This window comes from Pantoea sp. X-Soil-YNGN-775, from assembly GCF_059730575.1.
The window spans coordinates 2229845-2287515 of the sequence record NZ_AP035945.1 but is presented as its reverse complement, the minus strand read 5'-3'; the positions used below and the strand labels follow the sequence as shown (position 1 = coordinate 2287515).

At 55.3% G+C, this 57671-nt stretch carries 55 protein-coding genes (2 of these 55 running past the window's edge); 29 read left to right on the top strand and 26 right to left on the bottom strand.

Annotated features, from left to right (window positions below; translation table 11 throughout):
• Positions 1-833, top strand: the final stretch of a protein-coding gene (locus AC6I8I_RS10815; protein WP_497827828.1) for a prolyl oligopeptidase family serine peptidase. The gene continues 1231 nt to the left of window position 1, outside the view; only the last 833 of its 2064 coding nucleotides appear in the window; its start codon lies beyond the left edge, outside the window; it ends in the stop codon at positions 831-833.
• On the opposite strand, the gene exoX is transcribed toward AC6I8I_RS10815, so the two are convergent.
• Positions 827-1498, bottom strand: a complete 672-nt coding sequence (gene exoX / locus AC6I8I_RS10810) for an exodeoxyribonuclease X (protein ID WP_312757236.1) — start codon at positions 1496-1498, stop codon at positions 827-829. The genes AC6I8I_RS10815 and exoX overlap by 7 nt on opposite strands.
• Positions 1495-1728 (bottom strand): DNA polymerase III subunit theta, encoded by a 234-nt coding sequence (locus AC6I8I_RS10805; protein WP_312055737.1) that lies wholly within the window; start codon positions 1726-1728, stop codon positions 1495-1497. Before AC6I8I_RS10805 ends, exoX begins: the two co-directional genes overlap by 4 nt.
• Positions 1729-1879: 151 nt before the next feature.
• Between AC6I8I_RS10805 and copC the strand changes: the two genes are divergently transcribed.
• The 7 genes from copC (at position 1880) to AC6I8I_RS10770 (ending at position 8165) form a co-directional block, all read left to right on the top strand.
• Positions 1880-2257 carry a copper homeostasis periplasmic binding protein CopC gene (gene copC / locus AC6I8I_RS10800; protein ID WP_497827827.1) on the top strand — a complete coding sequence of 126 codons (378 nt, stop codon included), beginning with the start codon at positions 1880-1882 and terminating at the stop codon, positions 2255-2257.
• Between the two features lie 23 nt (positions 2258-2280).
• Positions 2281-3138: a copper homeostasis membrane protein CopD gene (gene copD / locus AC6I8I_RS10795; protein WP_497828652.1), complete on the top strand. Its 858-nt coding sequence runs from the start codon at positions 2281-2283 to the stop codon at positions 3136-3138.
• Positions 3139-3168: 30 nt separating this feature from the next.
• The gene (locus tag AC6I8I_RS10790; RefSeq protein WP_312055739.1) at positions 3169-3516 is read left to right on the top strand and encodes a YebY family protein; all 348 of its coding nucleotides are present in this window, start codon (positions 3169-3171) and stop codon (positions 3514-3516) included.
• A gap of 518 nt (positions 3517-4034) precedes the next feature.
• On the top strand, positions 4035-5054 hold the full coding sequence (adhP, locus tag AC6I8I_RS10785; RefSeq protein WP_312055740.1) for an alcohol dehydrogenase AdhP: 1020 nt from the start codon (positions 4035-4037) through the stop codon (positions 5052-5054).
• A 636-nt stretch (positions 5055-5690) separates the two neighbouring features.
• The gene (locus AC6I8I_RS10780; protein ID WP_497827826.1) at positions 5691-6848 is read left to right on the top strand and encodes a DegT/DnrJ/EryC1/StrS family aminotransferase; all 1158 of its coding nucleotides are present in this window, start codon (positions 5691-5693) and stop codon (positions 6846-6848) included.
• Positions 6845-7516 carry an acetyltransferase gene (locus AC6I8I_RS10775; RefSeq protein ID WP_497827825.1) on the top strand — a complete coding sequence of 224 codons (672 nt, stop codon included), beginning with the start codon at positions 6845-6847 and terminating at the stop codon, positions 7514-7516. The genes AC6I8I_RS10780 and AC6I8I_RS10775 overlap by 4 nt, the downstream gene beginning before the upstream one ends.
• A gap of 340 nt (positions 7517-7856) precedes the next feature.
• Positions 7857-8165: a hypothetical protein gene (locus AC6I8I_RS10770; protein ID WP_497827824.1), complete on the top strand. Its 309-nt coding sequence runs from the start codon at positions 7857-7859 to the stop codon at positions 8163-8165.
• A 20-nt stretch (positions 8166-8185) separates the two neighbouring features.
• Here AC6I8I_RS10770 and AC6I8I_RS10765 read toward each other — a convergent pair whose 3' ends face one another.
• The 9 genes from AC6I8I_RS10765 to betI all read right to left on the bottom strand — a co-directional run bounded on the left by AC6I8I_RS10765 (position 8186) and on the right by betI (position 19298).
• A complete protein-coding gene (locus tag AC6I8I_RS10765) occupies positions 8186-11701 on the bottom strand; it encodes a glycosyltransferase (RefSeq protein WP_497827823.1) in 3516 nt (1171 codons plus the stop codon).
• 689 nt (positions 11702-12390) lie between these two features.
• Positions 12391-12576 carry a hypothetical protein gene (locus AC6I8I_RS10760; RefSeq protein ID WP_069728566.1) on the bottom strand — a complete coding sequence of 62 codons (186 nt, stop codon included), beginning with the start codon at positions 12574-12576 and terminating at the stop codon, positions 12391-12393.
• 83 nt (positions 12577-12659) lie between these two features.
• The gene (locus AC6I8I_RS10755) at positions 12660-12920 is read right to left on the bottom strand and encodes a hypothetical protein (RefSeq protein ID WP_312757226.1); all 261 of its coding nucleotides are present in this window, start codon (positions 12918-12920) and stop codon (positions 12660-12662) included.
• Positions 12921-13066: 146 nt separating this feature from the next.
• Positions 13067-14209, bottom strand: coding sequence for an acyltransferase family protein (locus AC6I8I_RS10750; RefSeq protein ID WP_312757224.1), 1143 nt, complete (start codon positions 14207-14209; stop codon positions 13067-13069).
• 207 nt (positions 14210-14416) lie between these two features.
• On the bottom strand, positions 14417-14746 hold the full coding sequence (gene mdtI / locus AC6I8I_RS10745) for a multidrug/spermidine efflux SMR transporter subunit MdtI (protein WP_312055748.1): 330 nt from the start codon (positions 14744-14746) through the stop codon (positions 14417-14419).
• Complete coding sequence (mdtJ, locus tag AC6I8I_RS10740; protein WP_312055749.1) at positions 14733-15083, bottom strand: multidrug/spermidine efflux SMR transporter subunit MdtJ; 351 nt, start codon at positions 15081-15083, stop codon at positions 14733-14735. Before mdtJ ends, mdtI begins: the two co-directional genes overlap by 14 nt.
• A 427-nt stretch (positions 15084-15510) precedes the next feature.
• Positions 15511-17193 (bottom strand): choline dehydrogenase, encoded by a 1683-nt coding sequence (betA, locus tag AC6I8I_RS10735; protein WP_312055750.1) that lies wholly within the window; start codon positions 17191-17193, stop codon positions 15511-15513.
• A 24-nt stretch (positions 17194-17217) separates the two neighbouring features.
• On the bottom strand, positions 17218-18690 hold the full coding sequence (gene betB / locus AC6I8I_RS10730; RefSeq protein WP_497827822.1) for a betaine-aldehyde dehydrogenase: 1473 nt from the start codon (positions 18688-18690) through the stop codon (positions 17218-17220).
• A 14-nt stretch (positions 18691-18704) separates the two neighbouring features.
• On the bottom strand, positions 18705-19298 hold the full coding sequence (gene betI / locus AC6I8I_RS10725) for a transcriptional regulator BetI (RefSeq protein ID WP_312055752.1): 594 nt from the start codon (positions 19296-19298) through the stop codon (positions 18705-18707).
• Positions 19299-19555: 257 nt separating this feature from the next.
• Here betI and AC6I8I_RS10720 point away from each other — a divergent pair, with 257 nt between their 5' ends.
• The 4 genes from AC6I8I_RS10720 to AC6I8I_RS10705 all read left to right on the top strand — a co-directional run bounded on the left by AC6I8I_RS10720 (position 19556) and on the right by AC6I8I_RS10705 (position 24313).
• Complete coding sequence (locus AC6I8I_RS10720) at positions 19556-21586, top strand: choline transporter (protein ID WP_497827821.1); 2031 nt, start codon at positions 19556-19558, stop codon at positions 21584-21586.
• A gap of 148 nt (positions 21587-21734) precedes the next feature.
• Positions 21735-23078: an MFS transporter gene (locus AC6I8I_RS10715; RefSeq protein ID WP_312055754.1), complete on the top strand. Its 1344-nt coding sequence runs from the start codon at positions 21735-21737 to the stop codon at positions 23076-23078.
• A gap of 160 nt (positions 23079-23238) precedes the next feature.
• Positions 23239-23454, top strand: a complete 216-nt coding sequence (locus tag AC6I8I_RS10710) for a DUF1272 domain-containing protein (RefSeq protein WP_497820225.1) — start codon at positions 23239-23241, stop codon at positions 23452-23454.
• Between the two features lie 211 nt (positions 23455-23665).
• Positions 23666-24313, top strand: a complete 648-nt coding sequence (locus AC6I8I_RS10705; RefSeq protein WP_312757214.1) for a metallophosphoesterase — start codon at positions 23666-23668, stop codon at positions 24311-24313.
• Between the two features lies 1 nt (position 24314).
• On the opposite strand, the gene rsmF is transcribed toward AC6I8I_RS10705, so the two are convergent.
• The 3 genes from rsmF to yebS all read right to left on the bottom strand — a co-directional run bounded on the left by rsmF (position 24315) and on the right by yebS (position 29847).
• A complete protein-coding gene (gene rsmF, locus AC6I8I_RS10700; protein ID WP_497827820.1) occupies positions 24315-25781 on the bottom strand; it encodes a 16S rRNA (cytosine(1407)-C(5))-methyltransferase RsmF in 1467 nt (488 codons plus the stop codon).
• 219 nt (positions 25782-26000) lie between these two features.
• A complete protein-coding gene (locus AC6I8I_RS10695) occupies positions 26001-28634 on the bottom strand; it encodes a PqiB family protein (protein ID WP_312055758.1) in 2634 nt (877 codons plus the stop codon).
• Positions 28603-29847: a membrane integrity lipid transport subunit YebS gene (gene yebS / locus AC6I8I_RS10690; RefSeq protein WP_312055759.1), complete on the bottom strand. Its 1245-nt coding sequence runs from the start codon at positions 29845-29847 to the stop codon at positions 28603-28605. Before yebS ends, AC6I8I_RS10695 begins: the two co-directional genes overlap by 32 nt.
• 213 nt (positions 29848-30060) lie before the next feature.
• Here yebS and AC6I8I_RS10685 point away from each other — a divergent pair, with 213 nt between their 5' ends.
• From AC6I8I_RS10685 to htpX, 4 genes are all read left to right on the top strand, one after another.
• The gene (locus tag AC6I8I_RS10685; RefSeq protein WP_031377464.1) at positions 30061-30561 is read left to right on the top strand and encodes a GAF domain-containing protein; all 501 of its coding nucleotides are present in this window, start codon (positions 30061-30063) and stop codon (positions 30559-30561) included.
• A gap of 96 nt (positions 30562-30657) precedes the next feature.
• Positions 30658-31359: an RNA chaperone ProQ gene (gene proQ, locus AC6I8I_RS10680; RefSeq protein ID WP_312055760.1), complete on the top strand. Its 702-nt coding sequence runs from the start codon at positions 30658-30660 to the stop codon at positions 31357-31359.
• A gap of 19 nt (positions 31360-31378) precedes the next feature.
• Complete coding sequence (gene prc, locus AC6I8I_RS10675) at positions 31379-33418, top strand: carboxy terminal-processing peptidase (RefSeq protein WP_497827819.1); 2040 nt, start codon at positions 31379-31381, stop codon at positions 33416-33418.
• A gap of 245 nt (positions 33419-33663) precedes the next feature.
• Positions 33664-34545, top strand: coding sequence for a protease HtpX (gene htpX, locus AC6I8I_RS10670; protein ID WP_031374643.1), 882 nt, complete (start codon positions 33664-33666; stop codon positions 34543-34545).
• A 54-nt stretch (positions 34546-34599) separates the two neighbouring features.
• On the opposite strand, the gene AC6I8I_RS10665 is transcribed toward htpX, so the two are convergent.
• Positions 34600-35976, bottom strand: coding sequence for an MFS transporter (locus AC6I8I_RS10665; protein ID WP_312757205.1), 1377 nt, complete (start codon positions 35974-35976; stop codon positions 34600-34602).
• A gap of 348 nt (positions 35977-36324) precedes the next feature.
• Between AC6I8I_RS10665 and kdgR the strand changes: the two genes are divergently transcribed.
• Positions 36325-37116, top strand: a complete 792-nt coding sequence (kdgR, locus tag AC6I8I_RS10660; protein WP_031374641.1) for a DNA-binding transcriptional regulator KdgR — start codon at positions 36325-36327, stop codon at positions 37114-37116.
• A gap of 34 nt (positions 37117-37150) precedes the next feature.
• Here kdgR and AC6I8I_RS10655 read toward each other — a convergent pair whose 3' ends face one another.
• Positions 37151-37387: a YobH family protein gene (locus tag AC6I8I_RS10655; protein ID WP_069728558.1), complete on the bottom strand. Its 237-nt coding sequence runs from the start codon at positions 37385-37387 to the stop codon at positions 37151-37153.
• Positions 37388-37599: 212 nt separating this feature from the next.
• On the opposite strand from AC6I8I_RS10655, the gene AC6I8I_RS10650 reads away from it, so the two are divergent.
• From AC6I8I_RS10650 to rlmA, 5 genes are all read left to right on the top strand, one after another.
• Positions 37600-37872 carry a YebO family protein gene (locus AC6I8I_RS10650; RefSeq protein WP_312055763.1) on the top strand — a complete coding sequence of 91 codons (273 nt, stop codon included), beginning with the start codon at positions 37600-37602 and terminating at the stop codon, positions 37870-37872.
• An 18-nt stretch (positions 37873-37890) separates the two neighbouring features.
• Positions 37891-38895, top strand: coding sequence for an MBL fold metallo-hydrolase (locus tag AC6I8I_RS10645; RefSeq protein ID WP_497827818.1), 1005 nt, complete (start codon positions 37891-37893; stop codon positions 38893-38895).
• 527 nt (positions 38896-39422) lie between these two features.
• The gene (locus tag AC6I8I_RS10640; RefSeq protein WP_143811575.1) at positions 39423-39497 is read left to right on the top strand and encodes a DUF2627 domain-containing protein; all 75 of its coding nucleotides are present in this window, start codon (positions 39423-39425) and stop codon (positions 39495-39497) included.
• An 81-nt stretch (positions 39498-39578) separates the two neighbouring features.
• Entirely contained in the window at positions 39579-39788 is a 210-nt protein-coding gene (gene cspE / locus AC6I8I_RS10635) for a transcription antiterminator/RNA stability regulator CspE (protein ID WP_003852684.1), read from the top strand.
• Between the two features lie 137 nt (positions 39789-39925).
• The gene (rlmA, locus tag AC6I8I_RS10630; RefSeq protein ID WP_497820222.1) at positions 39926-40735 is read left to right on the top strand and encodes a 23S rRNA (guanine(745)-N(1))-methyltransferase; all 810 of its coding nucleotides are present in this window, start codon (positions 39926-39928) and stop codon (positions 40733-40735) included.
• On the opposite strand, the gene AC6I8I_RS10625 is transcribed toward rlmA, so the two are convergent.
• From AC6I8I_RS10625 to manX, 4 genes are all read right to left on the bottom strand, one after another.
• Positions 40732-41190 (bottom strand): DUF986 family protein, encoded by a 459-nt coding sequence (locus AC6I8I_RS10625; protein ID WP_497827817.1) that lies wholly within the window; start codon positions 41188-41190, stop codon positions 40732-40734. The genes rlmA and AC6I8I_RS10625 overlap by 4 nt on opposite strands.
• Positions 41191-41287: 97 nt before the next feature.
• Entirely contained in the window at positions 41288-42133 is an 846-nt protein-coding gene (locus AC6I8I_RS10620; RefSeq protein ID WP_031374635.1) for a PTS mannose transporter subunit IID, read from the bottom strand.
• Positions 42134-42148: 15 nt separating this feature from the next.
• Complete coding sequence (locus AC6I8I_RS10615; protein WP_094120018.1) at positions 42149-42949, bottom strand: PTS mannose/fructose/sorbose transporter subunit IIC; 801 nt, start codon at positions 42947-42949, stop codon at positions 42149-42151.
• Between the two features lie 66 nt (positions 42950-43015).
• Positions 43016-43984 carry a PTS mannose transporter subunit IIAB gene (gene manX, locus AC6I8I_RS10610; RefSeq protein ID WP_312055767.1) on the bottom strand — a complete coding sequence of 323 codons (969 nt, stop codon included), beginning with the start codon at positions 43982-43984 and terminating at the stop codon, positions 43016-43018.
• Between the two features lie 505 nt (positions 43985-44489).
• Here manX and AC6I8I_RS10605 point away from each other — a divergent pair.
• Positions 44490-46061: a TerC family protein gene (locus AC6I8I_RS10605; protein WP_031374632.1), complete on the top strand. Its 1572-nt coding sequence runs from the start codon at positions 44490-44492 to the stop codon at positions 46059-46061.
• Positions 46062-46184: 123 nt separating this feature from the next.
• Here AC6I8I_RS10605 and pdeD read toward each other — a convergent pair whose 3' ends face one another.
• From pdeD to pabB, 4 genes are all read right to left on the bottom strand, one after another.
• A complete protein-coding gene (pdeD, locus tag AC6I8I_RS10600; RefSeq protein ID WP_312757197.1) occupies positions 46185-47756 on the bottom strand; it encodes a cyclic di-3',5'-guanosine monophosphate phosphodiesterase PdeD in 1572 nt (523 codons plus the stop codon).
• 224 nt (positions 47757-47980) lie between these two features.
• Positions 47981-49345: an L-serine ammonia-lyase gene (locus AC6I8I_RS10595; protein WP_089561422.1), complete on the bottom strand. Its 1365-nt coding sequence runs from the start codon at positions 49343-49345 to the stop codon at positions 47981-47983.
• Positions 49346-49532: 187 nt separating this feature from the next.
• Positions 49533-50096 carry a CoA pyrophosphatase gene (locus AC6I8I_RS10590; protein WP_312757195.1) on the bottom strand — a complete coding sequence of 188 codons (564 nt, stop codon included), beginning with the start codon at positions 50094-50096 and terminating at the stop codon, positions 49533-49535.
• A complete protein-coding gene (gene pabB, locus AC6I8I_RS10585) occupies positions 50080-51456 on the bottom strand; it encodes an aminodeoxychorismate synthase component 1 (RefSeq protein WP_497827816.1) in 1377 nt (458 codons plus the stop codon). Before pabB ends, AC6I8I_RS10590 begins: the two co-directional genes overlap by 17 nt.
• A gap of 111 nt (positions 51457-51567) precedes the next feature.
• Here pabB and AC6I8I_RS10580 point away from each other — a divergent pair, with 111 nt between their 5' ends.
• Positions 51568-51753, top strand: coding sequence for a YoaH family protein (locus AC6I8I_RS10580; RefSeq protein WP_312055771.1), 186 nt, complete (start codon positions 51568-51570; stop codon positions 51751-51753).
• 12 nt (positions 51754-51765) lie between these two features.
• Here the strand turns inward: AC6I8I_RS10580 and AC6I8I_RS10575 are convergent, their stop codons facing one another.
• Positions 51766-52110 carry a RidA family protein gene (locus AC6I8I_RS10575; protein ID WP_312055772.1) on the bottom strand — a complete coding sequence of 115 codons (345 nt, stop codon included), beginning with the start codon at positions 52108-52110 and terminating at the stop codon, positions 51766-51768.
• A gap of 67 nt (positions 52111-52177) precedes the next feature.
• Complete coding sequence (locus AC6I8I_RS10570) at positions 52178-52537, bottom strand: hypothetical protein (protein ID WP_497827815.1); 360 nt, start codon at positions 52535-52537, stop codon at positions 52178-52180.
• A gap of 285 nt (positions 52538-52822) precedes the next feature.
• On the opposite strand from AC6I8I_RS10570, the gene AC6I8I_RS10565 reads away from it, so the two are divergent.
• The 5 genes from AC6I8I_RS10565 to AC6I8I_RS10545 form a co-directional block, all read left to right on the top strand.
• Entirely contained in the window at positions 52823-52990 is a 168-nt protein-coding gene (locus AC6I8I_RS10565) for a hypothetical protein (protein ID WP_497827814.1), read from the top strand.
• A 658-nt stretch (positions 52991-53648) separates the two neighbouring features.
• A complete protein-coding gene (locus AC6I8I_RS10560) occupies positions 53649-54386 on the top strand; it encodes a carbonic anhydrase (RefSeq protein WP_312055775.1) in 738 nt (245 codons plus the stop codon).
• A 236-nt stretch (positions 54387-54622) separates the two neighbouring features.
• Positions 54623-56533 carry a DNA repair helicase YoaA gene (gene yoaA, locus AC6I8I_RS10555; RefSeq protein ID WP_312055776.1) on the top strand — a complete coding sequence of 637 codons (1911 nt, stop codon included), beginning with the start codon at positions 54623-54625 and terminating at the stop codon, positions 56531-56533.
• Between the two features lie 44 nt (positions 56534-56577).
• Positions 56578-57276, top strand: a complete 699-nt coding sequence (gene tsaB / locus AC6I8I_RS10550; RefSeq protein ID WP_497827813.1) for a tRNA (adenosine(37)-N6)-threonylcarbamoyltransferase complex dimerization subunit type 1 TsaB — start codon at positions 56578-56580, stop codon at positions 57274-57276.
• A 60-nt stretch (positions 57277-57336) separates the two neighbouring features.
• A protein-coding gene (locus AC6I8I_RS10545) for a Slp/YeaY family lipoprotein (protein ID WP_312757187.1) crosses the window boundary here: on the top strand, positions 57337-57671 show its 5' portion. 259 nt of this gene lie beyond the right edge of the window; only the first 335 of its 594 coding nucleotides appear in the window; the start codon lies at positions 57337-57339; its stop codon lies beyond the right edge, outside the window.

Sequence of the window (57671 nt, the reverse complement as noted above, 5' to 3'; positions counted from 1 at the left end):
ATGCGGACGATTACAAAAGTGAGCATCACTGGATCAAAGTCAGTGATGGTACGGAAGTGCCGGTCTCGCTGGTTTATCACCGCAAATATTATCAGCCTGGTCAGAATCCGATGCTGGTGTATGGCTACGGGGCCTACGGCAGCAGCATGGACGCCGATTTCAGCGTCAGCCGCCTGAGTCTGCTGGATCGCGGTTTTGTCTACGCGCTGGTTCAGGTACGCGGCGGCGGCGAGTTAGGCCAGCAATGGTATGACGCGGGCCGCCTGCTGAAGAAGATGAACAGCTTCACCGATTTTATCGACGTGACTAACGCGTTGGTGGCGCGTGGATTCGGTCATCCTGAACGACTCTACGCGATGGGCGGCAGCGCCGGTGGCCTGCTGATGGGCGCGGTGATCAACATGGCACCGCAGCGTTTCCATGGCGTGGTGGCGCAGGTACCGTTTGTCGATGTGGTGACCACCATGCTGGATGAGTCGATCCCGCTCACCACCGGAGAATATGACGAATGGGGCAATCCTGAGCAGGCGGAATATTATCACTACATCCGCCAGTACAGCCCCTACGACAATATTGAAGCCAAAGCCTATCCGCATCTGCTGGTGACCACCGGCCTGCACGACTCGCAGGTGCAGTACTGGGAACCGGCCAAATGGGTGGCGAAGCTGAGGTCGCTGAAAACCGATAATAACCTGCTGCTGCTGTGTACCGACATGGATGCCGGCCACGGCGGCAAGTCCGGTCGCTATAAAGCCTATGAAGGGGTGGCGATGGAGTACACGTTTATTCTCGGGCTGGCACAGGGCACGCTACCGCCGACCGGGGATTACTGAGCCTCACTGAGGTATTTACGCAGCGCCTGCCGTAATGGCGGGCGCAGATCGGTCACGTTATCCAGCATCCATTTCAGGTAGCCCGGATCTTTACGGGCGATCACCGCAATCGCCTGGCCGCGGTATTTGCCGAACGGCAGAATATCGTCGCGCTGGGCTGCCGGTTGCGACCGCACAATCATTTCGGAGGCGCTCCAGCCCGAGGTCTCCATGATGCGAATCAACAGCGCGGCGGTAACATAACAATCATACAGCGCGCGGTGCGCATGCAGATCCGCCGGTGGCGTCACGTCCAGCTTCAGCGAGTGCCGTAGCGCCTGGTTGCCATATTTAATCCCTGGCCACAGCTGACGCGCCAGCTGCATGGTGCAGATCCACTCTCCGTACATCTCCGGCAGCATGCGGCGGTCAAAACTGGCGTTATGCGCCACGTAGAACGCGCTGCCGTGGTAGCGGGAGATCGCCTGTTCAATGGTCGGCTTGTCGGCCACCATCGCTTCGGTAATGCGATGCACCGCCATCGCCTGACGGCTGATAGGGCGGTCGGGCAGGATCAGGTCGCTCATCGGATTGACTATCTGACCGTTGATCACGTCGACCGAGGCCACTTCCACCACGCCGCCCTGCAGGCCGCAGGTTTCAGTATCAATTACGCGTAATATCATTGTTTCATCTTCGGTTCATAAGGCAGACGCGACAGGCTGAGTGAGGCCTGGCGATAGTGCATCAGACGCTGGCGAAACCAGTCGCGCAGGGCTTCTGGTTGTTCCTGTGCGACCATCTCTGCGACCACCGGCATGTTATAGCGCTCTTTGAACGCCACGCCCGCTGCCGCCAGATCGACATTGATTTTGTCTTTCTCTTCCCGGGATAGCTGGGCAAGGTTATGGCTCATAGTGTTCTCCTGATGATGTGGGGCAAAAGTAATGTTTTCGCCGGCCTGAATCAAGGGTTAAGGATCGCATCGCTGGCCTCGACACCACAAATAGAGCAGCGTATCCTTTCGCCACGTTTGTCGCGTCAACGGTTGTTAAAAGGATGATCTTATGCAGAAAAAACCGGTTTCCCGCATGATGATTGCGCTGGTGGCGGCCGCAGGCTTCGCCTTTAGTCAGTCTGCGCTGGCCCATGCGCATCTTCAGTCATCAAGCCCGGTGGCTGACGCGCAGTTGACCCATTCAACCGATGCGCTGACGCTCAATTTTAGCGAAGATATCGAGGCGGCGTTCAGCGGCGTGACCTTGCTGGATGCGGCCCAACAGCCGGTGGCAACCGGTAAAGTGCGTGTCGAGCCACAGCACGCCAGTCGTCTGATTGTCGATCTGCCTCAGCCGCTTAACGCTGGCAGTTACCAGGTTAACTGGCATGTGCTGTCGGTCGATGGGCATAAAACCTCAGGAAGCTACCGCTTCAGCGTGAAATAATCGTGGTGGACTCCGTCTGGGTGATGCTGCGCGGGTTGCATTTTGCCGCCCTGATGCTGCTGACCGCCAGCGCATGTTATTGCGCGCTGCTGGCACCGGCGCGCTATCGTCCACGGCTGACGATCTGCTTAAATCCGTTATTGCAGTGGAGCGCGTGGCTGGCACTGCTGAGTGCACTGGCGATGCTGGCCTGCCAGAACGTATTAATGAGCGGCGACAGTGCCAATCTGGCCGATAGCGCGGTCTGGCTGGCGGTACTAGGCACCCGCTTTGGCGCGGTGTGGCAGTGGGAGATGCTGTTCGGCGTCTTTGCTGTCGCAGGGCTATGGCTGAAGGGACGGTTACGAGCGCAGACACTGCTGCTGGCGGGGGTGCTGCAACTGGCCGCTCTGGCCTTAACCGGACACGCGGCGATGCGCGAAGGCGGGCCCGGCGCACTGCAGCAGATCAGTCAGGCGTTACATCTGACGGGCGCGGCGTTCTGGGCTGGCGGTTTATTACCGCTGCTGCTGTTGATGCGTGAAGCTCGCCAGATCGATCGCCGTACAGACGCTATCCGCACCATGATGCGTTTTTCCCGTTATGGTCATCTGGCCGTGGCGTTAACCCTGCTGACCGGGATGATCAACAGCCTGCTGATCCTCGGCTGGCCGCTGGCGTGGCCCGATTCACGTTACGTGGCTTTATTGCTGTGGAAAGTATTGCTGGTGGCATTGATGGTGCTGGTGGCGCTGATTAACCGTTACTGGCTGGTGCCACGCTTCCGTCTGGCGGGCAGTGGGACGCAGCAAAAATTTATCCGCATGACCCAGCTTGAACTGCTGCTGGCATGTGGAGTGGTTGGGCTGGTCAGCGTTTTTGCCACGCTGTCGCCAGCCTGAATATTATTAAGAAATGCGTAAAGGTAAGTTATGTTGCTGAAGAAAGTGATTCCCGCAGTCCTGTTGTTATCCGTATGCGGCCAGGCGCTGGCGGCGCAGATCATTACCGTCAGCCGCTTTGAAATCGGTAAAGACAAGTGGCCGTTTAACCGCGAAGAGGTGATGCTGACCTGTGAGAAAGACGGTTCACTGTTTGCCATCAACCCCAGCACTCTGATGCAATATCCGTTGAATGACAAAGCGGATCAGCTGTTCAAAACCAAACAGGTAAAAGCTCAGCCGATCAGCGTGATTCAGAGCGAAGATAAAGCCAATCCAGGCCATATGATGAGCCTGCAGCCGATTGTTGAGCGCACCCAGGCGCTGTGCGGTAAATAAACCCGCCGGGTGCAGCGCTGCGCTGCACCTGAATTCTGCTGTTTTCTGCCGTTGCGATCACAAACTGTTTCAGTTTCCGGCCCTAAGCCTCGCGCTGACTGGCAAAACCCGCGCGCTGTTCTAATCTTAACTTGCAAGGCGAAACCGCCTGCAAGAATGCCAACTTTTAGCGCACGGCTCACTGAGAGCCATTTCCCTGGACCGAATATAGGAATCGTATTCGGTCTTTTTTTGTCTGGTGTTCCTGATCAATATTTTATCGAAAAATCAATCAGTCAGACCCCATCCTGTTGCCCTCTGTTCTGCTTTGCCGGAACCAGTGCCGCTTTAATCCAGCGTGAATTCATCAGCCGCCGATCGAGCTTATGGCACACGGACGCAGAATTTCAGCGCGTTAATCAATCACCATCAGCTTGTACTCCACATCCCCTCAACGCCACCCATCCCAGTCCGCCCGCAAACTTGTGCTCACAGGCGTTTGGCTTATCCTTAAGGCTTAATCAAAGGGAGGTATGTTTATGAAAGCTGCAATTGCTAATAGTGAGCACCAGGTTGATGTTGTAGAGAAAACTCTGCGCCCGCTGAAGAATGGCGAGGCACGGCTGCGGATGGAGTGCTGCGGGGTTTGCCATACCGATTTGCACGTCAAAAACGGTGATTTTGGCGACAAAACGGGCGTGACGCTCGGGCATGAAGGTATTGGTATCGTTGAGGAAGTGGCACCCGATGTCACCTCGCTTAAGCCGGGCGATCGCGCCAGCGTGGCGTGGTTCTTCAAGGGCTGCGGCCACTGCGAATACTGTAATTCAGGAAATGAAACACTCTGTCGCGATGTGGTGAATGCCGGTTATACCGTTGACGGCGGCATGGCTGAAGAGTGCATTGTGGTAGCGGATTATTCGGTTAAAGTGCCGGAAGGACTTGATCCTTACGCCGCCAGCAGTGTTACCTGCGCTGGCGTCACCACTTATAAAGCGGTGAAAGTCTCAGAGGTGAAACCGGGTCAATGGATTGCCATCTATGGCCTCGGCGGACTGGGTAACCTCGCATTGCAGTACGCGAAGAATGTGTTCAACGCCAAAGTTATTGCTATCGACATCAGTGATGCGCAGCTTGAACTGGCAAAACAGATGGGTGCCGATCTGGTGGTTAACTCCGCCACTGAAGATGCAGCTGCGGTGATTCAGGAAAAAACCGGTGGCGCACACGCAGCGGTAGTCACTGCCGTTGCCAAAGCGGCATTTAACTCGGCGGTGGATGCGGTCAGAGCCGGAGGCCGGGTAGTGGCTGTCGGGCTGCCGCCTGAAGAGATGAGCCTGAATATACCGCGACTGGTGCTCGACGGCATTCAGGTGGTCGGCTCGCTGGTCGGTACTCGTAACGACCTGGCTGAAGCTTTCCAGTTTGCTGCCGAAGGAAAAGTGGTGCCGAAAGTGACCAAAAGGAAAATCGGCGAGATCAATACCATTTTCGATGAGATGATCCACGGCAAAATCCGTGGAAGAATGGTGATCGACTTTACCGGTCAGTCCGCCTGATCATTGTCAGCAATCCGTATTCAAGCCCGCGCAGTGCGGGCTTTTTTACGTCGGCGTGCCGGTAGAACGGTGACGGCCAGTCATCGCACTTCACCAGTATCCCTCAATTATTAATAAACTCTGCTTTATGTTCCGGGTGTCAGGAAAACGGGATTGATGACAATGAATCATTCCTGCCAGCCAGTAATTTAGCTGAGACGTTCTTTTCCGAACGGATCCTTCCCGAACATCACGCCATAATGGGCTAAGTTTATTTTAAAAGTGAACGTCTCTGATTGTCTGACAAAATATTAATTGTAAGAGCACACCCAATGGTTGTTGTATAAAGCGGGTCATATTTAAGTAAAAAATCGCTGCTGAATGAGGCCTCAGGCATTGCCTGTCTTCTAATTCTGCTAAAAAACAGGTGATTATGCATCCTTAATCAGAATAAAAAAACAGATAATAAATCAACGATAATTATCGCCAAACGCGGCCAGACCTGTCTGGTCAAATGTTCTTAATACGTCTGGTAGCGTTGCCTTTTCCGGTTATTAGTGATTGCGCAATATTGCTATAATCCATTGCTTCTCAGCTATGAGAGTCATCAGGAAGTATAGGTTAAAACACATAATAATTTTCCAGGAGTATATCAGGATGGGTGTAAGTAACGATATTTATGTAACCAGCCCCCTGTTACCTCCGCTGTCAGAATTCTATCCATATCTGGAACAGATCTGGGAAAATAAACAACTGACCAACAATGGTCCTTTTCATCGCCAGCTCGAACTATCTCTGGCAAGCTATTTAGGCTGCCAGCACATTTCATTGTTTTCGAATGGCACGCTAGCATTGTTGTGCGCCATTCGTGCTTTGGGGATCACGGGAGAGGTCATTACAACACCGTATTCTTTTGTGGCCACCTCACATTCGCTCTCCTGGAGCGGCCTGAAACCGATATTTGTTGATATTGATCCGATTACCGGCAATCTGGATCCCGATAAAATCGAGCAGGCCATTACACCTCAGACAACGGCAATTTTGCCGGTTCACTGTTATGGTATCCCAGCGGACGTAGACAAAATTGATGCGCTGGCGAGGAAGCACGGTTTAAAAGTCATTTATGATGCAGCACATGCTTTTGGCGTAACCTGTGAAGGCAATTCAATTTTGCAACAGGGTGATTTATCAATCCTGAGTTTTCATGCGACTAAAGTTTTTAATACAGTTGAAGGTGGCGCTATAATATGTCCGGATCTGGAAACCAAACGTCATATTGATCGTTTAAAAAACTTTGGTTTTTCAAGTGAAACCACAGTGGATGCTATTGGTATAAATGCCAAGATGAACGAATTGCAAGCCGCTTTTGGATTGCTACAGCTTAAGCATATTGATCATGCGCTTTTACAGAGGAAAGCGTGTTACCAGCGATACAGACAAGCCTTTGCTCACCTCGAAGGTGTGAAAATTATTCAACCTGATGCACATGTCAGCTGGAACTATGCTTATTTTCCGTTATTTATTGGTGCGGACTTAAACTGCAGTCGCGATGAGCTTTATGCCGCTTTAAAAAATCAGGGAATAGTGGCTCGCCGTTATTTCTTTCCTCTGATCAGCGATTTCCCGGTTTACTCCGGCCTGGCAAGCGCGAATCCGGACAATCTACCGGTCGCACGGCGACTGGCAAACCAGGTGCTTTGCCTGCCAATCTATGCAGGTTTAGCTGCGGAGGATCAACAGCGCGTGATTAACGTTGTTCTCAACGTGGCCGCTAAGCTTCGCTCTGATAGCGTTAAACAGCGAGAAACAGTATGAAGCTCGGAATTTATGGCGCAGGAGGGTTAGGGCGAGAAGTTTTCGCACTGGCCAGCGTGATTAATGCACAAGATCAGCGCTGGACGAGTATTTTTTTTATTGATGACATTCACCCCAATCGGCTATTGAATAATGTTTCTGTTATCGAATTCAGCGCAGCAGTTGATATTAAAGATATTGAATGCGTGGTTGCAGTAGGCGAACCAATGCTCAGGAATAAATTAATAAAAAAAATAAAGGCCAGTGGCATTCCTTTGGCTACGCTGGTGCATCCTGATGTGGATATAAGCACCTCAACTTTTTTAGGGGAGGGCGTTGTAGTTTGCAAACAGGCGTTTATCTCCTGCGATTGTGTGATAAGTAATAATGCCTTTATACAGCCGCAGGTCTATGTTGGCCATGATTGTCATATTGGGGAGAGTAGCGTAATTTCTCCAGGCGTGATGCTGGGTGGAAACTGTAAAATTGGCAGTGGTGTATTTATAGGGATGAATGCCTGCATTAAAGAAAATAAAGGCGTAGGTAATAGTGTGATTATTGGCATGGGAGCGGTGGTTGTTAATGACATTGAAGAAAATATCATTGCATCAGGAAATCCAGCCCGCGTGATGAGAAGTAATGATGATAAAAATGTTTTTCGCCTTCAGTCAGTAAAAAATGAGAGTTAATAAAATCTGATTGCATAGTAAATTTTTGACGGCATTTACAGGCAGGCGCTTTCGCAGCGAATGGCGCTAACATGTAATCTCTTGTCCGCTTGCTGCCAGACAGTGACAGGATGTACGGATATCTTTAGCATAAAGCAGATTACTTTCCCGCCATCTTATTTTGATATGAAAGATGTTGCCAGCACCAAAGAAACCCATAAAAATCACGCTCACCATTTATCACCGGCCTGTTAATAATTAATCTTGTTGTTAAGTAACCCATCTGATGGGGGCTTATGTCAGTAAACCACTCCCCGGGCGAACACAATGTAAATACTATCTTTTCGGTATTCTGAGCCGGATGGCAGGAAAAAAATGTCTGATACGGGCACAACTGCGGCTGGCGACTTTGAAAGATCCTTTGCAGTCTGAAATATCAGCGCGGGTTGTGAGCATGGCTGGAGACAAAACTCATCAGCGGACCGGGCATTATCTGGAGCGAATCGAAGTCTGTTTCGAAGAACTTCACTGTTTTGCTCCTGCCGCTTACGATCGCATCCTGCAACAAGTCTATGGAGATTACCGTGTCCCGCCAATGCCCGATCAGCGGGATTCACTACATCAGATTGTGCATGTTGATTTGCATAAATCTTATCTGAGCCATCAGTAATGTCGGTCACTGAAGCGAGATCAGGTGCTGCAACATACTGCTGACCATTTCTTCATCCATGCATCATCTGCCAGGCAGTGCTGGCGCACTTCATTTTGCAAACCCTTGCCCATACTTTCACTGTTTTCAGCGTCGTGCAGATGGGCATTTATTGCATTGTGCCATTCAGCATACTGGTTGGCTACGCGTGTGGTTGTCAACGTATTGCTGCCGGTGCCGACAGATTCACTGCAAATTAAAGGTATTCCACAGGCTCCATATTCAATCAGGTACAGATAAGCCACAGCGTCTGTTAGCGGATACCCGTCGTGTGGGATCAGAGCAAGGTCAGGATGCACTTGCATCAATTCCTTATGATAAATCTCGCTATCGGTCTCACGAATTACACTATTAATTAACGGCCGCAGCGCCGGCGGGCAGGCGCCAAAAATTAACCATTCAACCTGATCTGCAAAGGCGTTAATCAGTCGGGCGATGATTTGTTGCATATCTTTATGACAGAGTCTTCCTGGCAGACCAATACGCGGTTTTTTTCCCTGCCTGCGCAGGCTGCTTATTTGACCCCAGTCTGCCTGCGGCAAACAGGTGGGCATAATGATAATATCAGAGTGAAGGCTGGAAAATAACTCAGCCTCTGTTTCGTTGTTAACGATAAGACGGTCAATATAACCAAGATTTCCTCTTATCGTGTTGATGAAATGTTGTCTGGCATCTTGCGATTCCGGATGTAAAAGTAAATCCTTCGACAATGTTGCGTTAATCATGCCAACTTTGAAAGCTGAATTGAAGCGCGATAATTTTGCTATCCATGAATTAAAGTCTGCGCCGGTCTGCTGTTCAATTACTATTACGTCAGGATTGTAGCGGGTCACCTCAGGTAACGCGGGCAGCGACGTCATCTGCTTACCCTCAATTACTCCGGCATCGCGCAGTGCAGTAAACGGTTCAGTCACTCTGTAAGCATTCATTCTCTCTGGCTCACCGGTCACTGGCATGACCACCGGCAAGGGATGCCAGCACAAGGGTAGCCAGTGATGCTGATTGCTGTTTTGCAGCTCAAACGGCGTCGTTAACGATAAATTCTTGTTATAGGCAGGATCCTGACTGATTTGCACTAACCAGCGTTCAAACATGATATTTTCTTCTTTATCACGCTGTGACACGGGCATATCAGAGAGGGTTTTTTCTGGCTGTCGGCAGCCGCAGGCATAGGGTGTCCAGACCACCAGCCCACCGAGTTGGCCTACGCGCAGGCAAAAGTCGATATCGTCATAACACGTTAAGTCGGCGTCAAAGCCATTGACGGCATAACAGATATCCTTGCGTACCAGCATAAAATCGCCGGAAACCGCCGAGTAATTTTGGTCGGCGTGCAGGCGTGACAGGTAGCCGTTATTATTATCGTCAGTACCGTAAAAAGGTTCGCCTGCTATGCCCCCTTTTAAACCTAAAACATAGCCGGCATGGCGAATCAGATTATTGGCATAGCGTTGCTTGCCACCGACAATGGCAACCTCAGGCCGCCGGGCATGATTCAGCATATTATCCAGCCACTCTGCATCGGCCACCTGAATATCGCTGTTTAACAACAGCAAATAATCACCCTGAGCGTTAAGAATAGCCAGATTGGCCATTCCCGCCCGCTGCCAGGCTGCGGGGTAGTGCAATACTCTGATGCGCTGGGATGCGAGACCGGATATACCCGCCAGCCACGCTGCTCTTTCCTCATCTTCACGTTTATCTGCCACAATCAGCAGTTCATAATTTGGATAACTCGTGGATTCCAGTACCGCCATCACACAGCGACTGACGCTGTCGAACTGCCGTGCCAGTATGGCAATAGTGACCAGCGGTTTACCCTGATGATGATATTTAAGCTGCCAGGGACCCTGACGGGTGGGCAACACCTCTGCCTGCAGAAAACCACGGCGATGCAGGTGCGCCAGCAGCAACCGCTGATCTGCTGAATGATTTCTGCTGGTCCTCGCTGCCTGCAACAGCGGCTCGCTCAGGTGGCCAATGGTGTCAATGCCCGCGGATTCGATCAGCCGTAGCTGTAACTCAAATTCAAACGCTTCTGCGCAGGTCAGATTTAATCCGCCAGCCGCAATGACCCATTCACGCTTAAAGATCCAACCGCGGGACATCTGGTCAGGAGAACTTAAAAAAAAGTCCGGATTGAAATCTGGCCGGAAAAGTGTGCTTCGCGGTTTACCGCCGAGCCGATAAATGATGTCGGTATACAAGGCATTATACTGGCTGGCCTGATGTAAGGTGGTGGAGAGTGCGTGAAGGCCAGAAGGCAGCAACTGGTAACCTGCGTCAATAAACAGCAGCCAGTCACTCGCTGATTCACGGATGTGGTTGTTCAGCGCAGCCAGGCCTTCTGTCAGATCCAGGCGCAACTGTGCCGTTCCGGCAGGCAGATAATTGACCTGACTGTCTGTCAGGGCGACAACCTGCCAGCATAGTCCGGCAACGCTCAGCTTGAGGCTCTGCAGGGTGGTATCCCAGGCTTGCCAGTCTCCGTTTCGTGCATCAATAAACACCGTACAGCGGGAAGTGGTGACCTGAGTGGTGAGATATTCACGTAATAAGCGTTGTTGAGCCGGGCGTAAGCTTCGCTCGCCTAACCACATATTCACTCTGCTGCTGGCGAGCGAAGCGCCAATTTCATGGAGTATATTGTGCTCGCTAAACTGGTCTGGATGGGTGAGCGGAGCAACGCGGATTTGACTGTATGTCCGGGCCGGATCGTGCCAGCCGGACGCTTTTAACACCGCAGGCATATTTCTATGGGTAGCATTGACCAGCTCTGCATGATCGTTAACCGTAGAAAGTGACTGGCTGCGAGAAATGCGGTACTGAGCCAGTGTCTGAGTCACCATTGCCAGATGGCCATAGCGCAGGACCTTAAGATACATGGCTAGATCGCCGAGAAAGGGCATTGATTGGCCGCCGAGTACTGACAACGGCTCCCCTTCGGCGAGAATAGTGTGCAGTACAGTGGCGCGGATAAGCACCACGCTCGGCTCACCGATGAAGTTAAGCGGCTGTCCGGCTTCAAAATTAATTACATCCTGCCCATGAAGTACGCTATCACTATTAAATAGCGGGGCTGACCCTTCGTGGTCCGGCAGACGACGTCCTCGCACATCAATCATTTCACGGTGAGAGGTGGCCATGACAATATCAGGATGCTGATTAATGGCTGCTACTAGCTTACTGACACAGTCGGGTTTAAGCATGTCATCATCATGCAGGAACTTTATATATTCTCCGCGGGCCCGACTCAGACAACAGGCGGTGTTTTCCATCTCCCCCCGTGACGGGCTATTGCGATCATAGTCAACAGGCCAGCGAGAACGTTGCCGATGTTTCGCTACAATGCGTGCAATTTCGTCATCCTGACTGTCATCCCCGATGATAATTTCACAAGCCTCGTAATCCTGATCGAGGGCGCTTTGCAGCGCAGCCCCGAACCACGTCGCTTTCCACGCAGGAATAACAATGCTGACAAGACCAGGGACAAACACAGGCAAATTTCCTTAAGTGAGAAGGACACTTCCAGTTATCCAGCGGAAAAGCCTTGATTCTCTGTTGTAATCAAGGCAGTTAAGGATGGTGGCTCAGACCCGCATGTTAGTGGTCGGTCCTTCATGATGTGAAAAATAAATATTTTTTACGGTCGATAAATTCAGCGTACTATGCCAGATGCCGGTATAAAACTATCGCTATAAAAATCAGCATAACCGTCAGCTTTTGTTTCTTTATCAATGCCCTGAGTTACATGTGCTGGCGCGCTCCAGATATTTTTCAGAATATGAGGTGCGTATTGTTTTCATTTCTGACCAGCCAGTGGCCGTAATGATACAAGCTGTTCTGAATGAGACTGATACAGACTGGCGGCATCGGTAATATTGTTATCACTTTAAAAGGATAAACACAGAGGGAAAATAAACTTTAGAAATACAGAGCGCGCAGAAGTCAATAAAATCTGTTTCCAGTTTCCTGAACAACATAATGATAATCTTTTTAAAATAAACAGCTTTAATTGCCTTTCATTATTAAATGCCAAAGGGGTTAACGGCTAACAACAGGTTCAGGCTGCTTCCTCAGTGGAAGAGTGAGCGTGCTCGCAGCCTGAATTTCCACTCAGCTACAGCGTTCACATTATTCAGCCAGAAAAAACCCCGCCGCAGCGAGGTTAATTGATCGGGCCGGTTTACACCAGGCTGACGGAGAGCAGGGTGATCTCTTCGGTTTGCAGCTCCATGTTCTTTTTAATTTCAAACATATACGCCTCCAGTGCCTCTTCAACCTCATTGCCCTCGATGAAAGCATGCGCGGTCACGTGATCCTCACCTTTTGGCTTAATCACATAGGAAACGAACCACTTCTTATTCTGCATAACCATCCTCTTTCTCAGTGTTAAATCTCAATGTCAAATAATGTGGCACTTATTCCTGCCGGACTGGGTACCACCGCAGCCCGCTAATCGATCGGCGCCGGATGCAGCAGGTCGATCACATCATCGATTTCATTGCTGGCCGCATGGCGATCCAGTGCCACAGCGTAATAGCGCCCTTTACAGTAGTGCCGGGTTACGGCAACCCGATGACCGGTCTCACCGTCCGCTTCATCGCCGCCAGCGGGGCGCAGGTGCGGCGGGATCACCAGCTCAGTTTCCAGCTCATCAGCCTCGATGATCAGATGACCACCGTCGCTGGAAAGCAGCAGATGCTGAACGCTCATAGTCTCTCCTGTGTTGATCTGTCATGGGGTATCGGGAAAAGTGTAGCGCAAGGCTGTCAGGGTGCGGCAAGTGCAGGCGTGATCCAGGCTTCAGGCATAAAAAAAGCCCCACAGAGGGGGCTTTGATGCAGAGGCGATGTAACCGATTAGCCCGCCTGGTTCGCCAGTTTAGGTCTCAGAACGCGTTTGCCGATCTGAATACCGGGCTTCTCAACATATTTATACAGCAGCGACGCCAGCGCGTAGGTCACCGGAATAGCGGTAACGCAGACGGTCAGGAAACGCACCAGATCGCTTTTGAACTCGATGTCGGTATGGGTGAGCAGCAGGGCGATCAGCGGGATAACAATCAGCAGATGCAGCAGGTAAACCGAAAACGACACGTCGCCCAGCCAGGTGCTCAGGCGGTTATTCAGTAACTTACGCGGTAGTATAATCAGTCGTGCCATCAGGCTGTTTTCCTGATATTGCCACAGGATGGCGGTCATCCCGACGATCATCAGCGCTTCCATAATCACCTGCAGCTTAATCGCTTCCAGTCCTATCGCCACGCTGGCGACCGGGCCCAGTAGCGCATAAGCCACGTAGAGCAGCGATTTACGGCGAATCGCTTCGGCCAGCAGCATACCCGACAGGAACATGTTGAGCTTAATCAGGATCATCGACGGCATCTCGAAGGCTTCATAATAATCCGCCAGCAGATAACGTCCGGCGCAGCACAGCGCCATAATGCCGATCAGCGAAGCCGCATAGCCAAAGCGCAGCGTCACCAGCATGATGAACGGGAACAGCAGATAGAACTGCATCTCCAGCCCAATACTCCAGTCTGGCAGCACGGTATTGAAGCCATACTCCGGCAACAGGCCAAACAGGAAACTGAAGTGGGTAACAATATTGGCCAGCGACTGGTCGGTGTAACGGGATGACTCAGTGGCGGTGCCGGAGTAGAAATGGGCTATGGTGTCACGCATTTCGCCAAACCACGGGCCGTAGATCAGGGCGATGATCAGCAACAGATAGTAGAGCGGGGCGATGCGGAAAAAGCGTCGGATCCAGAACTTCTTAATGGTCTCTGTGCTCTGCCACGGCTCTTTCTGTTGACGCTCGACGTAGTTTTTCGCCATCAGATAACCCGATAACAGAATAAACAGATCGACCCCAATGCCAGGGGATGAAATAAGCGTGATATGGCAATGCACCAGCAGACTGATGTGGCCGACCAGCACCCAAAGAGAGGCAATGCCGCGTAACCCCTCCAGTTCCGTTGACCATCCTCGTGTTGCAGACATGAAAAATTCCTCGTTTTTCGTTTTATCCGTCTTTGGGCGCTCACTTAGCCTTAAGGCAACAGATATGTAAACGGGCCTTTACAAAAGTAAGAGGATTCCGAGCACAGATAAGAAGTAAAAAGCAATCGAAACAGGGCGGGTAAGCACAGGAAGTTAAGGGCATGCCATGGCACACCCTTAATAAATATCACTGATTGAGTTGGCCGATCAGGCCAGTTTTAACAGGATCATACCGGCCAGCAGCAGGGTTAATCCGGCCCAGCCTTTCCTGTTCAGACGCTGACCAAATAACACCCAGCCTGCAGTGACCGTGGCGATAATCCCAAAACCACCCCAGACCGCATAGGCTATCGACAAATCGATGCCTTTGACCGCTTGTGCCAGCGCACTGAATGCCAGCAGCACACAGGCCAGCGAGAGCACGCCATACAGCGGTTTCTTAAAACCATTGGAGTATTTAAGGAAGATGTTGGCGGCAATCTCCAGCACGATAGCCAGCGCCAGCCATGCGGCGTGAATCAGATCAGTGATGACCATGATTCACCTCCGGCGTTGCGCGGGTGCCGGTTTTAATCAGCACGATGCCGACCACCAGCGTCATCAGGCCACAAAGTTTCAGCACTGACAGGGTTTCGCCAAACAGCTGCACGCTGAACAGGGTAATCAGCATGATGCCAATCCCTTCCCACAGCGCGTAGGCCACGCCCAGCGCGATACGTTTAATCGCGAAACTCAGAAAAATATAAGAACAGGCAATCATGGCCAGCATCATCAGGTAGCCCGACTGGCTGCCGTTGAGGCTGGACCACTTCATAAACAGAGTGCCGATAATTTCAGTAACAATAGCGAGTGATAATAAGATCCATGCACGCATGGTTGTTCTCCAGCAACGATAACAGTTCCTGCATCACACAATGTGTCAGCAGATTCAGCAGAGATGTCGAAGCGGAAAGGGGACTACAGGGCGCTGCGCCAGTGCTGATCGGCGGCGTTCCAGCCAGAGAGGAAAGGGGTAAAGGTGACAGGGATTGAAATGAACATTCTGCTCATAATATTAACGACGCATCCACATTGTTGCTTCTCATCAGTGGACGAATAGTGCCTCCGGTTATAAACACGCCAGATTTATAGCATTTCGCCTGACTGGAGATCAATAGCAGATTATGCTTCGTTTGGGCTTCATTTAGGTCTATCACAATGCAAACAGAGGTTAATCAGGAAGGATGTGTTAATCAAAGGTGAATATAAAAAACAGCCGGACAACAGAGTGCCCGGCTGTGATTAAGTGACAACGTCACTGATTAGTCAGCGCGCTGCGGCACCTTACGCACCGGGGCATCGCCGGCAACGTAATAGCGGGCAGTGCTGCGCGGCAACGGATCGCGACCACGGATCAGGTCAGCAATCTTTTCGCCAATCATGATGGTGGTGGCGTTGAGGTTACCGGTGATGATCAGCGGCATGATCGACGCATCGACCACGCGTAGCCCTTGCAGACCATGCACCCGGCCTTCACCGTCGACCACCGACATCTCGTCGTTACCCATTTTACAGGTGCCACACGGGTGATAAGCGGTTTCGCCATGGTTACGCACAAACTCATCCAGCTGTTCGTCGGTCTGGCACTCCAGCCCAGGGCTAATCTCACGGCCGCGATATTTATCCAGCGCCGGCTGATTGATGATTTCGCGCGTAATACGAATCGCATCGCGGAACTCATGCCAGTCCTGCTCATGTGACATGTAGTTAAACAGAATCGCCGGATGACGACGTGGATCGCGTGACTTCAGCCGGACATGGCCGCGGCTCGGTGAGCGCATTGAGCCGACGTGACACTGGAAGCCGTGCGCATCGACCGCGTTCGAACCGTTGTAGTTAATCGCCACCGGCAGAAAGTGGTACTGAATATTCGGCCAGCTGAACTCTTCACGGCTGCGGATAAAGCCGCCCGCTTCGAACTGGTTGCTGGCACCAATCCCGCTGCCGTTGAACATCCACTCGGCACCGATTTTCGGCTGGTTCCACCATTTCAGCGCCGGGTAGAGCGACACCGGCTCTTTACATTCGTACTGCAGATACATCTCCAGATGGTCCTGCAGGTTCTCACCAACGCCCGGCAGGTCGTGTACCAGCGGGATATCAAACTGCTTCAGCAGTTCCGGTGAGCCGACGCCGGAGCGTTGCAGGATCTGTGGAGAGGCAATAGCACCGGCGCACAGCAGCACTTCGCGGCGAGCCGTGACTTTATTGATGCTGTTGCTGTCACCCTGCAGATACTCCACGCCGACCGCACGTTTACCGTCAAACACGATGCGGTCGGTGGTGGCATGGGTGATGATCTTCAGGTTCGGCCGGCCTTTGGCCTGGTCAAGATAGCCACGGGCGGTGCTGGAACGGCGGCCCTGCGGCGTCACGGTGCGGTCCATTGGACCAAAACCTTCCTGCTGGAAACCGTTGAGGTCGTCAGTGCGCGGATAACCGGCCTGTACTCCCGCTTCGATCATCGCTTCAAACAGCACATTATTGCCGGCTTTCGGCGTCGCTACGCATACCGGACCGTCGCCGCCGTGGAAGTCATTCGGACCGATATCACGGGTTTCTGCTTTGCGATAGTAGGGCAGGCAGTCAAGATAGCTCCAGTGCTCCAGCCCAGGCGCGGTGGCCCAGTTATCCAGATCCATGGCGTTGCCGCGGATGTAGCACATGCCGTTAATCAGCGACGAACCGCCCAGGCCTTTGCCGCGACCACACTCCATGCGGCGATTGTTCATGTAAGGCTCTGGCTCAGTTTCGTAGGCCCAGTTATAGCGTTTTCCCTGCAATGGATAGGCCAGTGCCGCAGGCATCTGGGTCCTGAAATCAAATCGATAATCCGGGCCGCCCGCTTCCAGCAGCAGTACATTGACGTTGCTGTCCTCGGTCAGACGGGTGGCCAAAACGTTCCCTGCGGATCCGGCTCCAATAATGATGTAATCAAATTCCATTCATCGTTCCTCAGGTTTTAATGATTAAAATACCGACTGAAAACGCGACAGCTCAACCTGCACTGACTTCACCTGGGTGTAGCTCTGTAGCGTCATCAGGCCATTTTCGCGTCCAATCCCGGAGTGCTTGTAGCCGCCAACCGGCATTTCCGCTGCCGATTCACCCCAGGTGTTGATCCAGCAAATGCCGGCTTCAATCTGATGGATCACGCGGTGCGCCCGGTTCAGGTCCTGGGTGACCAGACCCGCAGCCAGACCAAAGTCGGTGTCGTTGGCGCGGCGGATCACTTCTTCTTCGCTGTCGTAGCTCAGAATTGACATCACCGGTCCGAAGATCTCTTCACGGACGATCTTCATCTCATCGCGGCAGTCGGTGAACACCGTGGGTGCTACCCAGGCGCCCTGATCGAACTCGCCACCGGTCAGACGTTTTCCGCCGCACAGCAGGCGTGCGCCTTCGGCAATGCCGGATTCGATGTAGCGCATCACGTTATCGCGATGGCTGAAGCTGACCATCGGGCCAAAGTTGGTCTCTGGCTGACGCAGATCGCCCGCCCGGATGCGGGCCACGCGCTCGCTGATTTTGGCTTCGAACGCCGTCTGCAGTTTTGTCGGGATAAATACCCGGGTACCGTTGGTGCAGACCTGGCCCGAGCTGTAGAAGTTGGCCATCATGGCGATGTCAGCCGCCAGATCGAGATCGGCGTCATCAAAGATGATCAGCGGTGATTTGCCGCCCAGCTCCATGGTGACCTCTTTCAGGGTTGAACCGGCGGCGTTGGCCATCACTTTTTTGCCGCTGACAACACCACCGGTGAACGACACTTTGTCGATGCCTGGATGTTCGGTCAGCAGCTGACCAGTGACCGAACCGATGCCCGGCAGCACGTTGAACACGCCGTCCGGCAGGCCCGCTTCGGTGTAGATCTCCGCCAGTTTCAGGGCGGTAAGCGGCGTGATTTCGCTGGGTTTGAAAATCATCGCGTTTCCGGCCGCCAGCGCCGGTGCTGATTTCCACAGCGCGATCTGAATCGGGTAGTTCCAGGCACCAATGCCGGCCACCACGCCCAGCGGTTCGCGGCGGGTATAGACGAAGGAAGTGTCACGCAGCGGGATCTGCTGGCCTTCAAGGGCCGGCACCAGCCCGGCATAGTACTCCAGCACGTCAGCACCGGTAACAATGTCGACGCTGGCGGTTTCGCTCAGCGGTTTACCGGTATCCAGCATCTCCAGCTCAGCCAGTTCATCGTTGCGCTCACGCAGAATATCGACGGCGCGGCGCAGAATGCGTGAACGCTCCATTGCGGTCATCGCGGCCCAGACTTTCTGGCCTTTACGGGCGGCGACAACGGCGCGATCGACATCCTGCTGGCCGGCAGCGTGGACCTCTGCCAGCACTTCGCCGTTGACCGGGTTGATGGTCTGGAACGTCTCGCCAGACGCCGCGGCAACGTAAGCGCCATCAATGTAGAGTTTCTGCTCGGTGAATCGGGACATGGTTTCTCCTTCCGTTATTCGTGCTCGCCAGCCAGTTGCTGACGGATGAATTGGGTCGTCAGTGTGCGGGCCACCACCGGCTTAAACGGCTCACCGCTCAGCGCGGCGCGTAGCCATAAGCCATCAATCAGGGCGGCCAGCCCGTGTGCGGCGAGGCGTGCCTGTTCCAGCGGCAGCTCGCGGCGAAATTCAGCGACCAGCGTCGAGAAAAGTCGTCGACTGCTGACCCGCTCAAGGCGATTCAGTTGGGGCTGGTGCATGCTGCTGGCCCAGAAATCGAGCCAGGCTTTCATCGCGGCGCTGTGCACCTGGGTTTCATCAAAATTACCGTCGACGATCGCCCGCAGACGTTCTTCTGCTGAGGCATCGGCCAGCGGCTGCAGCCGGCTTGCAACCGCATCGCGCAGCTGACGCGTCACATCGCGCATCGTCGCTTCCAGCAGGCCGTTCTTGTCTTTGAAGTAGTGACTGATGATGCCGGTCGAGACACCCGCCCGGCGGGCAATCTGGGCGATGGTGGCATCGTTAATCCCCACTTCGTTAATCGTGCTCAGGGTCGCATCAATCAGTTGCCGACGTCGTATCGGCTGCATCCCCACCTTTGGCATAGCTCCAGCTCCACCCTCAAATCGAGGGTCTATTAAAACTTTTTTTGATTGCACGTTCAATATAAAAAGAAAAGTTGTTAGGATGCTGTTCTTTAAATGTAGCGAAAGCGAAACGGTATTGAGTGCTAAAACAGACCGGATTGCCGAAGCGACAAATCAGGAAGAGAGACAACAATATCAGGCCGCGCGGTGCGTCAGCCGCAGGCGGCGACATTTATCCATTGCATATTTTCAGGAAAACTAACCAGAGGTAATCGATGAATAATCCACCTGCCGATGAAAAAGACAGACTCAATCCCGTTGTGTTCTACACCTCTGCCGGATTGATTCTGACGTTTTCACTCGTGACGATTCTCTACAGCGATCTGGCCGCCGGCTGGATCCTCACGGCGGTTAACTGGGTCTCCGCCACCTTCGGCTGGTACTACATGCTGGCCGCCACGCTCTACATTGTGTTCGTGCTCTACATGGCCTGCTCACGCTTTGGCTCGATCAAGCTGGGACCGGAGCAGTCCAAACCTGAATTCAGCGTGCTGAGCTGGTCTGCGATGCTGTTTGCCGCCGGGATTGGCATCGACCTGATGTTCTTCTCGGTTGCCGAGCCGGTGACGCAGTACATGCAGCCGCCGGAAGGGGCGGGGCAGACGCTGGAAGCCGCCCGTCAGGCGATGGTCTGGACGCTGTTCCACTACGGTCTGACCGGCTGGTCGATGTATGCCCTGATGGGGATTGCGCTCGGCTACTTCAGCTATCGCTACAACCTGCCTTTAACCATCCGTTCCGCGCTCTACCCGATTTTTGGTAAACGTATTTACGGTCCGATTGGTCACACCGTCGATATCGCTGCGGTGGTCGGCACCATTTTTGGTATCGCCACCACGCTGGGGATTGGGGTGGTGCAGCTCAATTACGGTCTGAAGGTGCTGTTTGATATTCCGGAAGGCCTGACCGCCCAGACCGCGTTGATTGTGCTGTCGGTGGTGATCGCGACCATCTCCGTTACTTCCGGCGTCGATAAGGGGATCCGTATCCTGTCGGAGCTGAACGTGGTGCTGGCGCTGGGACTGATCCTGTTTGTGCTGTTCTTCGGCAATACCGAATTCCTGCTGAATGCGCTGGTGCTGAACGTCGGCGATTACATCAACCGCTTCATGGGGATGACGCTGAATACCTTCGCTTTTGATCGTCCGACCCAATGGATGAATAGCTGGACGCTGTTCTTCTGGGCGTGGTGGGTTGCCTGGTCACCGTTCGTCGGGCTGTTCCTGGCGCGTATCTCCCGTGGCCGTACTATCCGTGAGTTCGTGCTCGGTACGCTGATCATTCCGTTCACCTTTACGCTGCTGTGGCTGTCGGTGTTTGGTAACGCCGCGCTTTATCAGATTATTCACGGCAATGCCGGTTTCGCCCTGGAAGTGATGGCCCATGCGGAACGCGGTTTCTACAGCCTGCTGGCGCAGTATCCGGCGTTTAAACTCAGTGCCTCGGTCGCCACCATCACCGGCATGCTGTTCTACGTGACGTCAGCTGATTCCGGTTCGCTGGTGCTGGGTAACTTCACCTCGAAGCTGAAGGATATCAACAGCGATGCGCCTAACTGGCTGCGCATCTTCTGGTCGATTGCGATTGGTGTCCTGACCCTGAGTATGCTGATGACCAACGGTATTTCTGCCCTGCAGAACACCACGGTGATCATGGGGCTGCCGTTCAGTTTCGTGATCTTCTTTGTGATGGCGGGACTGTATAAATCGCTGAAGATTGAAGACTATCGCCGCGCCAGCGCCACACGGGATACCGCACCGTACCTGGCGCACGCGACCGACCGTCTGACCTGGAAAAAACGGCTGTCGCGCCTGATGAACTATCCTGGCTCGCGTTATACCCAACAGATGATGGAGAACACCATCTATCCGGCGATGCAGGAAGTGGCGAAAGAGCTGGAGCTGCGCGGTGGCGGGGTGACGCTGGAAAGCGTGGCACCGGATGAGGCCAATCCTATTGGTTATCTGGATCTGCGCGTCCACCTCGGCGAAGAGCAGGACTTTGTCTATCAGGTCTGGCCACAGCAATACTCTGTTCCGGGCTTTACCTATCGCGCTCGCAGCGGTAAATCGACCTATTACCGGCTGGAAACCTTCCTGCTGGAAGGCAGTCAGGGCAACGATTTAATGGATTACAGCAAAGAGCAGGTGATTATCGACATACTCGACCAGTATGAGCGCCACCTGAACTTTATCCATCTCAATCGTGAAGCGCCAGGTAGCAACATCACCTTCCCGAGCGTGTAACAACCGGCCCGTAAACATGCAGATGTTTGCGGGCTTTTTTTATTGCCGCGGCGGCTGACAACGACGATCCGGCGCCGTAGCGCGATTAATTCGACTATCTTTAGGGCGTTACTGGCCTGAAACCTGCCAGATGTAGACAGGGAGTCGTATGCGTAAAATATTCAGTACTTTTCTGCCGCTGTACACCACCACACTGCTGATGCTGCTGGGGTCGGGCTTGTTAACCACCTATGTTTCGCTGCGGCTGGCCAGCGAGCAGGTCAATGGCGCGCTGATCGGCGCGATTATTGCCGCGAACTACATCGGCCTGGTGATTGGTGGCAAAGTCGGGCACAACCTGATTGCCCGGGTCGGCCATATCCGCGCCTACGTCGCCTGTGCCGGGATTATCACCGCCTCGGTGATTGGCCACGGCCTGACCGATTTCATTCCACTGTGGGTTTTTCTGCGCCTGATTATCGGGCTGTGCATGATGTGTCAGTACATGGTGCTGGAGAGCTGGCTCAACGATCAGGCGGAGTCGTCGCAGCGCGGGGTGATTTTTGGCTTCTATATGGTCGCGACCTACCTGGGCCTGAGCGGCGGGCAGGTGGTGCTCAGCCTGCAAAGTGGTTTTGACGTCAGCACACTGCTGATCGTGGCGCTCTGCTTCGCCCTTTGCCTGGTGCCGATTGCACTTACCACCCGCACCCATGTGCAGCCGATGTCGCCAGCACCAATGGAGCTGAGTTACTTCATTCGCACCATTCCGAAGCTGCTCGGCACCACGCTGGTGACCGGGATGGTGATTGGGGCATTTTATGGCCTGGCGCCGGTCTACGGCAGCAGCAAAGGCTTTACTACCAGCCAGACCGGCTACTTTATGAGTCTGACTATCTTTGCCGGGCTGGTGTCGCAGTTTCCGCTTAGCTGGCTGTCGGACCGTTACGATCGCCAGCGGTTGTTGTTCATTATGGCGCTGCTGTTTGCCGTGGCCTGCGTGCCGCTGGTGCTGCTGCCGCACCTGACGTTTAACTGGATGATTGGCATCGCCTTTGTTGCCAGCATGATGCAGTTCTCGCTCTATCCGCTGCAGGTGGCGCTGGCAAACGATCAGGTGGCTCCTGAACGGAGGGTGTCGTTAACTGCCTGTCTGCTGATGGCGTTTGGCATTGGGGCCAGTATCGGACCGCTGGTGGTCGGGGCGCTGATACAGCCGCTGGGCAGTAATATGCTCTATCTGTTCTTTACCCTCTGCGCACTGATGATTGCCGGCCTGAGCTACGTTAAAGCACCGGGGCCGTTGCCGACCACCGAAGTGCCGTTGCCGCACGTGGTGATGCCGGACAGCCTTGCCACGTCACCGCTGGGTGCTGCGTTGATTCCCACCCTGGAAGAAGAGGTGATTCAGGCATCGATGGGCAGCGGCGAGCCGGAGCCGGAGCCGGATGATTTGCATCCAGACGAGGATCAGCAGCAACCGGACGCGGCGGAACACCGGTCGACCCATTAACGCGGGCGGCGGGCGCGATGGCGCTCGCCGCTGCATTAACTTGCACATGCGCTGCCATAACAACCTGGCCGGATCTGGCAGTTTCTTGTCTGATTGACGTCTCGACAATCCGGCCCGCTCAGGCGAAGCTGGAGCACACCTTTTCTTCAGGACTGCCGCCATGTTAGAACTTCGCCCCAACTGTGAGCACTGCGATACTGATTTACCGCCGGCCTCAACCGAAGCACGCATCTGTTCATTTGAGTGCACCTTTTGCGCTGACTGCGCAGAGCAGCATTTTCAGCATCTTTGCCCGAACTGTGGCGGCGAGCTGGTGCGGCGGCCGATCCGGCCGGCAGAAAAGCTGATTAACTATCCGGCGAAAGGTCGCGCCTGACGGGCGTGCGGCAAAAGCACCGCGCGGGCGTGGGCGCAACCCTCATAAACAGAGGCGGCCGGAACAGGCGTATCATGCCGGCCAGCGGGTGCGACGATCAGCGCCAGGCGACGGCCGATGCGCGCTATTCGCCTGTTCCGCCGCCAGGAGTGAGCACGCTACCATCCGATCTATACTTCAGCTACTGCCTCAACACGCTGAAGGTCACACCATGCACTATCACTATCTCAACGGTGAAAACTGGGAGCGGATCTGGATTGTCGGGGATCTGCACGGCTGTCGTCGCGAACTCGATGCGCTGTTACTGCAGCACCAGTTCAATCCGCAGCAGGATTTACTGATATCAACCGGCGATTTAATCGATCGCGGCCCTGACAGTCCCGGTTGCCTGGCGCTGATGGATGAGCCGTGGTTCCGCTGCGTGCGTGGCAATCATGAAGAGATGGCGCTGGCGGCGTTACAGGGTCACGAAATGGATCTCTGGCAGATGAACGGGGGAGAGTGGTTCTGGCAGCTGCGCGGTGCCGCGCTGATCAGCGCCCGGCATGCGCTGCAACGCTGCCGGGAACTGCCGCTGATTCTGCATCTGCAACTCGACCAGCAAATTATCGTGGTGGCGCATGCCGATTATCCGGCAGACGGCTATAGCTGGGAAAAATCGCTTAACTGGCAGGATGTGGTGTGGAGCCGCCGCCGACTGCAGGCGATTCAGTCGGGGCAGCACAGTGCGATCCACGGCGCAGACGCGTTCTATTTTGGTCATACGCCACTCCAGCAGCCGCTGGAGGTGGAGAACCTGCATTATATTGATACCGGCGCGGTGTTTGGTAATCACCTGACGCTGCGGCAGCTGCAGTGACTCAGCGGAACAGGCGACCGTCACGCACCAGTTCGCGCGGATAACTGTTTTTGATCCGGCTGCCGACCTTCTTCGCCAGCCCCAGCGGCTGCTGTTGATAAGTGACAATCATCTCATCACGCGTCGGAGCCGCTTCAGGATAGATATCCCGGCCGCGATACCACTCTTCCGCCTCGGCGGCGCTGAGCTCAAACACCTGTTCCGGGGTTGGCCGGGCCAGCGCGATCACCGCTTCATGCTGCCAGCGATAGCCTTTGGCAAAGGTCTCAGCCAGTTTCAGGCCAATCCGTGAGAAGCGCACTTTGCCTAACAGCGGCGTGACGGCGGCCGGAAACAGCCAGATCTCTTTATCGCGCTGCCACAGTTCCAGTGAGTCATCCCAGGTCAGTGAGACCGCCGCCGCCGCTTGCCTGATTTCGCCTTCCAGCTTGCGGCTCAGGTGTGAGAACGGCAGCTTGCCGACCTTGTACGTCGGGGCCGGCAGCGGTTCAACCGACGCCGTTTTACGCAGCCGTGCAACAAAGAAGCCTTCACTGTCGAACAGCTGCGGGAAGACGTGCAGATAACCTTCTGGCGTTGCGGCCTGATCGGCACCGTCAAATAACCGATCGAGCGGCTCCACTTCTGCCGCGCCGGGATAGCGTTGCAGCAGCCAGTCAATCACCTGCTGATTTTCGATCTGATTCAGGGTGCAGGTCGAATAGACCAGCGTTCCGCCGGGCTTTAGCGCGTGAAAGGCACTGTCAATCAGGTCGCGCTGGGTGGCGGCGATCGCTGCGGTAGTTGCCAGCGACCAGTTTTTCAGGGCATCGGCATCTTTACGGATCACCCCTTCGCCTGAACAGGGTGCATCCAGCAGGATCGCATCGAACTGCTCCGGCAGCGCCGGGCCGAATACCCTGGCATCAAAGTGGGTCAGGGCGCTGTTACTGACGCTGCAGCGGCTGATATTGGCATGCAGCACTTTGACCCGGCTGGCGGAAAACTCGTTAGCCAGGATGATCCCGTGGTTATTCATCCGGGCCGCAATCTGGGTGGTTTTAGAACCTGGTGCAGCGGCCATGTCCATCACCGCTGTCACCTCAGACTGCGCGTCAAACAGCGCAGTCACCGGCAGCATCGAGCTGGCTTCCTGAATGTAAAACAGGCCGCTCAGGTGCTCAGCGACGCTGCCGAGCGGCAGGCTCTCATCTTCCCGGCTGATCCAGAATCCTTCGACACACCACGGCACCGGCGTCAGTTGCCAGCCATACTGCGCAGTCTGAGCGAGGAAATCGGCCACGCTGATTTTCAGCGTGTTGACGCGCAGGCTGCGGCGCAGCGGTTGCTGACTGACGGTGATAAATGCTTCGAGGCTGGCCTCATCCGGCAGGGCCTGGCGCATCAGGGCAAGAAAATCAGCGGGGAAAAGCAGAGAGGAGTCTGACACAGGTACATTCCAGTTAAGGCAAAGGCGGCAGTGTATCATGCAGAAAGCAAACGGGCAGCCTGGCTGCCTGCTTCAACCCGTGGGTACGGATAAAGCGATGGGCGCATGCGGCTGTAGCAAAGCACCGCGGGCCATGGATGGCCCGCGCTGAGCTGTCAGGGATGACGCTTTTTGCGTCTTTGCGTAAGCCGCATGTGCCCTGAGCGAGCAGGTTAGAACCTTCGCCAGCGGGCAGTCTGGCTGCCCGCTGGCATTAACTTAGCGCGGAGACGGGATCGCCGTGCCCCAGTTGCGCCACTCTTTCGGCGGTTCATCCTGCAGCAGGAAATGTTTATCCGGATTGGCCTGCGGCGCCAGCGGCACGGTTGGCGGGGTCGCAAACTGAATGCCACCGCGAATAAACTGCTGGAAGGTCCCGGTTTTTACCACGCCGCCAATCAGGCCAAAGTCGAGGTTGTAGCCTGATGCCAGCCAGAACACCGAATTGTTACGCACCAGATGCTGATATTTTTTACTGATGCGCAGCGCAATCTGCACCCGGTCGGCCATATTACCCAGCGAGGTGCCGGTGACGGTACCGACTTCAACCCCACGGAACAGCACCGGCGTACCCAGCGACAGCGAACCGGCTTCGGCGGCATCAACGTAGATATTCAGGCCGTTCAGGTAGCGTGAATCGGTAATGGTGCTCTCCTGCAGTTCAAAGATGCGCGCCGCGCGTCCCTTGCCGGGATCGACGTTGACGTAAGGCTGCAACAGGGTTTCAAGGTGATTCACCCCGGTGGCGGAGATTTCCGGTGACACCACCGAGAAACGGCTGCCGAGACGGGCGAAATCCTCTACGTATTCCGGATAGAGCACCGCTTTCGCCACCACCTGATTGTTATCGCTGCTTAACGACAGCGATTCGACCTGGCCGACGTTAATCCCCAGATAGCGGATTGGCATCCCGGCTGACAGTTTGCTGGCGTCGTAGGTATGCAGCGTGATCTGGCTACCCACGGCGCGAGCGGCGGTTTCCGACGGATAGAGAATGCGCTTATCGCCTTTGGCCGACAGTGCGCCGCTCATGTTGTCGAAGCTGATAGCGCCTTTCAGCGCGCGGTTGAGCGGGGAAGCCTGCACCGTCAGGCCGCTGCCGTTAAGCTGAACCCGTGCGCCGCCTTCGGCCCAGAACACGCTTTCGCTGGTCAGCAATTTGCGGTATTCCGGCTGGATATGCACTGCAATATCAAACGCATCGGCGCGTGGCGTGACTTTAACGATCTCCCCGACCTGATATTTCCGGTAGAGCACGATGGAGCCGGCCTGCACATCCGGCAGGCTGGTAGCGGTCAGGGTGAGGGTGGTTGACGGTGCATCGCCAACAATTCCTTCTTCCGCTTTTTCCGCGTCGGCAAATAGCGGATAGCTGTTTTTCGGCTGGCCTTTTTTGCCCGGTTCAAGGCGAATGCCGCCATCCACCCACTCGCGGGCGCTGGCCCCGAGCACCTGCATGCCATCCAGACCGAACTTCACGTCAAGGCGGCTGTTGACAATAAACTTGCTGTCGCCGTGCACCAGTTCGCGGTGTTCCGGGTTAACCGCCACCACAAAGTTGACGCCATTTTCATCCAGCGAACGCGACATCACCTGACCAATCTGCATGCCGTGCAGCATCAGCGGCTGGCCCTGATCGATGCCATAGCTCTCAGGCGCGCTGAGCTTCACCGTCAGCACGTTGGGTTTCTGCAGCAGAGTTTCACTGGATGCCAGCACGGTGAAGTGCTGCTGCGGCGGGCCTTCGCCAGGCACCAGTTCAAGGGTATTGCCGGTCAGCAGCGCGCTGAGGCTGGTATCGGTCAGGCTGATTTTCGGGCTGCGCATCTCAATGCGGGTACCGCTGCGCATCAGACCGACCACCGACGGATCGATCGTCAGCTCGCCGGTCACCTTGCCGCCGTCCTGCAAATTAAGTTTGGTCAGGGTGCCGACTTCCAGCCCCTGATACATCAGCGGCGTACTGCCCGCTTTAAGGTTTTTACCGTCTGGCAGATCAAGCGTAATCTGCACGCCTCGCTGGCTGTGCGCCAGATCGGGATAGAGCCGGTAATTCTGCTCGGCTTTAGCCGGTTCGCCCTCTTCGGGCGAGTCAAACGCCACTGCGCCGTTGACCAGCGCGGCAAGGCTCTCAAGCTGGACTTTGGCCCCGCTCAGGCTGACATCGGCATTCACTCCCGACACGTTCCAGAAACGGCTGTTGGTTTTCACCAGGTTGGTAAAGCGACGGTCGATCAGCACATCAATCGCTACGCCATCGTTTTTGTTATTGATGCTGTAGTCATAGACCCGACCGACCGGGATTTTGCGATAGTAGACCAGCGATCCGGTGCTCAGCGACCCTAAATCAGGCGCATAGAGATGGATCAACAGTTCCCCGGTGTTGACCCGATATTTGGGTTGGGTATCCAGCGCGGTAAAGGCCTCGCTCGGTTTACCTTTACCGGGCATCATGCCGATGTAGTTACCGCCGACCAGCGCATCCAGCCCCGAAACGCCCGCCAGTGAGGCTTTAGGCGTCACCAGCCAGAACTGGGTATCTTCCCGCAGCGCATCACGCATATCGCTCTTGATGCTGGCTTTGATCTGAATGCTGCGATAATCATCGCTCAGATTGATGCCCTGCACGGTGCCCACTTCCACGCCCTGGTAGCGGATCGGTGTGCGGCCCGGCACAATGCCATCCGCCGTCTGGAAATTGATGGTGATGGTGGTGCCGCGCTCCTGGTAATTGGTCCACAACAGCCAGCAGGCGATCAGCATCGCAATGATCGGCAGCAGCCAGAAGGGCGAGATTTTGCGCTTGTTGCGCAGCGTGGCGTTAGTCGGTGTAGTCGGCGTTTCCTGTTGCATGTGCATCCCAGAGCAGGCGGCTGTCCAGCCACTCAACAGACATAATGGTCAGGATCACGGCGGCGCCAAAAAACAGCGCTGCCGGTCCCATGGTAAAAGCCAGCAGCTGATCACGGTTGACCAGCGACATGGTTAACGAAATGACAAACAGATCGAGCATTGACCAGCGGCCCACCCAGTTCACCACCCGCAACAGGCGGATGCGGGTTTTCAGTCCCTGTTCGCAGCGGAAATGGATGCTTAACAGCAGCGTCAGCATCACCAGCACTTTGGTAAACGGCACCAGAATACTGGCGATAAACACGATGGCGGCGATGGGAATATTGCCGGAACCCAGCGAGACGATGCCGGAAAAAATAGTGTCTTCGCGCCGCGACCCGTTGAGATAGACGATGGAAATCGGCATCAGATTAGCCGGGATCAGCAGCACGATTGAAGCGATCAGCGCCGCCCAGGATTTTTGCAGGCTGTGACGGCGACGGAAGTCGAGCGGGGTGTGACAGCGCGGGCAGCGGCCTCGCGCATCCGGTACGCCGGTGTTGTGGCAGTTCAGGCAGACCTGCAGGTCGTCACGCGCCACATTGCCGGGGCTTTGCGGATAGAAATGATCCCACAGCTGCTCCATATTGAGATGGATCAGCGTCAGCACGCTCAGCACCGTCAGCGCAATATAGGCCACCAGCCCGTAGCCGAGTTCCAGCGAGGCGTAGTCCTGCACTTTAATCGAGGCGACGGCAATGCCGATCAGGTAGATATCCAGCATCACCCACTCTTTGAGCTTCTCCAGCATCAACAGCACCGGACGTAAGTTCATCCCCAACCGATGGCCAATGCCGAGATAGCAGATGCCGGCGACCAGGGTAACCGGTGCGCCAATGGTGCAAAACGCCACCATCGAAGCGGTCAGCACATCGCCCTGCTGGGTCATCTGAATCACGCCTTCCAGCACGCTGGCATTAATGCGCATACCGAGCAGCCGGATATCGACCAGCGGCAGGGAAAACGCAAACGGCATTAACACCATCATGGTGGCGGCCATCGCCATCAATCGGGTCATCGGCCAGTCGCGGCCGCTGAGAATTTGTGCGTTGCAGCGCGGGCAATGAGCCGACTGGTGCGATTTCACATCCGGTAAGGAAAAAAGGGTATCGCATTGCGGGCAACGCTGATAACGTGCGTGAGGCAATGTCTGGCTGATAGCGTGAATTTTCATAGGGTGATGCAATATTCGCTCATCGTAAGTAACACATATCGGTCGTTAAGACAGCGCCTGTGTGCCTGTCTCGGGCATCACGCTTCGATCCACAGAATGCTAAGGGTATAGTAACTAACGCTATGATTCACCTTGTGGCTCTGGATATTTAGTGCTTATTTTTAACAAGCGGTGAAATAACCCCGCTCAGATGTCATTGGTAACGGTTAAATAATGAACAAAACTGCCTTTTACGCCGATTTGAATCGCGATATGCGCGCCTTACTGGCGGGAGAAACGGCGTTCCTCGCCGCAATGGGTAACTTTAGCGCGCTGTTGTATGAACGTCTCGAAGGCGTGAACTGGGCAGGTTTTTACCTGCTGACGGAAGCAGATACGCTGGTGCTGGGCCCGTTCCAGGGCAAAATCGCCTGCGTGCGCATTCCGGTGGGTAAAGGCGTGTGCGGCACCGCGCTGGCAGAAGATAAAGTGCAACGCGTTGATGATGTGCATGCTTTCCCCGGTCACATCGCCTGCGACGCAGCCAGTAATGCTGAGATTGTGATTCCTCTGAAAGTGAATGGCACTGTGGTTGGGGTGCTGGACATCGACAGCGTAGAGTACAATCGCTTTGACAGCGACGACGAATCGGGGCTGGTCACACTTACTGATGGGCTTTGTGAAGTGCTTGCGAACAGCGACTTAGAAAAATATCTGCAGCTGACGCGCAGCTAATCGACTGGATCACATGGCATTTAGCGATGTTGTCATTATAATGTCGCCTGTTCATGCCTGCGCTGGTCGGCAAACCCGTTGTAATCAGGAAATTTCATGGAAAATCAACCTAAGTTGAATAGCAGTAAAGAAGTCATCAGCTTTCTGGCGGAGCGCTTTCCGCACTGCTTTAGCGCTGAAGGTGAAGCGCGTCCGCTCAAGATCGGTATCTTTCAGGATCTGGTCGAGCGTGTTCAGGGCGAAATGAATCTGAGCAAAACGCAGCTGCGTTCTGCCTTACGCCTCTATACATCAAGCTGGCGTTATCTGTACGGCATCAAAGCCGGTGCGACCCGTGTCGATCTCGACGGTAACGCCTGTGGCGTGCTGGACGAGCAGCACGTCGAGCACGCACGCAAGCAACTGGAAGACGCCAAAGCGCGTGTTCAGGCGCAGCGTGATCAGCAACGTGCCGCCCGTCGTGAAGCAGGCGAAAGCGAAGAGGGCGCGGCACCGCGTCGTCCACGCAAGCCGGCTGCGCGTAAACCTGCTGAAGGCGATGCCGCGCGTAAACCGCGTCCGCAGGCCGCAGCAGAACGCCCGACCGCCTCACAGCACCGCAAACCGGCCCCACGCCCGGAGCAGCAAGCCCGACCCATCACTGATACCTCAACTTTGCAGCCCGGCCAGAGTATTAAAGTTAAAGCAGGCAAAAGTGCGATGGACGCTACCGTTCTTGAAGTATCAAAAGACGGCGTTCGGGTCCAGCTCGCTTCCGGCATGGCAATGATTGTGCGCGCAGAACACTTGCAGTTCTGAAACGGAGGCTGACCCCGGCATGAACACCCTTTTTAAAATTGGACTTATTACGGGCCTGCTGTTGTCAGGCCCTTCCTTTGGCGCGGAGAACATTACCCGCGCCGACCAGATTCCGCAGCTCCACGAAGATCCGCAGGACCCGACGGTCAGCGAGCGTGTCACTTCGCGTTTTACCCGTTCCCACTATCGCCAGTTCGATCTGAATCAGGACTTTTCAGCGAAAATTTTTGATCGCTACCTGAACATGCTCGATTACAGCCATAACGTGCTGCTGGCCTCAGATGTGGCGCAGTTTGCCAGCAAAAAGACCCTTGTCGGCGATGAGCTGCGCAGCGGTAAGCTGGACCTGTTTTACGATCTCTACAATCTGGCGCAGAAACGCCGTTTTGAGCGCTATCAGTATGCGCTGACGGTGCTGGATCGTCCGATGAATTTTACCGGCAATGACACTATCGACATTGACCGGGCCAAAGCCCCATGGCCGAAAGATCAGTCTGAGCTGAATGCGCTGTGGGATGCCAAGGTAAAATATGATCAGCTGAGCCTGAAACTGGCCGGCAAAGATGAGAAAGAGATCCGCGAAGTGCTGACCAAGCGCTACAACTTCGCGATCCGTCGTCTGGCACAGAGTAACAGCGAAGATGTGTTCCAGCTGGCGATGAACGCGTTTGCGCACGAAATCGATCCGCACACCAACTACCTGTCGCCGCGCAACACTGAACAGTTCAACACCGAAATGAGCCTGTCGCTGGAAGGTATCGGGGCAGTGCTGCAGATGGATGACGACTACACCGTGATCAATTCGATGGTGGCAGGCGGTCCGGCAGCGAAAAGTAAAGCCATTACCGTTGGCGATCGCATCGTCGGCGTTGGTCAGCCAGGCAAGCCAATGGAAGATGTGATTGGCTGGCGTCTGGATGACGTGGTGGCAAAAATCAAAGGGCCGAAAGGCAGCAAAGTCCGACTTGAAGTATTGCCGGCCGGTAAAGGAACCAAAACCCGCACCGTAACGCTGACGCGTGAGAAGATCCGTCTGGAAGATCGGGCGGTCAAAATGAGCGTCAGAAATGTCGGCAAACAAAAAGTGGGCGTACTGGATATTCCGGGCTTCTATGTTGGCCTGACCGATGACGTCAAAGTGCAGCTGCAGAAACTGCAAAAGCAGAACGTGGATAGCGTGGTGATCGATCTGCGTACCAACGGCGGCGGCGCGCTGACTGAAGCGGTGTCACTCTCCGGGCTGTTTATTCCGAGTGGCCCGGTGGTGCAGGTGCGTGACAACAATGGTCGGGTGCGTCAGGACAGCGATAACGATGGCGTGGTCTACTACAAAGGCCCGCTGGTGGTGCTGGTCGATCGCTTCAGTGCCTCCGCTTCTGAGATTTTCGCCGCAGCGATGCAGGATTACGGTCGCGCAGTGATTGTCGGTGAGCCGACCTTTGGTAAAGGCACCGTGCAGCAGTATCGTTCTCTGAACCGTATCTACGATCAGATGCTGCGTCCGGAATGGCCAGCGTTGGGGTCGGTACAGTACACCATTCAGAAGTTCTATCGCATCAACGGCGGCAGTACCCAGCGTAAAGGCGTCACGCCAGATCTGCTGATGCCAACCGGCGTCGAAGCGGCTGAAACCGGTGAGAAGTTCGAAGACAATGCGCTGCCGTGGGACAGCATCAATGCGGCGACCTACGTCAAATCCGGTGATGTGAAACCGCTGGTGCCGCAGCTGACCCGTCAGCATGCCGATCGCATTGCGCAGGACCGCGAGTTCCAGTACATCATGAAGGACATTGCCCGTTTCAATGCCCTGAAGGATAAGCGCAACATCGTGTCGCTCAATCTGGCTCAGCGTGAGAAAGAGAACCACGAAGATGATGCGTCGCGTCTGGAGCGGATCAATGCCCGCTATCAGGCCGAAGGCAAAAAACCGCTGAAGAACCTGGATGAGCTGCCGAAAGATTATAAAGAACCGGATCCGTATCTTGATGAGACGGTGAAGATTGCTAACGATCTGGCGCAACTCGACAAGTCTCAGCCGGACACGCCAGCGGCTAAATAGGTCGCCGACGCGATGAAAAAGCACCGTTCAGCGGTGCTTTTTTTTTGCCAGCAAAGCGCCGGCGGTGAGCATTGATAAGCGGCGATAAACCTGCAGGCAGGTCGGGCAGGCCAGCGGGCGTGGCAAAATGTAAAGTTATGTCTTTTTAGGCACTTAAACGTTAAGGTCGCTTGAAAACCCGCACAATGCTCATAGGATATGTATCCGCGCATAAGCGCGTGAACCACTGAGGAAGATTAACAAATATGATGCGTATTGCTCTTTTCCTGATGACCAACCTGGCTGTGATGTTGGTATTCGGGCTGATTCTCAGCCTGACAGGGATCCAGTCAAGCAGTGTTCAGGGCCTGATGATCATGGCGGGTCTGTTTGGCTTCGGCGGTGCGTTTGTTTCACTGCTGATGTCGAAGTGGATGGCACTGCGCTCGGTTGGCGGTGAAGTGATTGAACAGCCACGTAATGAAACGGAGCGCTGGCTGGTGGATACCATTGGACGTCAGGCGCAGCAGGCCGGGATTGCGATGCCGCAGGTTGCGATCTATCACGCACCCGACATCAACGCCTTTGCGACCGGTGCCCGGCGTGATGCCTCGCTGGTGGCCGTTTCAACCGGCTTACTGCAGAACATGAGTCGTGACGAAGCGGAAGCGGTACTGGCACACGAAGTGTCGCACATCGCCAACGGCGACATGATTACCATGACGCTGATTCAGGGTATCGTGAACACCTTCGTGATCTTTGTTTCACGCATTCTGGCACAAATTGCGGCGGGCTTTATGTCCGGCAACCGTGATGGCGAAGAGAGCAGCAACGGCAATCCGCTGGTCTATTTTGCGGTGTCGATGGTGCTGGAACTGGTGTTTGGTATTCTTGCCAGCATCATCACCATGTGGTTTTCACGTCATCGCGAATTCCATGCCGACGCAGGCTCTGCGAAGCTGGTAGGCCGTGAGAAGATGATTGCGGCGTTACAGCGGCTGAAAACCAGCTACGAACCGCAGGAACCGAGCAGCATGATGGCGTTCTGTATTAACGGTAAAGGCAAGTCGTTCAGCGAGCTGTTTATGTCGCACCCGCCGTTAGACAAACGTATTGAAGCGCTGCGCAGCGGTCAGTATCTGAAGTAAGCGAGATAACAGCAGAAAGGCGACCTGTGTGGTCGCCTTTTTTTATGGCTGCGATCAGGCTGTGGCGCGGCTCTGGGTCATGCGGGACAGGCTGACAATCGCTGCCACCGTCGAGAAGCCACCCGCCAGCAGCAGTGAGGCGTGGGTGCCGCTCTGGTCAAACAGATTGAACATCAGCGCCACCAGCGCCGCGCCGACGCTCTGGCCCAGCAGACGGGCGGTGCCGAGCATGCCACTGGCACCGCCGCTGCGGTGACGCGGTGCAGAGGTGATGATGGTGTGATTATTCGGTGACTGGAACAGGCCAAAGCCGGCGCCGCACAGCATCATCCGCCAGATAATATCGCCATCGCCCGGCTGGGCCGGCAACAGCGCCAATAGAAACAGCCCGGCAGCAAACATCGCCAGACCAATACCGCCCAGCAGCCCGGCATGGACCCGCTCAATTAACCGGCCGGCAATCGGCGCGAATACCATGGTCGCCAGCGGCCAGGGCGTCAGCAGCAAGCCGGTGGTGACCTCATCACGGCCCAGCACGTTCTGCAGGAAGAATGGCAGCGACACCATCGCCAGCATCTGCGCGCAGAACGAGCAGACCGAGGTGCCCATCGACAGGCTGAAAATCGGAATGCGCAGCAGATCCACCGGCAGCAGCGGCACCGCCATATTCAGCTGACGGCGAATAAAGAACCAGCCGACCACCAGCAACGCCAGCAACTCTGCCAGCACCAGCCAGCCATTCTGACCCTGAGCAAAACCGCTCAGGGCGGAAATCAGCAGACCAAAAAACAGTGCATTCATGATGGCGCTGGGAATATCGAACCTCTGGGCGGTCGCTTTTTGCGGGTTGTCCGGCAGGGTTCTCAGCGCCAGCCATAGCGCAATCGCCCCGAGAGGGACGTTGATCAGGAACAGCCATTTCCAGCTGGCCACCGACAGAATCGCCGCCGCTACCGTCGGTCCAGCCGCGGTTGATACCGCCACAATCAGCGAGTTGATCGCCATACCCCGGCCAAGGTAACGCTGCGGATAGATAATGCGTATCAGCGCCGTATTAACGCTCATCAGCGCCGCGCCGCCAAAGCCCTGTAACACCCGGGCGAAGGTCAGCATGTTAAGTGAGGTGGAGAGGGCGCAAAACAGCGAGGTGGCGATAAACAGCGCCAGGCCAGCCTGATACACCCGACGATAACCCAGCATATCGCCAAGAAACGACAGCGACAGCAGCGAGACGATAATAGCAATCTGGTAGGCGTTAACGATCCACACTGACTCTGCCGGGCTGGCATTCAGTTCACGTGCAATGGTCGGCAGCGCCACGTTGGCAATTGCGCCATCCAGCACCGCCATGGTGATGCCGAGAGCGATAGTCAGAATGGCCCGGTAGCGCTGGGCGACCGGCAGTCCGTCCTGCGGAGAAGTGAGTGACATGGTGTATTTACTAAAGAGGGTGAATATCATCATGCTAATGAAATTGTCGCCAAAAAGCAGCGCAGGCGACGACAAAAAGTTGTCTTAAAATATGTCTTAGCCCGGTCGATGACCGCAACAGCCTGCGCTGGCTGCGCCCGGAAGTGGCGCATCGCTGGCGTTGCCATAGACGTGGCGGATTACCCGCCGCCTGAGCTGGCGCGCAGGATTCGCGTCAGGCGCTGTTCCGGTCACGGTTCAGCGGGATAAACCGCCCAGGGCGACGTAAAGCATTGCCGCCGCCGTCAGCCTCGCTCTATACTGACAGTCCGTTCCATTTTTTTTGAAACAGGTTTAACAAGGTGCGCGATGTCCTCTGCTGAAAATGACAAACAGCCCGATTCAGTCTCCTCGGTCCTTAAAGTGTTCGGTATTTTGCAGGCACTGGGCGAAGAGCGCGACCACGGTATTACCGAGCTCGCGCAACGCGTGATGATGTCAAAAAGTACCGTTTACCGCTTTTTGCAAACCATGAAGTCGCTGGGTTACGTGACCCAGGAAGGGGAGAGTGAGAAGTACTCGCTGACCCTGAAACTGTTTGAGCTGGGTGCAAAAGCGTTGCAGAACGTCGATCTGATCCGCAGCGCGGATGTGCAGATGCGCGAGTTATCGCGTCTGACCAAAGAGACGATTCACCTCGGCGCGCTGGAAGAGGACAGCATTGTCTACATCCATAAAATCGATTCGCTGTATAACCTGCGCATGTATTCCCGCATCGGGCGGCGTAACCCGCTGCACACCACCGCGATTGGTAAAGTGCTGCTCGCCTGGCGCGATCGCCAGGAAGTGAAAGAGATCCTGCGGGACGTTGAATTTAAGCGCAGCACCGCCAATACGCTGGTCAGCGCGGAGGCGCTGCTGGAGGCGCTGGATCAGGTTAAAATTCAGGGTTACGGCGAAGATAACGAAGAGCAGGAAGAGGGATTACGCTGCATCGCGGTGCCGGTATTTGACCGCTTTGGTGTGGTCATCGCCGGACTGAGCATCTCATTCCCGACCATTCGATTCTCGGAAGACGCCCGTCAGGATTATGTGGCGATGCTGCATCGCGCAGCCCGAACCCTGTCAGCGGAAATGGGCTTTCATCACTACGAATTCTGAAAACAGCGGGCCACTGCGCCCGCTGAATGAGAATTTAATTATCGATCACTTCTCCGCTCTTCTTCAGTAACGGACAATCGGTCACCCCGACCACGCCACTGTCAGTATGCAGGTATTGTGCGCTGATAAGGCCACGTGCGGTAAGGTAACTGCATTGCAGACCCAGCCCTGCGGCATTTTTAGTGCTGCCGGTTAACACGCCGTAGCCGGTAAAAAGCATTGCCAGCCAGATCACTGCCAGTAACCCAATCGCCCGAATAAACAGTTTCATTTTGTCTCCTTGTGACAGATAACGCAGCGCTCCACGTATTGCTGCTGGCCATGATTGTACCAGCATGCCTCGCTTTTCCCGCGGGATCGATCAGAGATAACTGAAACGGTAAATTCTGCATTGATGCTAACCCCATTATCTTTTGCCAGGGCTAAGGGTAGAATGAGCGGTTACAGCGTTTGGGACATTCCACTAAGGTTTATGAGGCAGTTATGAATGAGTTAGCCGCAAATTCGGGACCACTGGTCAGCTATGGTCTGCTGGTGATTATTTTGATTGTGGCCTTTATTGTCTGGTTCTTTGTAAACCGGGCCAGCGTGCGGGCCGGTGAACAGATTCAGTTACTCGAATCGCTGCTGGAAGAGCAGAAAAAACAGACTATTCTGTTACGTCGTCTGGTTGAGGCGCAGCCTGGCGCGGAAACCAAAAAGAGCGATGAAGATCAGGACAAACGTGATTTTATCCGCCTGATACCGGAACGTTAATCCCCGCATGGAGGCTGGATGGCCTGGAAAAACCCGTGGTACGACAGCAGTAAAACGCATCACACGCCTGAAGGCTTCCGCAATCCTGAACCCGATCTCCGTCAGCCGGGCGATCTGCAACGCTGGCGGCGCGAGCGTAAAGCGCAGGGGCTGCCATTACCGCCCCGGGAAGGTTATGCAGCCTTTACCGCGCAGTGGTGGCAGCCGGCCGATCTGAGCGGCAGCGATGACCGCGTCTGGTGGCTGGGACATGCTGCTCTGCTACTGCGGCTTAACCAGCGCTATATTCTGATCGATCCGGCCTTATCTTCACGGGCATCGCCGTTGCCGTTTGCCGGCCCGCAGCGTAAAACCCCGGCTCCGCTGACTATCCGCGATCTGCCGCGGCTCGATCTGGTGCTGGTATCGCACAACCATTACGACCATCTTGACAGGCCGACGGTAAAGCAGATTGTCCGCCACTTTCCCGAGGCGAGGTTTATTGTCCCGCTCGGTCTGGCCAGCTGGTTCACCCGTCAGGGTGTCGCCAGGGTGGAGCAACTGGACTGGTGGCAGTCGCTCCGGCTCGACGATCTCTGTATCGATGCGGTGCCGGCACGTCACTGGAGCATGCGCTCTCCGCGCGATCGAAACCGTTCACTGTGGTGCGGCTGGGTGGTGCGATCGCCCAGGCTGCGCTTCTGGTTTTCGGGCGATAGTGGCTTCAGCGAGAATTTACGCGAGGTGGTGACCCGGCTCGGCCCGTTCAATCTCGCCGCCTTACCGATTGGGGCCTGGGCACCCAAATGGTTTATGGCCAGTCAGCATATGGACCCGGATCAGGCGGTAGAATTATGGCGTGAGGCAGGCAGGCCGCTGACGGTACCGATCCACTGGGGGGTGTTCGAACTGGCGGATGAATCGCTGGACGCGCCGCCGGCCGAACTTGAGCAGGCGCTACAGCGGGCAGGGGAGGATAACCTCCGGTTTACGGCCTGGCGAATAGGGGAAAGTCGGGGGCTGGATAATACAGACCAGGAATAATCCTAAAGCGAGTGGAATGATTTAAATCAGACTCTGTTTTATCTGACATCAATTTTTCAGTTCAAAAGCAAAATTCTTAATAAGCAAATTCCTAACCGCTGCTTTTATTTGGAGCAACCCTGAGCTATTGCTCCTGTTTTTGGTGCAAAGTGCTTTTATTTTTGTACTTAATAAAGTGTGTTGTACAGGATTGGCGCTGCGTTAATCATCTCTATACGCTTGCCGCTTCGTTTATTCTTTTCGCTTTTGCCATATTTGTGAAATATTAATTTCTTATGTCATCCATTGACTTAATGGTGGCGAAGCACAGTGATGCCGGTGGCTAGGCCCGCCATCGCGCGGTGCGGAATAGCGAAACGCTTTATTTCAGCGGGCAGAAATAGGCGACTTGTGAACCAAACGGAACATTCATTGTGAGCACTCTGGCAATTGTGCGCAAAGCTTCTCTTTACGTTTAAAAATGGCTTGCCATTATTTTGAGGATATGTGATAACAATTCGTGGGTTAAACGAGGTACAGTTCTGTTTATGCATGGCATCTTCAGTAAAGAAGTTACGAGTAAAGACGTTGACGTTGAATACCGCTTCCTTGCCGAACCTTAATTAGTGCCTCATTCAGTAACGTCTCTGGTTTCTCTGTAGGTCAGCCTTCGGGCTAAATAAACATTCAAAGGAATTTGCAAAATGGCAAAGATTAAAGGTCAGGTTAAGTGGTTCAACGAGTCTAAAGGTTTTGGCTTCATTACTCCTGCTGACGGTAGCAAAGATGTGTTCGTACACTTCTCCGCTATCCAGGGCAATGGTTTCAAAACCCTGGCCGAAGGCCAAAGCGTTGAGTTCGAAATTCAGGACGGCCAGAAAGGCCCGGCTGCAGTAAACGTTACTGCAATCTGATTCGACTCCGACTCGGTGCTCTGCACCTCGACACGGAATCTTAAAGCCCTGGCTAATTAGCCGGGGCTTTCTTTATGCTTCCGATGCGCAAACGTTAAGGGTACACTGCGCCGCGTTACCTGCTGCCGGAGCCCCTCATGTCGTTGATCTGCCCCCTTTGCCATACTCCTCTCGTCCTGACTGCACGCAGCTGGCGCTGCGAAAATCGTCATCAGTTTGATCAGGCGAAAGAGGGCTACGTCAATTTGCTGCCCGTTCAGCATAAACGCTCACGGGAGCCGGGTGACAGCGCGGAGATGATGCAGGCACGGCGCGAATTCCTCGAGGCGGGCTACTATCAGCCGCTGCGCGATCGGGTAGTCAGCCTGCTGGACGCGGCGCTCTCCCGGCCGGGCAGCCAGATTCTTGATATTGGCTGTGGCGAAGGCTACTACACGGCGGCGCTGGCCGCAGCCAACAGCGAGACGGGACAGGTTTATGGTCTGGACGTTGCCAGAATGGCGATCCGGCTGGCGGCGAAGCGCTACGCTGAGGTGCTGTTCTGCGTTGCCTCCAGCCAGCGTTTACCCTTTGCCAGCCAGTCGCTGGATGCAATAGTGCGGATTTACGCACCCTGTAATGAAGCGGAGCTGGCGCGGGTACTCAAGCCCGGCGGCATCGTGCTCACCGTGACGCCCGGTCCGCACCATCTGCAGCAGTTTAAGGCACTGATCTACCGTGAGGTGCAGTTACACGCAGCGGAGCAAAAAACCTATCCCGAATTTCACCAGATTGCCCGGCATTCGCTGCGTTACCCGATGGCACTGACCGGGGCCGCGGCCGTCACGCTGTTACAGATGACCCCTTTTGCCTGGCGGGCGCGTGACGAAGTCTGGCAAACCCTGCAGCAGAGCGAACTGTTCAACTGCGACGCCGATTTTACCCTGACGCTGTGGCAGCGCGACTAACGCGCCTCCACCAGGGTGTTATAGATGCGTTCCAGATCGTCAAGCTGCTGCACCGCGATTAACAGCCGGCGCTGTTCAAGCTGAATCACCAGAATGCCATCTTCCGAGAGGTTCATCCCCTGGATCCGCCGGTAATCGATCCAGATGCCGGCATAAAACAAGCCGTTGTTTTTCATCAGCAGCTTTGGCCGACGCAACCAGAAGAGCCAGAAGGCGAGAAAACTCAACACCATCAGCAGCGAGGTAGTGAGCTGCGGGCCATGATGGGTGACGTTATTCCACAGCAGAATCAGCAGCAGGCCGATGAAAATCAGGCTGTCGATTTTATGCCGCCGCTGCAGTGTCACCCGCAAACGGGTCGGCCCATGACGACGCGGCAGAATCGCCTCATCGTAAATCGCAAACAGCAGCAGGGCGGCAATACAGCCTGCTATCAACATGTCGGTCAATGACATGGAACCTCCTCAAACAGGGTGAGATCAGCCCGTCAGGGCTCAGCTCACCACGCTCAGCACAAAAAAGTCGGGAGCCTGTGCTCCCGACCTCAGAGTATTACAGTCCGAGCAGACCAATCCAGTAACCGAAGATACCGATGGCGAAGAAGCCAACGATGATCCACAGCGCATTGACCTTACGGCGCAGCAGCCACATACAGGCGAAGGTCAGTAGCAGCGGGACCACACCCGGCATCAGCTGATCGAGAATCGACTGTACTGTGGTAACGGTGGTTTTGCCGGTTGAATCGGTAATGCGCGACACCACCAGCGGGATGTTGACGTGGGTCCACTTGTTGACCAGCGCCCCCATGACAAACAGGCCCAGTATTGAGGCGCCCTCCGTCAGTTTTTGCAGGAAGCCGCCGCCCATATCGCTAACGATATCGATTCCTTTGCGATAGCCATACGCCACACCGTAGTAACGGGTCAGCAGACGCGCCAGGTTAAACAGCACGAAGAACAGCAGCGGACCCAGCAGGCTGCCGCTCATGGCGATGCCAGCACCCAGTGCGGCAAACACCGGACGAACCGTGCCCCAGAAAATCGGGTCACCGACACCGGCCAGCGGGCCCATTAAACCGACTTTAATGCCGTTAATCGCACCATCATCAATCGCTGCACCGTTGGCACGCTGCTCTTCCATCGCCATGGTGACGCCCAGTACCGGCGCTGCCACATAAGGGTGGGTGTTGAAGAACTCGAGGTGACGCTTGATCGCCTGTTTGCGTTCGTCATTGTTCTCCGGATAGAGACGGCGGATCACCGGCACCATTGAGAAACAGAAACCCAGCGCCTGCATACGTTCAAAGTTCCACGATCCCTGAAACAGGTTGGAGCGCATAAAGACAGCACGTACGTCGCCCGGCGTTAGTTTCTTTTCGACTTTGGTAATATCAACCATGTTCTCACCTGTTCCTTAATCGAGTTCGTTATCGAGATCGTTAGCGCTGGCAGGACCTGCAGGCGCACCCGCGACCCGGTTATATTTCGGACTGAGCTGGATGTAGAGCACCGCCATTACCACACCGATCACGCCGAGCGCGACCAGGTTGAAGTCGGTGAAGGCAGCGGTGACGAAGCCCAGATAGAAGAACGGCATCAGGTAGCCTGCGCGCATCATATTGATGACCATCGCATAACCGACTACCACGATCATGCCGCCGGCGATGTTGAGGCCGTTGGTGACCACATCCGGAATCGAACTGAGTAAGGCGTGAACCGCACTGGTGCCGACCGAAATCGCCACAATCAGCGCCGGAATGGCGATACGCATCGCCTGTAGCAGCAGGGCAGAGACGTGAATCCAGGAGATCGCGGTCAGGTTGCCTTTCTCGGCCGCTTTATCGGCCGCGTGCTGAAACGCCACGGTGATAGTACGAACGATAATGGTCAGCACCTGACCGGCTGCCGCCAGCGGAATCGCCAGCGCAATACCGGCACCGACGCTTTGACCGCCCGCGATGACCAGAATGGTTGAGATGATTGAAGCCAGCGCCGCATCCGGGGCGACAGCCGCACCGATGTTCATCCAGCCCAGTGCGATCATCTCCAGCGTACCGCCGATGATAATCCCGGTTTTCATATCACCCAGCACCGCACCAATCAGGGTACAGGCGACCAGCGGGCGGTGAAACTGGAACTCATCCAGGATCGACCCCATACCGGCAATACAGGCGACAATAAAGATCAAAATGATTTGTAGCGAGGTTATTTCCATCATACTTCTTGTCCTCAGCAGGATAACGAAAATGAGCCTGGCAAAGCAGGCGCAGACGGCACGCCGTTACGAATTAACCTTCGCAATCAGGTCCATCATTTTCAGTTTCTGGTCGCTGGAAACCTTGCGGACTTCCAGTTCAATATTGCGCTCATTTAATTTGCGAAACGCCGCAATATCTTTTTCATCGACCGAGACGGCGTTGTTCACCTGAGTTTTGCCCTGGCGGAAAGCCATGCCGCCGATATTGACGGTTTTAATATCGACGCCCTGTTCCACCACCCGCAGCACATCGGTCGGGTTGGTAAACAGCAGCATCACCCGATCCTGACCATATTTCGGGTTATTCCACACCCGTACCATCTTATCGACATCGACTACGTGCGCGGTTACGCCCGGCGGCGCAACCTGCGTCAGCAGGGTTTTACGCACGTGATCGTTAGCCACCTCATCACTGACCACGATAATGCGCTGAACGTTGGTTTCCTTGGTCCAGCGTGTCGCGACCTGACCATGGATCAGGCGGTCATCGATACGGGCCAGGCCGATTTTCATGTGGTCACCCGGTGCCATCGGTTTCGCCGGCTGCGCCGGAGCAGCCACCGGTTTTGCCGCCGCAACCGGCTCAGGCGCAGCCTCTTTGGCCTTCAGGGCTTTAACCCCTTCACGGCCGGTTTCGACCGCCACCGCAATCAGCTGATCAAAACTGGGGTTGTCGTCGCGCGCCATCAGGGTTTCGACCAGCATCGGGATATTGACGCCCGCCACCACATCATAATCGGGCTTATCCACCACGATGCGGCTGGCCGCGTTAAACGGACTGCCTCCCCAGGTATCGACCAAAAACAGCACACCCTGGGCGGTATCGAGTTCCGCCAGCCGCGCCTGGTACTTTTCAATCAGCGTTTCTGCATTTTCGCCGGGCACAAAGTCGATCCATCCGACATTTTCCTGCTCGCCCAACAGCATTTCTGCTGTCTTTAGCAGTTGTTCCGCTGCCCAGCCATGTGTACCAATTACAATCGCAATGGTCACTTGCTACCTCCGTTCGCTTGAGAAACTCATCTGAGTCAATGAACCGTATAAGTTATCGCTTCGGTTTTGTGAAAATTCTGTTTACCGAATCATCCGGATAGTGCCGAAAAATCATCGGGTAACTGCGATAAGGCCGTAAAGTCGCGATTTATTTTAGTGATCGAAAAAATAAATTATGTGATGGCTGTCTGCTATTCGCAGCCTGATTAACCGAACCTGCAATTTATTGCGCTCCGTCATTTGAATGACAGATTGTAAAAATAAGAAAATTTTTTGACGCCAAAGCGCGACCTGATACATTAACGATCTGTTTATTATTCAGGAGTAACGGGCCTCAGCCCAACTATATGGATCGTCACCGACGTCGCTTAACCTGTTCTTTGCGCCTGCTGGCGCGTCATCCTTCGCCTGACGGCGTATTCACTGCTTCCCCGATCGTCACTCTGTCACGCTTTAACGCGCTGACACGCATCGGTTCACACTGTTCCTCGTTCAGGAGTCATTAATGGAATTTCTATTCGACCCCTCAATCTGGGCGGGTTTACTGACGCTTGTGGTGCTGGAAATCGTGCTGGGCATCGATAACCTGGTCTTCATCGCCATCCTGGCGGACAAACTGCCGCCGAAGCAGCGTGATAAAGCGCGTCTGATCGGCCTGTCGCTGGCGCTGGTGATGCGTCTGGGCCTGCTGTCGCTGATCTCGTGGATGGTGACGCTCACCACGCCCCTATTCAGCGTAGGTGATTTCAGCTTTGCCGGACGAGATTTAATTCTGCTGGCGGGTGGTCTGTTCCTGTTATTCAAGGCCACCATGGAGCTGCATGAAAGGCTGGAGAACCGTCAGCTGGATGGTTCCGGCAACCGGGGTTACGCCAGTTTCTGGGCGGTGGTGACGCAGATTGTGGTGCTGGATGCGGTGTTCTCACTTGATGCGGTCATTACCGCGGTCGGCATGGTGAACCATCTGCCGGTGATGATGACCGCCGTAGTGATTGCAATGGGTGTGATGCTGCTGGCCTCTAAGCCGTTAACCAACTTTGTTAATGCACATCCAACGGTGGTGGTGCTCTGTCTGAGCTTCCTGTTGATGATTGGTCTGTCGCTGGTGGCCGAAGGCTTTGGTTTCCATATTCCGAAAGGTTATCTCTACGCGGCGATCGGCTTCTCGATCCTGATTGAGCTGTTTAACCAGATTGCCCGTCGAAACTTTATCCGACATCAGTCGCATCGACCGATGCGTGAGCGTACTGCCGAAGCGATCCTGCGGCTGATGGGCGGCCGCAATCGCGCCCAGACGGCTAACAGCAGCAGTAATGAAGAGTCCGCGTTGACTGAAGCGATGCCGCAGGAAGCGTTTAAAGATGAAGAGCGCTATATGATTAATGGCGTGCTGACGCTGGCGTCCCGTTCGATTCGCAGCATTATGACGCCACGCGGTGAAATCTCGTGGGTGGATGCCAACCGTCCGGTCGATGAGATTCGTATTCAGCTGCTGGATACGCCGCACAGCCTGTTCCCGGTCTGTCGCGGTGAGCTGGACGAAATTGTCGGCGTGGTGCGGGCGAAAGAGCTGCTGGTGGCGCTGGAACACGGCGTTGATGTAGCGACCTTTGCCGCCAATACCCCGACCATTGTGGTGCCGGAAACGCTGGACCCGATCAATCTGCTCGGCGTGCTGCGTCGTGCCAAAGGCAGTTTTGTTATCGTCACCAACGAATTTGGCGTGGTGCAGGGTTTGATTACGCCACTTGACGTGCTGGAAGCGATCGCCGGTGAATTCCCGGATGAGGATGAAACGCCGGATATCATCGCCGATGGCGACGGCTGGTTAGTGAAAGGCGGCACCGATTTGCACTCGCTGCAACAACTGCTCGACTTCCATCAGCTGGTTGATCCGGATGAAGATCACGCCTCGCTGGCGGGCCTGCTGATTGCCCAGAAAGGGCAGTTGCCGCAGCCGGGAGAGGTGATTGATATCACGCCGCTGCACTTTCAGATTATCGAAGCGACCGATTACCGTATCGATCTGGTGCGGGTTACCAAAGATCAGCCGCAGGATGAAGAGGAAGAACGCTAAGGCGTGGCAGGCAAATAGCGGGCGGCTGAGTCGCCCACTGATTGTCTGAGGTTGTAGAACGCCGCTGCCCTGATGCAGCGGCTTTTTTTTAGCCTGACGTTACCACCGATGCATCATCTGCGGTCAGGTGGGGAACGGTTCAACGTCCGGCTTGTGCTTTGCCAGCCAGCCAGGGAAATCGCCGATCGGCATCGGGCGGGCATAATAATAGCCCTGCAGATGATCGACGCCGCGCCCGCGCAGATAGGCGGCCTGTTCTGCGGTTTCAACTCCTTCCGCCACCAGACTGATATTCAGGCGCTGCGCCAGTGAAATGACCATGTCGGTAACAGTGGCGTTAATCGCATCGGTACCGATGGCGGCGGTAAAGATTTTGTCGATCTTCAGGACGTCGGGCTTTAAATCCTTCAGGTAGGAGAGCGAGCTGTGGCCGGTGCCAAAATCATCAATCGCCAGCTGCACGCCAATCTCATGCAGCTGGGCGATAACCGACTGATCGACCACCGGCAGGGCGTCGCGTTCAGTTAACTCAACCACCAGCTTCGGCACCGGATTGGCCGGCCACCAGAGGTTCTGCAGATCCTGCAAAATCGCGCGGTCGCGGAAATGGCTGGCGGCAACGTTAATAGCGATATGGAAACCCGGACACGCCGGCAGGTGAGGGAGCTGCTTTACCACTTCATTCAGCACGAAGCGGGTCAGCGGCTTAATCAGATTCTGTCGTTCGGCCAGCGGAATAAACACATCGGGTGCCACCCAGCCCTGACGCGCATTATGCCAGCGCAGCAGCAGCTCAATACCATCGCACTGGCCGCTTCTGGCGTTAATCAGCGGCTGGCAGTAGACCATGAACTCGTTAGCGGTGATGCCGTAGCTGATTTGCCAGCTCAGGCTCATGCGGTTGGCGGTCGCCAGCCAGACGATATAGCCCATCAGCAGGCTGAGCAGAAGCGCCAGCGGCAGCTGTGAGGGCAGCGTGTGCATGGCCAGCCGGGCTGGGGAGGGACCGTACAGCGTCAGGGTGTAGGGATAACGCAGCGAGGCCTGATAGTAACTCACCTCATCTTCCGACGGCAGCGTCGGTTCAATCAGCGGATTGCCATACTCCAGGCTTTCGCCGTTGACGTTGAAGACCGCCCGTTCCACCCACGGCAACTGCGGTTCCAGCAGATAATTACTCATCATTTCGATGTTAATTACCTGCAAAATACCGGAGCGATTATCCAGGCTTCTTGGCGTCCAGAGTAATAATACCGGCGACCCTTTTAACAGGTAATTGTCGGTGGCGAGCGTCATGCGCTGACCGGTAAAGGCCAGTTCGGGATAGGTCTCGCTAAACGGGATCGCACGCGGACCAAAGATACTGGAACAGTAGATCGCGTCATTATCGACCAGCAGAATGGCGCGCACCGTTTGCAGCGCGGAAATTTTCTCAATCAGCGGAAAACGCACGTCGCGGCAGGGCACGCCGACCAGCCCGAGCGTGTTATTAGCGGAAACATCCAGCGGTGAAAACATCCGGTCAAACCGCATAATCGCTTTATCGGCGAAATCCATCGCCTGCTGTTCAATACGCGACTTCTCTTCAATATAACGAAATGCCAGCGTCAGAATCAGTACCACGGTGGCGATTGCCAGCGCAATCAGCAAACGCTTGCGTCTGAATTGTCCAACAAATTGCTGGGCCATGAGCATCAGTACCACCTTCCCAAAAAACCAGAAAAAAGCCAAAAATAACGGGGTTGTTATCGGCACGGCCCGATCAATATTGAGGCCGGAATGCAGAAAAGCGGTGCTGGAAAGTTGCACGACCAGGATAGTCGCGCGGAAATCACTCTACCGGTTTAGCCTGCGCTGAGATAGCGCAGGATGCGGATTTCATTACGATTGCACATTAATTAAACAATCAAACGTTTCGATTAATCGCACTGTACTTTAATCGCCAGACCGCCGCGCGAGGTTTCACGGTATTTGGCGTTCATGTCCTTGCCGGTTTCATACATCGTCTCGATCACCTTATCCAGTGAGACGCGCGGTTCACTGGTGCGACGCAGGGCCATACGCGCCGCATTGATCGCTTTGACCGAGGCGATAGCGTTTCGCTCAATGCACGGCACCTGAACCTGGCCAGCGACCGGGTCGCAGGTCAGCCCCAGGTTATGCTCCATGCCGATCTCGGCGGCGACGCAAACCTGTTCCGGGCTGCCGCCCAGCAGTTCTGCCAGACCGGCTGCCGCCATCGAACAGGCGACGCCGACTTCGCCCTGACATCCCACTTCCGCGCCCGAAATCGACGCGTTCATTTTATACAGCACGCCGATGGCACCGGAGGCGAGGAAGTAGCGCAGGAAAATATCCGGCGTTACCGGCTCAATAAAGTGGTCGTAATAGGCCAGCACCGCCGGCACGATGCCACAGGCGCCGTTGGTTGGCGCGGTGACAACCCGTCCGCCGGCGGCATTTTCCTCATTCACCGCCAGCGCGAACATATTGATCCAGTCGATGACGATCATCGGATCGTTAGAGTGCTTAGACGAGGAGATCAGCAGTCGACGCAGCGAGGCGGCGCGGCGCGGCACCCGCAGCGGACCCGGCAGCACGCCTTCGGTATTCAGGCCGCGATCGATGCAGGCCTGCATGGTCTGCCAGATGTTGGCGAAGTAGGCGTGGATCTCATCGCGGCTGTGCAGCGCCAGTTCGTTTTTCATCACCAGACCGGATAACGAGAGTCCGGTTTCGCGGCAGTGCGCCAGCAGATCTTTGGCGGAGTGGAACGGCCACGGTACCGAAACTTCATCCAGCGCCGACTGACCGAAATGCTCTTCATCGACGATAAAGCCGCCACCGACGGAGTAGTAGGTTTTCGACAGAATCAGCAGATCGCCAGCGAACGCCAGCAGACGCAGACCGTTTTCATGCAGCGAGAGGTTTTCACTGCGGAACACCATACCGCCCTCACGCGGGAAGTCGACTTCATGCGCTCCTTTGGCCAGCAGCAGACGTTCACGCTGGGCGACATCTTTAATAAAGGCCGGGATGGCATCAATATCGACCGTGTCGGGAGATTCGCCCGCCAGTCCCATAATAATAGCGATGTCGGTATGGTGGCCCTTACCGGTCAGCGACAGGGAGCCGTAAACATCTACCGCAATGCGGGTCACCTCCTGCAGCTTTCCCTGTTCGGATAACAAATCCACAAACTGCTTACCCGCTTTCATCGGGCCGACAGTATGCGAACTTGATGGGCCAATGCCCACTTTGAACATGTCGAAAACACTAATCACAGGTGACACTCCTCACAAATTATTCTCAGTCTGCCGGGGCAGTTTATGGCGCTAATAGTAATAGTCATGCCGGAGAAAAGAGCAGCTTTTCGCATGAAATAAACTTATTAAAACCGATAGAAAAAATTATAGCCCGGCCCGCCGCTCAGCAGGCGGGAAAGCAACAGGTTAATGGCAAAAGTGGGCGTCAGAACGCAATTTGTTCGCTGAGTGAGCGGATAATGCCAGCGGTCATGCCCCAGACCAGGTAATCCTGATAGCGTGACAGCCAGACCGGATGACGCACGCCAGCGCGGTGTATCTCCAGCGCGCTATAGCGGCTGAGCCGTAACGCTTCGGCCAGCGGCATCTCAAAGGCGCTGCGCACCTCGTCCGGGTTGATTCGTAGCGGCAGATCCGGCGGGATGATCGCCAGCACCGGCGTCACCTGAAAGCCGGTGCTGCTGGTGACGGCAGGCAGCACGCCTAACACCTCAACCTGCTGTGGATCGATGCCCACTTCCTCCTGTGCTTCCCGCAGAGCGGTCGCAATCAGCGAGGCATCGGTATCATCCTGCATGCCGCCGGGGAAGGCGACCTGTCCGGCATGTTTACGCAGCGCATGAGAGCGCTGGGTCAGCAACAGACCCGGTTCCGGTCGCGCCACAATCGGCACCAGCACTGCGGCATGCCGTCCGGCGAGACGGTGGGTATTGTGTTGCGGTGGCTGCAGCAGGAAGCGGCTGCGGAAGGCGTCAAGCGTGAGCGCCATTCAGACCCCCCTGTTCCAGCGCCGGCAGAATGCGGCTGACTTTATCCAGCGTCTCCTGATATTCCGCCTGTACTTCGCTGTCGGCGACAATGCCGCCGCCCGCCGCGCAGTAGAGCTGCTGACCTTCAGCAATCAGGGTGCGGATGGTGATACTGGTATCCATACGGCCACACAGGCTGAGATAGCCAATGCTGCCGCACCAGGCATTGCGGCGCTGCGGCTCCAGCTGATCAATAATTTCCATTGCCCGGATTTTGGGCGCGCCGGTGATTGAGCCACCAGGGAAACAGGCGCGCAGCAGATCGGTGGCCTGTAGATTGTCGGGAAGCTGCGCCCGCACCGTGCTGACCAGATGATGAACGGCGGGAAAGGGCTCGACCACAAACAGCTCAGGCACGCTGACCGAACCCGGCACCGCCACGCGGCCAATGTCGTTACGCAGCAAATCGACAATCATCAAATTTTCGGCGCGATCTTTTTCTGCGTTTTGCAGAGCATCTGCCTGTTGCCGATCGGCGATCGGATCGGCACAGCGGGGACGGGTTCCTTTGATTGGGCGGGTTTCGATCTGTTTATCATTCAATGACAGAAAGCGCTCCGGTGACAGGCTGAGGATCGCACTGTGCGGCAGGCGCAGAAAGGCGCTGAACGGCGCGCGGTTGGCCTGATTGAGGGCACAAAAAGCCTGCCACTCATCACCCTGATAACCGGCCTGAAAACGCTGAGCCAGGTTCACCTGATAGCAGTCACCTGCCTGAATATAGGCCTGAACCGCGGCAAAGCGTGCCGCATAGTCAGCGTAACTGAGGCTGGATTGCCACCGGCTGGTAAGGCTGAACGGCACCGCTTCACGTTCAGGCCACTGCGCCAGCCAGGCGGCGCGGGCTTGAACATCATTCAATGCCAGCAGCGTCAGGGTCTGACGATGATGATCGGCAATCAATGCCCAGTCGTAGATGCCGACCGCCATATCCGGCGTGGTGAGATCGGCCTGTGCCAGCTGCGGCAACCGCTCAAAGCGGCGACCGAGATCGTAACCAAACAGGCCAAGCGCGCCGCCCTGAAACGGCAGATTGTCATCACTGCGCGGCGTGACGCCCAGCGCATCGCACTGCTGCTGGACCAGTTGCAGCGGATCTGCACCAGATTCGCTGTAGCCGCTGACATCGGTGATTTGGGTAACGTCACCGCGGGTCACCAGCGTGGCGCGCGGATCGGCGGTCAGAATATCAAAACGATTGTCGCTATGGTCGGCATGGGCGGAAGAGAGCAGCATTGCCCACGGCAGGCTGGCAATCGGGGCGAAACGCTGAATAAGCGCATCCGGGGTATAATCAAGACTGAGGGTTTCAACAATCATCAGGCAGACAAATCAGAGAGCAAAGAGGTCGTCAGACTGACATATTTTTTACTGACTGGCACCTGTTTGTTCGGCGTGTGATAATCGCTGCCCCCAACGCAGGAGTGAAACATGGCTATAGGATTACCGGCTCTCTCTCATGAGCAGCAACAGCAGGCCGTCGAGCGTATTCAGGAACTGATGGCGGGTGGCCTGTCGAGTGGCGAAGCTATCGCCCAGGTGGCGCAGGAAATTCGCCAGAATCATAAAGGCGAGCACATCCGGGCGCTGTTCGACGATGAGGATGAAGAAGAATAGCGCCCGGCAGGCTTAACGTGCTGCGATGATTTTGATTTCGATTTTGTATTGCGGGTTCATCAGACCTGCCTGAACCGTGCAGCGTACTGGCGCGTTATCCGGGGAAACCCAGGCGTCCCAGGCGCGGTTCATTGCGGGCAGGTCCGCTTTGTCCACCAGAAACAGGGTGGCATCAAGAATTTTGCTCTTATCGCTGCCGAGTCGCGTCAGCAATCTGTCAATCACCGCCAGTGCATTGGCCGTCTGCGCTTCAGCATCCTGATCCAGATTCTCTGGCACGCTGGTGTAATAGATGGTGTCATTGTGAATCACGGCTTCGGACATACGATGTTCCGGATCGATGCGGGTAATACTCATCTTTTTCTCCCTGGTTTGATGGGCATTAGCCTGGCACATTCCTTATGCCGCTGTCATCTCTTCCACCTTACAGGCAGCGTTTGACGATAGCCTGACGATCGGCCATCACCTGCGGCCACATATTAAAAGTGGTAAAGAATTTTACCCCGGCACCGTGTCGCTGTGGCGTCACGTCGGCGAATATCGAATCTTCCCACGTCAGGACGGTGATCTGCTCACCGCGCGGTTGCGTATGCGTAGTGTTGTCCCTGGCGATCACCTCGGTGGTAGACCAGCCACGATATATACAGTCACTAAGCTGCGGTGCGGTGCGGGCGCTCTGGGCCTGAAACACCGGCTGACCGAGGCGCGTCTGATCGGGTGTAGGAGCCTGGCAGCCACAGACCAGCAGCACGCCGATAAGCGATCCGATGCGGGAATGATTCATAACGTTCCTCCGCCTGAGGCAGGCAGTGCGGTAGAGGCGGTCTGCGCCACTGTGCTGACCGCGCGTCACCTTACGGACGCTACATCTCAACGATAAGGTGATGTAATGATTATAATCTGTGCGCCTGGTTCCTCGCAGCAATCTGTCGCATTTGATAGCGGCATCACACTGTCTCAGGCGGTGGCGAAAGGTAAGCGGCACGCCGGGCAACAGAAGTGGCGCGCCTCGCAGCAAAAAATGATATAAATCAGCCGATAAATGACGCCACAGGATGAGGATGAAAGCATGGCGAATACGCAGTATCTGTTTTGGGTAATGGCGGGCGCACTGACGCTGCTGTTTATTGTGGTATCGGCGTTCGTCGGTCTGTCGCGTGGTGCAAAGCAGGGTTTTATCACCTTTGCCGTTCTGTTCGTCATCATGCTGGCGGGGGCCTTTTACATTCATCACTAGCGGCCACGGCAGCGACAGCAGGATTATTACCGCTTAACTCACACTTTCAACCAAAAGCGGGCGGGCGGAAGTGGCGGTTAACTATGCTGAGATGAAATAGCAGCACTGCTATTTATCACCGGAGGTAATTATGTCTGAACGTCCTGATTACGATGAACCGCTGCCTGATGACGCTGAAATCTATCCGGAAGATGAAGAAGAGGATGAAGAACCCGGCCAGGATCCGCTAGAAAAGGATATTTAACCTTTCCTGCCAGCCTGATCCTCGATAGCTAACGGGCTTGTTAATACACCGGCTGTTATCACACGACGCACTTAACGCGTCACCCCAACAAAACCGTCAATCAGGCGGTTTTGTTGTTTCGGTTAAAGATTCAGCAGCAGAGCGGGCCGCCGGATTGGTTTAGCGGCTGAACTTTTTTCCTTAACGTTTATTGAAATAACGCGCCGATACCATCCGTTTCACTGTTGATCGCCCCTTACCCTATCCTGCCAGACTGTTTCTGCGTGAATCGTTAACAAAATTAACCTTAATGAGCATTCGGGACCGACTATATCGGCTGTAACCCGCCCTGACACTGCTATTGCCTTGTTGCTTCAGAGTCATCAGTAATATGCTTTTCGCTCTGGCATTAAGACCACTAAACAGGGATTGAAAATGAAAATAACCGGGGTACTCAGTCTGGTTCTGGCGCTGTCGACTCTCAGCGCAGCAGGTGCGGATGCACCGCACTGGACCTATGAAGGGAAAGCGGGTCCGGAGCACTGGAGTCAATTAAGCCACGACTATCACATCTGCCATGAAGGCAAAGCTCAGTCACCGATCAACATTAAAGATGCTATCGAAGGACATTTACCACCACTCAACCTGCACTACCTTATCTCCGCAGAGAAGGTAATCAATAATGGCCACACTATCCAGGTCACCGTTGATGATGAAGATACCTTTGTTCTTGATGGTGAAAAATTCATCCTTAAGCAGTACCACTTCCACACGCCGAGCGAAAACCAGATTAACGGCCACACCTTTCCCCTGGAAGCCCACTTTGTACACAGCAAAGACGATGGTGATCTGGCCGTTGTGGCGGTGATGTTTGAGGTGGGTAAAGAGAATCCAGCGCTGGTGCCGTTGATTGCTTCTATGCCAGCAGACGAAAACCAACAGAAGAGAATTGAAAGCGAAGTCGATTTACGGGCACTCTTCCCGCAAGACCTGCATTACTATCGCTTTAGCGGATCACTGACCACGCCACCCTGCACTGAAGGCATACGCTGGCTGGTGCTAAAACAGCCGGTAACGCTTTCTCAGGCTCAGCTCGACGCGTTTAAACAGGCACTGAAAAGCACCAATAATCGTCCTTTGCAGCATCTTAACGGTCGGATGATCGTTCAGTAACCGCTTTTGGTCTGGCTGTGCTAATGGCCGCTGCGCCGCCAGGCGTATCGGCATGGCTATCCGTTCCCATCAGGCGGCCATGCGCCGCTTTTCTTCATTGCGGAGCAATAACGACCATCGCAAAATCGGCTGCACTTCGCGCTGATAATAGTTAACCTGCTGATTAACCTCTATTTTGCTTTGTGAATTTAATACTGACATAATTACAGTGTTTTTGCCGTTCTTTGAGAGGGTATGTGGCAGACGATTTTGCAGTTGATGGCGCGCTGGCGCTGGCGATAGCTGGCTTTAAGCCGCGTGAAGCGCAGCGTGAAATGGCGCAGGCGGTTTCTGAAGCCGTAAAACAGCAGGGTGAACTGGTGGTAGAAGCCGGTACCGGCACCGGGAAAACCTATGCTTATCTGGCTCCCGCGCTGCGGGCCGGCAAGAAAGTAATCGTCTCTACCGGATCGAAAGCGCTGCAGGATCAGCTTTACGGCCGCGATCTGCCGACCATGATCGGCGCACTGAAATACAAAGGAAAGACTGCCTTACTGAAAGGGCGATCCAACTATCTCTGCCTGGAGCGGCTGGAGCAGCAGTCGATGGCGGGCGGCGATCTGGCGGTACAGGCGCTGACTGATCTGGTGACGCTGCGGAGCTGGTCATCGCAGACCGCTGATGGCGATATCAGCAGCTGTGCCGGCGTCACTGAAGATAGCCCGGTCTGGCCGCTGGTCACCAGCACCAACGATAACTGCCTCGGCACCGACTGCCCGCGTTATAAAGAGTGCTTCGTAGTCAAAGCGCGTAAGCGGGCGATGGACGCGGATGTGGTGGTGGTAAACCATCACCTGTTTCTGGCGGATCTGGTGGTCAAAGAGGGTGGGTTCGGCGAACTGATTCCCGAAGCGGACGTGATGATCTTTGATGAGGCCCATCAGCTTCCCGATATCGCCAGCCAGTATTTCGGCCAACAGCTCTCCAGCCGGCAACTGCTCGACCTCGCCAAAGATATTATTACCGCCTACCGCACCGAAGTGCGCGACGTCCAGCAACTGCAGAAGTCCGCCGATCGCCTGGCGCAGTGTGCTCAGGATTTTCGTTTGTCGCTCGGCGACCCGGGTTACCGCGGTAATCTGCGGGAACTGCTAAGCGATAACAACATCCTGCGGATGTTTACGCTGCTGGATGATGCGCTTGAACTCTGTTACGACGTGATCAAACTCTCCCTTGGCCGTTCAGCGTTGCTGGATGCGGCGTTTGAGCGGGCGGCCCTCTACCGTGGCCGACTGAAGCGGCTGCGGGCGATCAATGAGCCGGGCTACAGCTACTGGTATGAATGCACCTCACGCCACTTTATTCTGGCGCTGACGCCGCTGTCGGTAGCGGAACGCTTCCGCGAAGTGATGGATAACCGCAAAGCAGCCTGGATTTTCACCTCCGCCACGCTGGCGGTGGATGAGAAGATGGAGCACTTTGCTGAGCGGCTGGGCGTGAACGCAGCAAAAAGTTTGATTCTGAACAGTCCGTTCGATTATGCGCAGCAGGCCCTGTTATGCGTGCCGCGCAACCTGCCTGAACCCAACCGTCCCGGCGGCGCACGGCAGCTTGCCGCCATGATGAAGCCGCTGATTGACGCCAACAAAGGGCGCTGTTTCTTCCTCTGTACCTCGCACCTGATGATGCGTGAGCTGGCGGCAGAATTCCGGGCCTCAATGACGTTACCGGTGCTGGTACAGGGCGAAACCAGCAAAGGTCAGTTGCTGAAACAGTTTATCGATAAAGGCAATGCCTTACTGGTCGCGACCAGTAGTTTCTGGGAAGGGGTCGACGTGCGCGGCGATGCACTTTCGCTGGTTATCATCGATAAGCTGCCGTTCACCTCACCGGAAGATCCGTTACTCAAGGCGCGAATGGAAGATTGCCGTATCCGCGGTGGCGATCCGTTTACCGATGTGCAGCTGCCGGATGCGGTGATCACTCTGAAGCAGGGCGTCGGGCGGCTGATCCGCGATACCGACGACCGCGGCGTGCTGGTGATTTGCGATCAGCGGCTGGTTTCGCGTCCTTATGGCGCGCTGTTTCTCAACAGCCTGCCGCCGACGCCGCGCACCCGCGACATCGCCCGCGCCATCGCCTTTATACGGCAGCAACCTGACGCCTGATTTTATGCTAAGATGCGCGCCGTTTTCATTCTCCTGAGGTGGTCATGTCAGCCCGAATTTTAGCGCTGGATACGGCGACAGAAGCCTGTTCAGCCGCCTTGCTGAATCAGCAACAGATTGATGCCCGATTTGAGATTGCCCCGCGCGATCATACTCAGCGCATTTTGCCGCTGATCGAAGAGTTACTGCTGGCGCAGCAGCTCGACCTGACCGATCTCGACGCGCTGGCTTTTGGTCGCGGTCCCGGCAGTTTTACCGGCGTGCGTATCGGGATTGGAATTGCCCAGGGCCTGGCGCTTGGTGCGGCGCTGCCGATGATCGGTGTCTCGACGCTGGCCACGCTGGCAGAGGGCGCCTGGCGCCTGCAGCGCGCCACCCGCGTGTTAACCGCCATTGATGCGCGGATGGGTGAGGTCTACTGGGCCGAATACCAGCGCGATGAGCAGGGTGTCTGGCAGGGTGAAGCCAGCGAAAGCGTGCTGCCACCCGCCGCCGCGCAGGCACGGATGCAGGCGCTGTCGGGCGAGTGGATGACCGCCGGCACCGGCTGGCAGGCTTATCCCGAACTGCAGCAGGGTCATTCCCTGACGCTGCACGCCAGTGAGGTCAGCTTACCCGCCGCTGAAGATATGTTACCGCTGGCGGTGATTGCTTTACGCCAGGGGAACACCCTGCAACCGGAAAATGCTGAGCCTACCTATCTGCGTAATGAGGTGGCATGGAAAAAGTTGCCGGGCCGCTAGATCGCACGCAACTTATTGTTATGCGTCCAGTCTAAGTCTTTACGTAACGGGAGGACGCCTATGTCAATGTGCGCGAAAGGGCTAACAGGTTTGTTGCTGACCTGTACGCTGGTTTTAACTGGTTGTGTCTCGATTCCGGCCAGCCTGCAGGGCAGTTCACCGCAGCCGCAGCAGGATTTGTTGCGGGTCATGAACGATCCGGCCATCTACACCGGCCAGGAGTCGCGTTTTGGCGGTAAGGTGGTGAATGTCACCAACCTCAACGGCAAAACCCGGCTGGAGATCGCCACGCAGCCGCTGGATGAGAGTGCCCGTCCACGACTGGGCGCGGCCTCGGTGGGCCGTATCTATGCCGATATTCACGGCTTCGTCGATCCGGTGGATGTGAAAGATCA

Coding starts and splice junctions, on each gene's coding strand:
- pdeD (WP_312757197.1), bottom strand. CDS start 47,756: ATGCTCATGGCCCAGCAATTTGTTGGACAATTCAGACGCAAGCGTTTG.
- AC6I8I_RS10685 (WP_031377464.1), top strand. CDS start 30,061: ATGAACAAAACTGCCTTTTACGCCGATTTGAATCGCGATATGCGCGCC.
- AC6I8I_RS10705 (WP_312757214.1), top strand. CDS start 23,666: ATGCACTATCACTATCTCAACGGTGAAAACTGGGAGCGGATCTGGATT.
- mdtI (WP_312055748.1), bottom strand. CDS start 14,746: ATGGTCATCACTGATCTGATTCACGCCGCATGGCTGGCGCTGGCTATC.
- AC6I8I_RS10775 (WP_497827825.1), top strand. CDS start 6,845: ATGAAGCTCGGAATTTATGGCGCAGGAGGGTTAGGGCGAGAAGTTTTC.
- pabB (WP_497827816.1), bottom strand. CDS start 51,456: ATGATTGTTGAAACCCTCAGTCTTGATTATACCCCGGATGCGCTTATT.
- kdgR (WP_031374641.1), top strand. CDS start 36,325: ATGTCCTCTGCTGAAAATGACAAACAGCCCGATTCAGTCTCCTCGGTC.
- AC6I8I_RS10780 (WP_497827826.1), top strand. CDS start 5,691: ATGGGTGTAAGTAACGATATTTATGTAACCAGCCCCCTGTTACCTCCG.
- adhP (WP_312055740.1), top strand. CDS start 4,035: ATGAAAGCTGCAATTGCTAATAGTGAGCACCAGGTTGATGTTGTAGAG.
- exoX (WP_312757236.1), bottom strand. CDS start 1,498: ATGATATTACGCGTAATTGATACTGAAACCTGCGGCCTGCAGGGCGGC.
- betA (WP_312055750.1), bottom strand. CDS start 17,193: ATGGAATTTGATTACATCATTATTGGAGCCGGATCCGCAGGGAACGTT.
- betB (WP_497827822.1), bottom strand. CDS start 18,690: ATGTCCCGATTCACCGAGCAGAAACTCTACATTGATGGCGCTTACGTT.
- copC (WP_497827827.1), top strand. CDS start 1,880: ATGCAGAAAAAACCGGTTTCCCGCATGATGATTGCGCTGGTGGCGGCC.
- AC6I8I_RS10655 (WP_069728558.1), bottom strand. CDS start 37,387: ATGAAACTGTTTATTCGGGCGATTGGGTTACTGGCAGTGATCTGGCTG.
- htpX (WP_031374643.1), top strand. CDS start 33,664: ATGATGCGTATTGCTCTTTTCCTGATGACCAACCTGGCTGTGATGTTG.
- AC6I8I_RS10575 (WP_312055772.1), bottom strand. CDS start 52,110: ATGAGTATTACCCGCATCGATCCGGAACATCGTATGTCCGAAGCCGTG.
- rlmA (WP_497820222.1), top strand. CDS start 39,926: ATGTCGTTGATCTGCCCCCTTTGCCATACTCCTCTCGTCCTGACTGCA.
- AC6I8I_RS10605 (WP_031374632.1), top strand. CDS start 44,490: ATGGAATTTCTATTCGACCCCTCAATCTGGGCGGGTTTACTGACGCTT.
- cspE (WP_003852684.1), top strand. CDS start 39,579: ATGGCAAAGATTAAAGGTCAGGTTAAGTGGTTCAACGAGTCTAAAGGT.
- AC6I8I_RS10715 (WP_312055754.1), top strand. CDS start 21,735: ATGCGTAAAATATTCAGTACTTTTCTGCCGCTGTACACCACCACACTG.
- AC6I8I_RS10650 (WP_312055763.1), top strand. CDS start 37,600: ATGAATGAGTTAGCCGCAAATTCGGGACCACTGGTCAGCTATGGTCTG.
- AC6I8I_RS10760 (WP_069728566.1), bottom strand. CDS start 12,576: ATGCAGAATAAGAAGTGGTTCGTTTCCTATGTGATTAAGCCAAAAGGT.
- AC6I8I_RS10590 (WP_312757195.1), bottom strand. CDS start 50,096: ATGGCGCTCACGCTTGACGCCTTCCGCAGCCGCTTCCTGCTGCAGCCA.
- AC6I8I_RS10790 (WP_312055739.1), top strand. CDS start 3,169: ATGTTGCTGAAGAAAGTGATTCCCGCAGTCCTGTTGTTATCCGTATGC.
- AC6I8I_RS10565 (WP_497827814.1), top strand. CDS start 52,823: ATGGCGAATACGCAGTATCTGTTTTGGGTAATGGCGGGCGCACTGACG.
- AC6I8I_RS10695 (WP_312055758.1), bottom strand. CDS start 28,634: ATGCAACAGGAAACGCCGACTACACCGACTAACGCCACGCTGCGCAAC.
- yebS (WP_312055759.1), bottom strand. CDS start 29,847: ATGAAAATTCACGCTATCAGCCAGACATTGCCTCACGCACGTTATCAG.
- AC6I8I_RS10710 (WP_497820225.1), top strand. CDS start 23,239: ATGTTAGAACTTCGCCCCAACTGTGAGCACTGCGATACTGATTTACCG.
- AC6I8I_RS10755 (WP_312757226.1), bottom strand. CDS start 12,920: ATGAGCGTTCAGCATCTGCTGCTTTCCAGCGACGGTGGTCATCTGATC.
- AC6I8I_RS10560 (WP_312055775.1), top strand. CDS start 53,649: ATGAAAATAACCGGGGTACTCAGTCTGGTTCTGGCGCTGTCGACTCTC.
- AC6I8I_RS10615 (WP_094120018.1), bottom strand. CDS start 42,949: ATGGAAATAACCTCGCTACAAATCATTTTGATCTTTATTGTCGCCTGT.
- rsmF (WP_497827820.1), bottom strand. CDS start 25,781: ATGATACACTGCCGCCTTTGCCTTAACTGGAATGTACCTGTGTCAGAC.
- copD (WP_497828652.1), top strand. CDS start 2,281: ATGCTGCGCGGGTTGCATTTTGCCGCCCTGATGCTGCTGACCGCCAGC.
- AC6I8I_RS10570 (WP_497827815.1), bottom strand. CDS start 52,537: ATGAATCATTCCCGCATCGGATCGCTTATCGGCGTGCTGCTGGTCTGT.
- AC6I8I_RS10645 (WP_497827818.1), top strand. CDS start 37,891: ATGGCCTGGAAAAACCCGTGGTACGACAGCAGTAAAACGCATCACACG.
- AC6I8I_RS10770 (WP_497827824.1), top strand. CDS start 7,857: ATGGCAGGAAAAAAATGTCTGATACGGGCACAACTGCGGCTGGCGACT.
- betI (WP_312055752.1), bottom strand. CDS start 19,298: ATGCCAAAGGTGGGGATGCAGCCGATACGACGTCGGCAACTGATTGAT.
- mdtJ (WP_312055749.1), bottom strand. CDS start 15,083: ATGCGTGCATGGATCTTATTATCACTCGCTATTGTTACTGAAATTATC.
- tsaB (WP_497827813.1), top strand. CDS start 56,578: ATGTCAGCCCGAATTTTAGCGCTGGATACGGCGACAGAAGCCTGTTCA.
- AC6I8I_RS10805 (WP_312055737.1), bottom strand. CDS start 1,728: ATGAGCCATAACCTTGCCCAGCTATCCCGGGAAGAGAAAGACAAAATC.
- AC6I8I_RS10720 (WP_497827821.1), top strand. CDS start 19,556: ATGAATAATCCACCTGCCGATGAAAAAGACAGACTCAATCCCGTTGTG.
- prc (WP_497827819.1), top strand. CDS start 31,379: ATGAACACCCTTTTTAAAATTGGACTTATTACGGGCCTGCTGTTGTCA.
- proQ (WP_312055760.1), top strand. CDS start 30,658: ATGGAAAATCAACCTAAGTTGAATAGCAGTAAAGAAGTCATCAGCTTT.
- AC6I8I_RS10620 (WP_031374635.1), bottom strand. CDS start 42,133: ATGGTTGATATTACCAAAGTCGAAAAGAAACTAACGCCGGGCGACGTA.
- AC6I8I_RS10665 (WP_312757205.1), bottom strand. CDS start 35,976: ATGTCACTCACTTCTCCGCAGGACGGACTGCCGGTCGCCCAGCGCTAC.
- AC6I8I_RS10625 (WP_497827817.1), bottom strand. CDS start 41,190: ATGTCATTGACCGACATGTTGATAGCAGGCTGTATTGCCGCCCTGCTG.
- AC6I8I_RS10580 (WP_312055771.1), top strand. CDS start 51,568: ATGGCTATAGGATTACCGGCTCTCTCTCATGAGCAGCAACAGCAGGCC.
- AC6I8I_RS10750 (WP_312757224.1), bottom strand. CDS start 14,209: ATGTCTGCAACACGAGGATGGTCAACGGAACTGGAGGGGTTACGCGGC.